Origin of the sequence: Paraburkholderia sp. RHO2 (genome assembly GCF_050955445.1) — a bacterium.
Lineage (GTDB): Bacteria > Actinomycetota > Actinomycetes > Mycobacteriales > Mycobacteriaceae > Prescottella > Prescottella agglutinans_A.
Genome location: NZ_CP162617.1, coordinates 458,502 through 516,172 on the forward strand (window position 1 = coordinate 458,502; position 57,671 = coordinate 516,172).

Genomic DNA, 57,671 nt, shown 5'->3' on the forward strand with positions numbered 1-57,671 from the left:
CTGACCGCGAGGAAGTACCGAAGCTGCCGGAAGTCCATGCCGACATCCTACTTATGAGCAATCGAGATAACTGTTTGTCGAATATCCCTGATAGCTGGCGTCAGGGTCGTTAGCGCTCCTACGGTGTCTCTCATACATCTCGACCAGGTCTCTCGAACATCTCGAGAAGGAGGCAAACCGTGAGCGAAACTGCAATCGACCGGACCGAAGTTGTGATCGTCGGGTCCGGATTCGGTGCCCTCGCCACGGCGAAGAAGCTGGCCAAGGCCGGCAAGCCGTTCGTCCTCATCTCGGAGACCACCGAGCACCTGTTCCAGCCGCTGCTGTACCAGGTTGCGACGGGTGTCCTCGCGGCCGGCGAGATCGCCCCGTCGGTGCGCGCGATCCTCGCGAAGTACCCCAACGCGGACGTGCGCCTCGGCCGGGTCGTCGACGTGCACCCCGAGGAGAAGGAACTCGTCTACGAGGCCGCCGGGGAGCGGCACACGCTCGGCTACGACTCGCTCGTCGCCGCCACCGGCGCGCGGCAGAGCTACTTCGGCCGCGACGAGTTCGCCAAGGTGACCTACGCGCTCAAGACCGTCGACGACGCCGAGCGCCTGCGCGCGCAGATCGTCCGGTGCTTCGAGGAGGCGCACACCACCACCGACCTCGAGCGTCGCAAGAACCTGCTCAGCTTCATCGTCATCGGTGCCGGCGCGACGGGCGTCGAGCTGGCCGGTCAGATCAAGGAGCTCGCGGGCCGCTACTTCGAGCAGTCGATCCGCGGCGTCACCGCCGACGACGTCACGGTGACCCTCGTCGAGGGTGCCGGCGTCGCGATGCCCGCATACGGCGGCAAGCTCAGCGAGTACACCAAGGAGTCGCTCGAGAAGTCGGGCGTCGAGGTGGTCCTGAACACGCTGGTGACCGACATCGACGAGCACGGTGCCACCCTCAAGGCGCACGGCAGCGAGACCGGTGAGCGTCGCACCGCCGAGACCATCATCTGGTCGGCGGGCGTGCAGGCCAACGACTTCGCGGCCGCGCTCGCCGAGCGCACCGGCTGCGAGACCGACCGTGCCGGTCGCCTGCTCGTCAACCCCGACCTCACCGTCGGCGGCCGCGCCGACATCTTCGCGGTCGGCGACATGACGTCGCTGAACAACCTGCCCGGCCAGTCGCCGGTCGCGATGCAGGGCGGACGCCACGTCGCGGCCACCATCCTCGGAAAGACCAAGCGCGGCACGCCGTTCAAGTTCCGCGACAAGGGCTCGATGGCGATCATCAACCGCTTCCGCGCCGTCACCAAGGTCAAGAGCATCGAGCTCACCGGCTTCGTCGCCTGGGTGCTGTGGCTCGCCGTGCACATGGTGTACCTCGTGGGCTTCCGCAACCGCTACGTCGCGGTGATGTCGTGGTTCGGTTCGTTCCTCGGCCACCGTCGCCCGCACTTCCACTACGCGCAGGAGGTCGGCCCGATCGAGGCGCCCGACGCCCGGATCCCCGAGGGCGAACCCGCCAAGGCGGCATAGCTCGGATCGAACGACGGAGGCGAAACAGCAAGTAATTCTTGCTGTTTCGCCTCCGTCGTTGTATGTGTCGGTCCGTCGTGTCCGGCTTGGCTCTACCCGTGGTGGTCAGATGACGGCGCCACCGTTGGGGCTGATGATCTGGCCGACGAGGTAGTGGTTGTCGCCGGCGAGGTAGACGGCGAGGGAGGCGTATTCCTCGGGCATGCCCAGGCGGCCGACGGGAATGATCTGGTAGAGGTTGCGCTTCTCGTCCTCGGTGGCCTTGTCGAGGTAGGCCTGGAAGGGCGGGGTGAGAACGCCGCCGCAGGCGATGGCGTTGACGTAGATCCCGGCACCGGCGACGTCGAGGGCGACGGTCTTCGTCAGGCTCGCGACGGCGGCCTTGGCGGCCGAGTAGCCGGGGCTGTGCGCGCTCGCGGTGGAGATGCCGGCGACCGACGCGATGTTGATGATCCGGCCGTAGCCCTGCGGCTCCATGAACTTCAATGCCTCACGGGTGCAGTAGAACACGCCGTGGACGTTGACGTCCCACCACTTGAGCCAGTCCTCGTCGGTCAGGCTGCTGGTGATGCCCATGGACTGACGCTCCATCGGGGTGGTGATGTAGGCGTAGTGCCGGCTGCGGCGGACTTCGTCCTCGGGAGCGTTCGGCACCCGGGCGGCGTTGTTGACCAGGATGTGGACGGTGCCGAACTGCTCGGCGGCGCGGGCGAACATGTCGACGACCTGGTCCTTGGACGAGACGTCGCAGCGCACGGCCAGGCTCTTGCGTCCCAGTGCCTCGATCTCGGCGGAGACCTCCGCGAGCTTGTCCTCCTGCAGGTCGCAGAGGACGAGGTCCGCGCCTTCCTGTGCCATCGCGAGGGCGATCGACCTGCCCAGGCCCTGTGCTGCGCCGGTGACGACGGCAACCTTGTCGAGTAGCTGCATGGCACGCTCCTAGTCGTTGGATATGCGAGATCCGCACCGGGACCGAACAGTTGGCGCTGATCGTGAGGGGGGCGTCCGTCTGGCACAGCTCTCGGCAACTGCGAAGCGGACGCGACAAGCGTTGGTGATGCGTGTCACGCTATACCGAACGCGTCACACCATCTTGACCCGGTGGGACAGATTCCTTGGCATTCTGAGTCGAATTGGGGAGATGGTGAGAGGACTGAGGGTCCGGATATCGGTTCTCAACGAGTACGTGGAACTGGCGCAGTCACTCGGGTCGGACCCGCATCCGATCATGCGGGAGGTCGGGCTCGATCCGGCGACCTTCGCGACCCGGGACGCGTGGATCGCCGCCCAATCCGTGAGCGACCTGCTCGAGCGCACGGCGACGGCGACGGCGTGCGACGACTTCGGCGTGCGGATGGCGGCGGATCGGAGGGTCTCCAACCTCGGGCCCGTGGGCATGGTCGCGCGGGAGGAACCGGACGTTCGCAGTGCGCTCGGGATCGTGCTCCGGCACATGAGGCTGTACAACGAGGCGATCCGGACGCGGCTGGTCGAGCTCAACGGGTTGGCCACTCTCCATGTCGAGGCGGCACCGGGGCTGGAACTGGGGCGTCAGTCGATCGAACTGACCGTCGCGTCGATCAGTCGGATCCTGGGCAGCTTCCTTCCGGACGGCTGGCGGCCGCTGTCCATCTGTTTCGTCCACGACGCGCCTGCCGAGCTCGACGTCCATCGCCGCGTGCTGGGCTCGGACGTCGCGTTCGGCCGCGACTTCAACGGCCTCGTCCTCTACTCGAGCGATCTCGACTCGGCGAACCCGCTGTCGGACCCCCTCCTGCGGCCGTACGCGCGGCAGTACCTCGATCTGCTCGCACCGCCGGAGGACACGTCGGTCGTCGGCCGGGTCCGGGACATGATCGAGGCGCTGCTCCCCGGCGGGAATTGCTCCGCGACGCGAATCGCCCGGAGCCTCGGCATGGACCGGCGCACGCTGCACCGGCACCTGGCCCAGTCGGACGAGACCTACACGTCGGTGGTGGACTCGGTCCGCGCCGATCTCGCGACGCGCTACATCGCCCGCGGCGGGCGGACCCTCACCGACATCGCCGGCGAGCTGGGGTTCTCCGACCTCAGCGCCTTCTCGCGGTGGTTCCGGCGCAGGTTCGGCCAGAGCCCGACTGCGTGGGCAGCGAACGAACGTGAACTCCGCTCGCGGTGACCGGGCGGGATCGCCGACGGCCGGGATGCCACGAACCCCGGTGCACATTCCGAGAGAACCGGGCTGTGCGCGAAGAAGTGTTCGCCGGCCAGCGATCTCACGGTCCTAGCGGCGTCTGGCCGAGCGGCACCCCGAGATCGCGCGGACGGTAGCCGACGGGGTAGCCGGGGTAGGTGCGGTTCTTCGGGTCGCCGGCTCCGGCGGACACCCGCCGTTTCGGGAGCAGGCGCACCAGGCCCGATCTCGCCCGCAGGCCGGCCTCCGCGACGGTCCGTACTCGCGCCGAGCCCTGCGGGAACCCGAACGCGGTGGACATGCGTTCGTCGATCAGCGCGTACACCGCGGTGGCGACCGGACGTTCGAGAATCGCGGGGTACCACGACTGGAACAGCCGCAGGGTGTAGGTGCCGATGCGGTGGTTGTCGTCGCTGTAGACGAAGTGCTCCCGCTCGTAGTCGGTCTTGAACCGGTGGAAATCCTGGAACGAGTCCGGAATGTCCTTGATGCCCATCCGGATTCCGACCTGGCGGTAGAAGTGGTACGAGGCCAGCCGTTCGTGGGGATGGAGGCGACGCCAGCCGTAGCGGTCGATCCAGTCGATCGGGTCGTACACGAAGGTCGACAGCACGTAGCGCATGTCGTCGTTCGCGATGGTGTACCGGCCGTGCATGCGGTTGATGTTGCGCAGCGACTCTCGCCCGCGCTCCGAGTCGTAGCCGTGCTCCACCAGCTCGCCCATCAGCAGCGCGGTGTCGTCGTACCGCTTCTGCGGTCGGTGCTCGAACTCGCCGGTGCGGGCGAGCAGCTCGGATATCGATGGCACACAGTAGGTTCGGAACAGGGCGAACTCGAGCGATCGCTGGTAGTCCCAGGGAAACTCGTAGCCGGCGGTGATGCGGAGGATGTCCTGGTGCCGGGACCGCGGGTCGAGGTTCTCGATCACCTTGACCCATCCCATCCGACCTCGGCCGGGGTGCGGATCGGGATCGGGGGCGGGGAAGCTGTGGACGCGTCGCGAACTGGTCAGCGTCACGGCGTCACCGACCGTGCCGGGCCTTGAGCATCCACGCCGAGATCTTCATGTCCCGGGCGGACCGCTCGAGGGTGAGCAGATTCAGTGGGGCCGAGAACTTCTGGACGGTGACCGCCTTGGGGTGACTGAACTCGCGGAGGCCGTCGGCGCCGTGGATGCGGCCGAATCCGGACTCGCCGATCCCGCCGAACGGGAGCGACGGGATCCCGGCGAAGCCGAGCACCGAGTTGACCGACACCATGCCGGCGCGCAGCCGGCCGGCGATGTCCCGGCCGCAGGAGCGGTTGCCGGTGAACACCGATGCTCCGAGTCCGTACGACGTCGCATTGGCCCGCTCGACGCCCTCCTCGACGTCGCGGACCTTGTTGACGACGACCGTCGGACCGAACGTCTCCTCGCACACCGCCGACGATTCCTCCGGAACGTCGGTGAGGATCACCGGGTCGACGAATCGATCGTGGACGGAGTCGATTCCGCCGATCACTGCGTGAGCACCCTTGCCGAGCGCATCGGCGATGTGGTTGCGGACAACGTCGACTTGCCGAGGGAGCGTCATCGGGCCGTAGGTGTCGTCGTCCGCCCCTCCCGGGGTGATGCGTTCGACCGCCGCGGTGAACTTGTCGAGGAACTGCTTGTACACCGGTGCGGCGACGTAGATGCGCTCGATACCGGCGCAGGTCTGCCCGGCGTTGCCGAACGCGCCGAACGCCGCGAACTCGACGGCCTTGTCGAGGTCGGCGTCCTCGGCGACCAGCATCGCGTCCTTGCCGCCGCACTCCGCGACGAGCGGGGTGAGGGTCTCGGCGCACACGGCCATTACCTTGCGTGCGGTGGATCCGGAACCGGTGAACGCGACCTTGTCCACGCCGGCCCGGCACAGGGCGGCGCCCGTCGGGCCGAGACCGGTGATCACCTGCAGCACAGGCTGGGTGGGCGCGAGTGAGTTCCACTTGGCCTCGAGCCACTTGCCGACGCCCGGGGTGAGTTCGCTGGGCTTGAAGACGATCGCGTTCCCGGCGGCGAGGGCGTACGAGATCGACCCCATCGGCGTGTACACCGGGTAGTTCCACGGGCCGATGACGCCGACGACACCGAACGGCTGGTAGCCGAGCGTGGCCGACTGGTTGGCGCTGACGAGCCCCGACGGCACCCGTCGGGGCTTGAGCACCTTCTTCGCGTTGCGGGCGGCCCAGTCGAGATGCTCGATGGCGAGCATCACCTCGAGCAGGGCGTCGTCGTGGGGCTTGCCGGTCTCGGCGGAGACGACGCGGGCGAGGTCGTCGGCGTCCGACGCGATGGCCTTCTTGAACTCGAGCAGCCAGTCGCGGCGACCGCGGAATCCCTGTGCGGCCCACCAGTTCGCTGCGCCGCGGGCTCGATCCACCGCGCCCGCGACGTCGGACTCGGTCATGGCGGGGTACTCGGCGAGAAGGGTCCCGGTCCGCGGATCCAGGCTCGCGAACGTCGAGGGGGAGTGATCGGGGGACGAGTCTGGGGCCGTGTCGCGCAGTTCTCGGGTCATGTCGAACTACCTCCGGATCTCCAGCGGGATCGCATCACATATATTTGATGTGATTTACTGTGGTGACGCTCACACTATTCGGCCCGGCGGGTGCGGACAACCCCCGCACGCGGTGTCCCGTCCCTCACCGGGCCACAGCGAACTCGGTCATTCGATTCTTCGCAGGCAGGAGGACGTCAATGACGATCGACTTCACCCCCGAGCAGCACGACTTCGCACGGGCGGTGGCCACGTTCTGCCGCAGGGAGTGTGGCACCCGCGAGCAGCGGGACGCGCTCACCGGCCGCGGCGAGCGCAGCCACAACCAGGATCTGTACCTGAAGATGGCCGATCTGGGATGGCTCGGGATCACGGTTCCCGAGGAGTACGGCGGTTCGGGTGGCACCGCGGTCGACATGTGCATCCTGCTCGAGCAGGCCGCGCGGGGGATGGCGCCGATCGGCGGCATCGGGCCGACGCTCATCACCGGTGCGGCATACGCGAAGTTCGGGACCGAGGCGCAGAAGCGAACCGTGCTCGGCGGCATCGTCCGTGGCGCCTCCGAGTCGATCTCGATGTCCGAGCCCGAGGCCGGGTCCGACGTCGGCAACCTCGCCTGCCGCGCCGAGAAGGTATCCGACGGCTGGCTGATCAACGGGCAGAAGACGTGGTGCTCCAACGCGCACTTCGCCGAGAACATCCTGCTTGTGGCCCGCACCGACCGCACCGGCTCCAAGCACGAGGGCCTGACCATGTTCCACCTGCCGGCGGACACCCCGGGCCTCAAGATCAGCGGCATCGCCACGATGGGTGGCAAGGAGGTCAACGACCTCTATCTCACCGACGTCCACCTGCCCGACGACGCCGTCGTCGGCGAGGTCGGCAACGGCTGGACACAGCTGATGACCGGGCTCAACATCGAACGGCTCATTCTCGGCGCGATGATGTTGGGCACCGCGCAGCGGGCGTTCGACGACACGCTCGAATTCATCACGCAGCGAAAGCAGTTCGGACGACCGGTCGGCACCTTCCAGGTGTTGCGCCACCGTGTCGCCGACCTGGCCACCGAGATCGAGTGCACCCGGCTGCTCGTGTACAACACGGCACGGCTGGTCGACGCGAACCCGACGAAGCTGTTCCCGCGGGAGGCGTCGATGGTCAAGCTCAAGGCGACCGAGACCGCGAAGAAGGTGGCGCTCGAGGGCATGCAGATGATGGGCGGATACGGGTACGCCACCGAGTTCGACATGGAGGGGCATGTCCGCAAGACGCTCGTGTCGTCGATCTACGGCGGCACCAACGAGATCCAGCGCGACATCATCGGCAAGACGTACGGACTGTAGGGAGTCGACATGGTTGCCCCGACGCGTCCCACACCGCCACTGCGCAGAACGCAGCTGTCCGAATCGGTGGCCACCTACCTGCGCGGTGCGGTCATGTCGGGTCGCTTACGGCCCGGTGAGTTCGTGCGACTCGACGAGACCGCTGCCGAGCTCGGGGTGAGTGTCACCCCGGTGCGGGAGGCGCTGCTGACCTTGCGCGGCGAGGGGATGATCGAGTCGGTGCCCAATCGCGGCTACGTCGTGTCGCCGCTCGAGCGCGACGACGTGCGCGACATCTTCTGGTTGCAGGGGCAGATCACGGTGGAACTCGCGGCGCGTGCCTCACGCGCCGCGACCGTCGACGATCTTGCGCGGCTGACCGCGCTCAACGATGCGCTGAGCGAGGCGGTGGACGCCGCCGATCCCGAGCGGATCGCGGACGCGGAGTACGAGTTCCACCGCGAACTGTGCCGGATCGGCGGCGGGCCCAAGCTCGCCTGGTTCCTGCTCAACGCCGCCCGGTACACGCCCTACCAGCTGTACGCGACCGATCCGGCGTGGGGAGCGCTGGCGGTGACGTCGCACACCAGCCTGATCGACGCCCTGCGCGCGGGCGACCGTGCCGCCGTCGTGCGGCACACCCGTATCCAGTTCGACGACGCCGCCCAGCGGCTGGTCGCGCACCTCGAACGAGTCGGGATCTGGGCGTGACCGATCCGCGACATGTCGCAGAGGGCACCGAAGGGCGACTCGACCTCGCGGACTTCGTCGGGGAGTCGATGCTGCTGATCGGGGCCGGCGCCACTGTCCTCCTGCAGCTTGCGGTGCCGGGCGTCGGGCGCGGCGTCGCCGAGCACAGCACCACGCTCGAGCGGCCGCTGGACCGACTGCGAACCACGATGACGTTCGTGTACGCCGTCACCCTCGGTACCGCCGAGGAGAAACAGACGGTGGTGCGCCTGGTGAACCGGGCGCACGTCCCGGTGCGGTCGAATCGGTACAACGCGTTCGACCCCGAACTGCAGCTGTGGGTGGCGGCCACCCTGTACCGCAACGGTTTCGACATGTACGAGCGGTTCTTCGGGCGACTGTCAGATGCCGACGCCGACCGGCTGTACCGACAGTCTGCCGTGTACGGCACGGCACTGCAGGTCCGGGCGGACATGTGGCCGGCGACCCGTGCCGAGTTCGATGCGTACTGGGACCGAATGATCGAGACCGCCACGGTGGACGACCAGGTGCGCGCGTACGTGCGCGGGCTGCTCTCCGGCGGCCGGGCACCGCTCCCGGTGCGGATGACGATGCCGTTGCAGCGCTTCCTCACCATCGGCATACTGCCGCAGCGGATCCGGGACCAGTTTGCGCTGCCGTGGAGCCCGCGCGACCAGCGCCGCTTCGACCGCGTCATGACGGTGTTGCCGGTCGTCTACCGCCGCCTCCCGCGTCCACTGCGCCAGATCACGGCCACCTACTACCTGCGGGACATGCGTCGGCGCCTGGCACGGAGCAGGCACCTGATCTGACCACGCCCGGCGGTCAGAGCGCCACGTCGCGTTCGAGGCCGAACCAGAAGTGCTCGCCGCCGTCGAACACCAACGTGCCCTTTCCGTTCATGACGCCGATGACGGTGTCGTCGTCGACCTTCTTGAAGTGGTCGAGCACCGGCATGCCGTCGTAGACCATGGTCGTGGTTACCTCGCCCCGGAAGACCACCTCCCAGAGGCTGGCCTCGCCGTGTCCGGTCCCGATGTCGGAGATCAAAGTTCCGGACTTGTCGCGGCACAGCAGCGGCTGGACATCGGATTCGCTCGCGAACGCCTTCCCGTACCAGTGGATGCGCTCGAGCAGCTCGCCGGTGCGGTGTCCGGTGTCGAAAGTGAACCCGCGCCAGCGGTATCCGATGAGATCGTCCGGTCGGCACGGCTCGAGCCGTGCCCACACGGCGTCGAGTTCGCGAGGATCGATCCAGTCGGTTCGGGTCCGGAGATCTGCCACGTCGTCCTGGATGCTCACGCCGAACCTCCCGTGTCGTCGCTGGAATCGCCGAACAGTGTCGCGAGCATCATCGTCCGGACCCGGGTCTCGTTGACCGGGGTGGACGCGAAGCGCATACCCGCCCCACGTCGAGGACGAGGCTCCGCGCCGCACGCGCCAGGAACCGGCACTCGGTGGCGGACAGTTCGGACCGCGTCTCACCGAGCAGGTGTGCCCACTCGTCGACGTTGAGTCGCTGCACGTTCCGTAGTTCTCTGCGCTGAGCATAGCCGGTTCGTGCGCACCGACTCGATCGTTCCGTGGAGGGTCTCGTGTGCTCGAGTCTGCTGGTGCCGGCCGCGATCGTCGCTCAACGCCGCCACACTGGCCGCACTCGACGAGGCGATGCCGCAGAAGCGGACCCCACGGTTCCTCTGAACGGCCGAATCTCCGTCAACTTGTGCGGTTGCTTCGACCGGAATCGGCGGGGCCGGCTCGCCCGGACGTGCGCCCAATTCGCGCGTTGAGTGCGCTGTGTCCAAACGGGTTTGGTCGGATGCCGACCGGAGCCGGCGGCTCCTGGACACCCGGCCCGAGCGGGAGAATCGCGATCGACAAAGTGCATACCCAAACTGCGCATAACATGTAATCTGCCTCACATTGCACCACGGGTCCGGTCAGGTCGGGAGGACCCGCACCGCACGAGAGGAACTCTCGATGGTCATTTCCGCTGCTGTCCCCGCGGCCTCGTTCGAGGCTCAGCGGTCCCGTCGCACCAACTGGAACAACCAGGTCGCACGGCACGCGCAGATGATCCCGGACCGGGTCGCGCTGCGATTCCAGGGAGAGTCCGTCACGTGGTCCGCGCTCCACGCCCGGGTCGAGAAGCTGGCCGACGCCCTGTCGCGGCGCGGCATCGGCTTCGGTGATCGGGTGCTGATTCTGATGCTCAACCGACCCGAGTACCTCGAGGTGGTCCTCGCGGCCAATGCGCTGGGTGCGATCGCCGTCCCGGTGAACTTTCGGATGACGGTGCCCGAAGTGTCATTCCTGTTGCGTGACAGCGGTGCGCGAGCTGTCTTCGCCGACACGACACTGGCGCCGCTCGCCGACGCGGTCCGCGCCGAGGTCGGCGGTCCCGACCTCTCGATCGTCGTCGGCGGCGCGACCGAGGACGACGTGCTCGGGTACGAGGAACTGATCGCCGAGGAGGGCGTCGCGCGCCCCGCGATCGACATCCCCGACGACACCCCGGCGCTCATCATGTACACGTCCGGCACCACCGGTCGCCCCAAGGGGGCGGTGCTGACCCACAGCAACATGGAGGCGCAGGCGCTCACGTGCATCCGTGCGTTCCAGTTGGACCGTTCCGACGACATCGGGTTCTGCGCGTCGCCGATGTTCCACATCGCCGCGCTGGGGTCGATGGCACCGAGCCTGATGCTCGGGCTCACCACGGTAATCTACCCGGTCGGCGCGTTCGACCCGGGCACCCTGCTCGACGTCCTCGAGGAGGAGCAGGTCACCACACTGTTCCTGGTGCCGGTCCAGTGGCAGGCGGTGTGCGCCGTGCAGCAGGCGAGTCCGCGAAAGTTGAAGCTGCGCAGCATTTCCTGGGGAGCAGCGCCCGCGTCGGACACCGTGTTGCGGGCGATGGCCGAGACCTTCCCGGCCGCGTCGAACGTGGCCGTGTTCGGGCAGACCGAGATGTCGCCGATCACCTGTGTCCTCGACGGTGCGGACGCGCTCCGCAAACTCGGCTCGGTCGGGCGAGTGATCCCGACCGTGCAGGCCCGGGTCGTCGACGACGACATGAACGATGTGGCGCCGGGCGAGGTGGGCGAGATCGTCTACCGGGGCCCGACGATGATGCTCGAGTACTGGCAGAACCCGACGGCGACCGCGGAGGCGTTCCACGGCGGGTGGTTCCACTCGGGCGATCTGGTCCGCGTCGACGACCAGGGATTCGTCTACGTGGTCGATCGCAAGAAGGACATGATCATCTCGGGTGGCGAGAACATCTACTGCGCCGAGGTCGAGAACGTGCTCTTCGCGCACCCGAAGATCCTCGAGGCCGCCGTGATCGGCCGTCCCGAGGCCCGGTGGGGCGAGATCCCGGTGGCGGTCGTCGCGCTGAGACCCGAGGCCGGCGGCGAACTCAGCCTCGACGAGTTGCAGCCGTTCCTCGACGAGCAACTCGCGCGGTACAAGCACCCCAAGGTGCTGGTGCGCGTGGAGGCGTTGCCGCGCAACGCCAGCGGCAAGGTCGTGAAGGGAGAGCTGCGATCTGCGGTGGCGGATCCGCTCGGGAGACCCCTGGTGTAACGCATCGGCCACGTTCTGCCCGAAAGGGTCACAACTCGAACAAATGCTTCTCGAGGCATTGCGGAGTCCACCTGCGCGCGTAATATCAGTAGTGCGGATCGAGTGAGTAATCGGTAACGGTGAAATGCTTGTGAAGCAGAGATGCCGCCGAGGATGTGAAAGCATTCCCGGCGACACCCCTGTTTGGGGGAGTTTCGATCTCACACGGTCTTCGTCAGCGCCCGCTTCAGGCCGAGATGCATGTCCTCACGCGTACGGTCCGAGACGGACACCCCGGGAAACGCGTTCGATCCGTGGAACGTACCCGGCCGGTGGTGCAGTTCGACGGGCACACCCGCCCGCATCAGGCGTAAGGCGTATTCGATGGCTTCGTCACGCAGCGGATCCAGTTCGTTGGCGGCGATCCACGCCGGGGGCAGCCCGGAAACGTCGTCGGCGCGGGCGGCCGCGGCATGGGCCGGAGTGTCCCCTGATCGGTCGCCGAGATAGAAGTTCCACCCCAGCACCGCCTGGCCGTGTGTCCACAGCGGTGTGTCGGTGAACTCGTTCACCGACTGCGTCTCCATGCGGTCGTCGAGCATCGGGTTGTCCAAGAGCTGGTAGACGAGCCGAGGGCCGCCCTCGTCGCGTACCCGCAGGGCCAGCGCGGCGGCGAGTCCGGCGCCCGCGCTCACGCCTCCGACGGCCAGGCGCTCCGGATCCACGCCGAGTTCGTCGGCGTGTGCCGCGACCCACGTCAATGCGGCGACGCAGTCGTCCAGGCCGGCCGGATAGGGGTCCTCGGGTGCAAGGCGGTACTCGACACTCACGACGACGCACCCCACGGCGGACGCGATCTCGACGCACGTGCGCTCGGACGCCTCGATCTCACCGAAGACGTATCCGCCACCGTGGAACCACACCAGCGCGCCGAGCCGAGAGAAGCTCCCGGCGGGGGTGTAGATGCGGACGGGTACCTGCGGTGCGTCCGGCGGCCCCGGGACGACGCGGTCGTCGACGGTCAGGTCGTGCGGGCGGACGACGTTCGCTGCGAGTTCGGCCGCGCGGATCCGCTGCCGCTCGCGGAAGGCCACGGGGTCGGTGATGTCGACCTGTGGGAGCGTCGGCAGCACGGTCCGCAGCTCGGGATGGATGCGATCGATCAAAACGCCTCCTGGGTCTCGGCGGCAGCACGATCGGGGAAGTTATGTGCTGCAACGAGATCCAGGCTAGGAAGGACGCGAACCGGGCGGACCGTATCCTCCCGCCTGGCGGGACGGCGTGCGAGATCGGGCCGTCAGCGCACCCGCAGTCGTTCGCGGCGCAGAAGGTCCACCTCGGGCAGATCCAGTGGCGGCAGTTCGTCGACGCCGAGGGCGCGCTTCAGCAGCAGGTCGGCCAACTCCGGGTTTCGGGCCAGGACGGGACCGTGCATGTAGGTACCGATGACCGAACCCTGCGTGACGCCCTCGAGGCCGTCGCCGACACCGTTGCCCACGCCGTGTGTCACCCGGCCCACCGGCTCGGCATCGGGACCCAGAGTCGTTCCGCCGCGATGGTTCTCGAATCCGGACAGGGGAGCGGTGAGGCCGTCGATGAGCGGCGAGGTGATGACCTCGCCGATCGATCGCTTCTCCTGCGGGGAGGTGGTGGCGTCGAGCATGGACACGCCCTCCACGCGTTCGCCGGCCGACGTCTCGTACCAGTGCCCGAGCACCTGGATCGCCGCGCAGATCGCGAGCACCGGGGCGCCCCGCTCGGCCGCCTTCTGCAGACCCGGATACGTCGTCAGGTGCCGCGTCGCCAGCCGCTGCGCCGAGTCCTCGGCACCGCCGAGGGTATAGAGGTCGAGCGATTCGGGCACCGGATCGCTCAGGGTGATGTCGACGATCTCGGCGTCGTAGCCGCGCATCCGCAGGCGCTGCCGCAGGATCAGGGCGTTGCCGCCGTCGCCGTAGGTGCCCATGACGTCGGGCAGGACGAGGCCGATGCGGACCGTGGACTCAGACATCGCGGCTGTTCTCCTTGGCGATTGCGGTGTTCAGGTCACGGAAGGCGGTGTAGTTCGCCAGCACCTCGACCCGCCCGGGCGGGCACGACGCGATCGCGCGCATCGGATCGTGCTCGAGCGTGTGCTCGACACCCGCGTAGGTGAGCCGGACCGCGAGGTCGGTGCCGCGTTCGCCGGCGGCGACCACCTTGACGCCCTCGAAGTGCTCGAAGCGCACGTCCCACAGCCACGACAGGTCCTCGCCGTCGGGCACCTGACCGTTGACGGCGATGACCAGGCCGTCGACGCTGTGGTCGATCATCGACAGCGCCTCCTGCCAGCCGGCCGGGTTCTTCGCCAGCAGCATGTGCACGGAGTGCGCGCCCACCTGGACCGTGCTGTAGCGGCCGGCGACCTCGTCGACGATCGACGCGGCGGCGACGGCGTCCTCCGCCTTCGCGCCCATCGCGACCGCCGCGGCCACGGCCTGCGCCGCGTTACCGCGGTTCGCCTTGCCCGGAAGAGTCAGCTTCATCGGGATCACGAGACCGTCCGGCCCGTACAGATTGTCGTCGTCGAGCCACCAGTCGGGCGTGGGGCGCGCGAAGTCCGAGCCGGTGCTGCGCCAGTGCGGTCCGTCCCACACGATCGGCTCGCCGGTGCGCGGGCAGCTGACGGAGTCGCTGGCCCAGCCGCTGCCGGCGGCGACCCAGATCACGTTCTTGCAGTCGTACGCGACGGAGGTGACCAGCACGTCGTCGCAGTTCGCGACCACGATCGCGTCCGGGTGACGTGCCAGCCCGGCGCGCAGCTTGCGCTCGATCATGTTGATCTCGCCGACGCGGTCCAGCTGGTCGCGGCTGAGGTTCAGCAGCACCACGACCTCGGGGTTCACCGCGTCGCTCACGTGCGGAACGTGCAGCTCGTCCACCTCGAGGGCGGCGAGCGGGGCGTCGACGCGGGCGGAGAGCGCGGCCACGATGCCGGCATCCATGTTGGCGCCGTCCGCCTGCGTCGCGACCTCGTCGACCGTCGCCAACGCCGCGGCGGTCATGCGGGTGGTGGTGGACTTGCCGTTGGTGCCGGTGACGACGACGGTCCGGCGTCCGCGGCCGAGCTGCTGCATCAGCGTCGGATCGATCTTGAGGGCGATCAGGCCGCCGATCATCGAGCCCTTGCCACGGCCGGCCTTTTGCGACGCCCAGGCCGCCGCGGCGGCCGCGCGCAGCGCGAGACGGCCCCGCAGTGTCATCCGAGTGCTAGTTCCCACGTGCCGAGTTTTCCACAGGCGTGACGTGGGCGTGTTCCGGTGTCACCGGTGCCGCTCCGGAAACGGCGATGCCGCGCCCCCGATCGGAAGCGCGGCATCACGAAGGGTGAAGCGGCGTGAGCCGGAGGATCAGCTCGCCAGGGCCTTGGCCTTGAGCGACTCGAACTCCTGCGGCGTGATGGTGCCGGCGTCGAGCAGTGCCTTGGCGTCGGCGATCTGCTCCGCACCCGACTTGCCCGCGACCTGGCGGATGTAGGACTCCTGCGCGTCCTGCATCTGCTGGGCGGCCTGGACCGAGCGCTTCGTCATGTCGTCGCCCTTGACGATCAGGTAGATCAGGGCCGTGATGAACGGGAGGATGATCAGGAAGACCACCCAGATCGCCTTGACCCAGCCGGAGCTCTTGTGGTCCCGGAACAGGTCGGTGATGATCGAGAACAGCAGCATCAGGTACGCGACGAACGCGAAGCTGACGAGAATCACCCAGAGGAAATCCCAGAAAGAGTCCATCTTCAGAGCTCCATTCACGTGTTCTGTCGAAAGTGCATCTGACTGTGACACAGACGGCGGCTCGATTGCGTCATTCGGGGCGGGTGAAATCCAAGTCGCGACGAACAATCGGCGAACGGACGCCGCGGACGTCGAGCGGGGCTTCGTGGCGGCCGTGAATCCGCGATTCCGACTCGTTCCCGGCCGATGGCGGCGGAGTCGACCAGCCGCCCGCCAGGGGCGTATTCCTGCCGTGCTGTCGTAGCCGAGCGATAGGTTCGGCGCGGAGGGGTCGCTGACCGAGGGAGGGAGAACGGTGGCCGACTATGCGCGATCGTCGGGGGTTTCGTGGGCCGGAATGGTCGACTGGCTGATCGAGTCGCTGACCGACCAACCAGTGGCATTCATGCTCGAGATGGGGCCGAGCGGGTTCCGCAGCCAGGGCGTGGACGACGAGGTCGCGTGCGCGCAGATCGTGGTGCTCGACGACGGCGTGCTCATGCTCCGGCGATCGCGCACCGTCCTCGACCAGTTGACGCTGGCCGACTTCTCGGTCGACGGACTGGCCCTGGACCGCTGGTTCTTCGACGACCACTTCGCCGACTGCACCGACGGCTACCTGTTCACCCGCGACGTCCGACTCGTCGCCGATGCGTGCGTCGGCTGGTTCCGCGACGAGTGGGGAACGCGGTCCACCGACGACCTCGGTTGCGACTACCGGTTTCCCGACGAGTTGCCGAGAAGCCGGTGAGGCCGCGTCCGAATCACTCGATGGGTAGCCTCCATCCGCGCTGAACGACGGTGAGCGTCCGCCACCCGCGCCGATGCAGGCGTGTGAGGTCGGCGTGGTCGTCCGCCGCTGCGGACGCGAGGACGTGCCGGCTCCCCGCCTGCGTCAGCCACCGGATCGCCGCCTCGAGGAGGACCTCGGCCACGGCCTCGTCTGTGGGGGCGGCGAGATCGAGTTCCGCGATCTCCGCCCACCCGGACAGTGCCATGAGAGTTCCTCCGCGAGTGAGATTCTCGACCACTTCGATGTATCCGCTCGGCGCGCCGTCCGTGGCCGCGGTGAACCGTGTTCCGTGGATGCCGACGGCACGGGTCAGTCGATGCGAGTCGAGATCTGCCGACGACGCGTGAGCCCCGAGGTCCTTGCTCAGCACTACTTCGGTGCACGCCGGATCGGCCTCGAATCCGGCGGCGGACAGTGCGGCGGCGACATGGGGCCACGAGTCCGGTACGCCGTAAGAGACCGGTGTCGGCAGGTCGCCGTCGGCGAAGACGTGTGCGACGCCGTCTTGGGCCAGGAGGACGAGACCGGCACGCAGCAGGTCGGCCGCAGCGTCGGGCCGGTCCGGCCAGAAGACGAACCACGCGATCTCCCCGGCGTTGCGGTAGTCGTCGGACACGTCACGTTCGACTCCGTACCGACGCAGGTGGAGCGCACCGACGACGCGGCCGCCGACGACGGAGACCAGCGTCCGCCGGTCGCGGACCCAGGGATCGGTGACGTACTGAGTCGGATCGGATTCGAGGCTGGCGAGAAGGGCGGCGCTGGATATCGCCCACCCCGGGGCGACGGCGCCCAGATGGGCATTCACAAGATCGGTCAGTTGCTGACGATCGCCGCGGCGGAACAATCTGATTTCGGGCATGACGAAACTCCGTTCACTGCGGCTGGACGCCGCCGAGTGGGTGATGGTTTCGCCGCTACCCGTGCGGCACGAGGATCACGGTACCGCAACAGGACTCGGTATTCTCCACCGGATCCATGCACGCTCTCCCCGGAGCCGCGGGGATTCGAAGCGCTCAGCCACCGAAAGGCGGTGCTGATGAGGGCTTTCACGCCGGATCCGCGTCTCGTCTACCCGCCGTACGCGGACCGGAAGCTCAGGATCCTGCGCCGGATCCTCTGGCTGCGTCCGGTCGAGCGTTCACCCGAAATGTGTGAGGTTTCGCGGTGGATCTGTTCGTACGGTGCTGGTGAGGCCGACACGGCGCCACCCACTGTGCGAGGAGATCTCATGGCTGGAACGTTGACTGTCTGGAAGTTCGCGTCCCCGACCGGCGCGGACACCGCGATCGCGACGCTGGAAGACCTGCAGAAGCAGGCGCTGATCACCGTTCACGATGCCGCAGTGGTGAGTTGGCCGGAAGGGCGGAAGAAGCCGAAGACCCGCCAGCTCACCAACCTCGCAGGTGTCGGCGCCCTCGGGGGCACGTTCTGGGGGCTGCTGTTCGGCATCCTGTTTTTCATCCCGCTGATCGGGGCCGCTGTCGGTGCCGCGGTCGGCGCGGTGACCGGGGCGTTGAGCGACGTCGGGATCGACGACGACTTCATCAAGCGTCTCAAGGCGCAGATCACGCCCGGTACTTCGGCCCTGTTCGTCCTCACCTCCGACGAGACGCTCGATCGCGTCCACGAGGAATTCCACGGCCAGCATGCCGAATTGATCTCTACGAATCTGTCACACGAGCAGGAGGCGCACCTGCGCGAGGTCTTCGCGGACTGACCCGATCGATCGTTTCGCAGTCCGGGAGGGAATGCTGATGCTCTCACGCAAATCGCCATCCACGCGGACAGGGTCCGCGGTGCCGGCGCCGTCTCTGGCGCCGGCACCGTGGTCGATCCCGCGGGGTCTGATCGTGCTGCTGGCGGGCGCGGGTGTGGTCGTCTCGATCGCCGGGATCAAGGTGTTCGCCGGGATCCTCGGTCCCGTGTTCCTGGCCCTGATGCTCACCATCGCGGTGCAGCCGATCCAGTCGTGGGCGGAGTGTCGAGGGCTACCCAAGTGGGTCGGCATGGCGGGCGCGTTGATCGTGGTGAACCTGATTCTCCTCGGCCTCATCGGCGCGCTGGTGCTGTCGACCGCACAGCTCGCCACCGAGTTGCCGCAGTACGCGGACTCCCTCGACGACCTCCTCGACGGTCTGCGCTCGACGCTGGCGAGCGCCGGCGTCAACTCCGATCAGATCCACAATGTCCTGAGCGGTATCGACGTCGGCACGGTCGTCACGTTCCTGGAATCGGTTCTCCAGAGTCTGCTCGGGGTGTTCTCGAACCTCTTCTTCGTTCTCGCGCTGCTGCTCTTCATGGCCTTCGACGGGATGGCGATGGGCGAGAAGATGCGGGTCGTGGCACGCGCCCGTCCCGAAATCGCCTACGCCCTCTCGTCTTTCACACACGGAACGCGTAAGTACCTCGTCGTCTCCACCATCTTCGGCCTCATCGTCGCAGTCCTCGACGGCGGGGCGCTGTGGCTGATGGGCGTGCCGTTGCCGGTGCTGTGGGCACTGCTGTCGTTCATCACGAACTACATTCCCAACATCGGTTTCGTCGTCGGGCTCGTCCCGCCGGCGCTGCTCGCGTTGCTCGAGGGCGGCCCGGGCTTGATGGTGTGGGTGATCGTCGTCTATTGCGTGATCAACTTCGTCATCCAGTCGATCATCCAGCCGAAGTTCGTCGGCGACGCCGTCGGCATCAGCGTGACGATGACGTTCCTGTCGCTGGTCTTCTGGACCTGGGTGCTCGGCGCGCTCGGCGCCCTGCTCGCGATTCCGCTGACGCTGTTGGCCAAGGCGATGCTGCTCGACATCGACCCGTCCACCCGCTGGGTCAACGTGCTGATCGGGGACAAGGCGGTGGACGAGCCGGCACCGCCGGGCGACGAATCGCCGCCGGCCGGAGACTCGGCGCCGACGGAACCACCGGTGCCGGTCGCCGCAGCCGACACCTGATCTCGACGCTGCGCATCATGGGGTCGTGTCCGACGGCCGTGTCCACCGGGATCGTGTCGGTGGCTGTCAGTCAGAAGGCGACTGCACGAATTCAGTCGTGGTGTGCACAGACCTCCGGTTGTGGTCGGTTGCTCGGTTACAGTGCTGGCTTGCAGTAAGACGACCATCCGGTTTCGTGTGCTCGTCGGCTGTGCCAGGACTGCCGGCCGACGGTCGGCGTTCACCCGGAAATGCGCAGGAGTCTGTGCATGCCCCCGTCCATGATCGAACGTCTACGGCCCCGTGCCCGGGGCGGGCCGCGGCTGCTGCGGGCCCTCAGCGGGCTGGCGGTCGCCGGTGTCGCGGTCGCGCTGGCCGTTCCTGCCGCGGCGGCGCCGGTCGGTGTGCCGGTGGCCACGCCCGGTACCGTCACCGCCTGGGGCGGCGACCCCTCCGGTCAGGTGCGCGATGCGCCGGCCGCCGGCGGCGTCACCGCGATTGCCGCCGGGAGAGACCATTCCCTCGCGCTGACCGCGGACGGCCACATCACCGCCTGGGGTCTGGACAGTGCCGGACAGGTCGGTGGCACCCCGACCACCGCCGGCACCTCCATCTTCACGATCACCGCCAGCAACGGTGTTGCACCGCATGCGGTCCTCGACGTCACCCTCACCGTCTCTGCGGACACCACGCCGGCGACGTCGTCCGGGTCGTCCGGGTCGTCCGGATCACTCGGGAGCCTCGGCTCCGTCACATCCTGACCAGCCAACACCACCCCAACACAGACAGCGGCCGCGCACTCCCGCTCCAGGTGCGCGGCCACTGGCCTTCGCCGACAAAGTCGTGAGTGGGCTGTATGCCTAGGACGCCGGATTTCAGCAGTGGTGTGCGCAGGTATCCGGCTACGGTCGGTCGCGGTAAGGACCGGCTGGACGTTATGCCACGACGACGAGATATCCGACTTGGCCTCGTCGGCGCGGGCCCGAAGTTCATCGTTGCGCTCCTGGGCCGAGGTCCGCGCTCTTGCGACTTGCTCTTCCAACGTGGCGTGCTGGGCGGTCTGCGAGGCGAAGAAGTCGTCCTCTGACTCCTTTACTTTTGCGGACATGGCCTCTTGACAAACTTCTCTACATGTCAGTTGTACTCGGCCATCGGGTGGGTGCCAGTCGACTGAAACATCTGACGACGGTCTTCACCTGAACCTGTTGACGCTTGGCAGCGGAAGCCTGGCCGGAAGCCCTACCTGACAAGGGGATCGGCGAGTCGGTATCGAGGACGGTCCCTACGCCAGATCGGAGCTGGCGTCCTTCGCGCACCCACGAAGCGGATTAGTTCGGGGGTGCAGGGTCACGACGTGGCGTGTCTTCGGTCGCCTCGAGCGGGCCCACCGATCGCTGCACCGGAACGGTCCTTCTGTGCGCCTTTCAACTCGAACGCGACCACGATCTCTGTGAACCCCCGGAAGAGCGCCAGGAACCCGACGTACAAGATCAGGAGCGCTGCGCGCACCGCGATCACCTGCTGCGAGACCAAGAAACCAATGAGAATTTCGAGGACGCCGGCGGCCACCCCAAGCCACCAGACAGTGTTCACGACCCGGGACTCGATGGATGAGATCAGAACGAGAGCTCCCTGCAGGATGAAAAGCACGCCGAGCACGGACGCCAGAGCCCAGAACGCGTCGAGCGGGCTGATGAACGCCCAGATCGCGCCGGCGAGAAACAGGACACCCATCAGCACGCGTGCCCACCGCCAGGGAGACCACAACGCCGCAATCAGGAACTCGTTCATCATCGCCCCGAGGAAGACCGCCCCCATGAGAACCCCGATGGTGACCACCGAAGTCGTGGTGAAGCGCAGCACCACCATCGCGACGATCAGCCATGCGATCCCGGTCAAGAGGAAGATCCACCATGGACCCACGAGCCGCGCCAGGCCCGCACGGAGCGCGTCACTCTGCGAAGAGTCGGTAGACGGTGATGCGGTGTCGGGCGACTGAGTATGCGGACTACTCATCGACTTCTCCCAAGTCTCGGAGGTCGCTGGACGCTTTCCGCTGCATCTCCATGGTAAGGGTTTCGTCGGCCTTCCGACACTCCCCGATGGCGGCCCCAGCGGCGGCCACTTGTTTCCTCATGGCCAGGCAATTTCGCGGTCGGGTCGATGGCGCCGGGGCCGGCCGGCTCGACGAGGTTGGTCAACGCAGAGGCTTCACCCGTGTCCGCTGGTGGCTTGGGTCAGCCGATTGCTGTCGCCGGCGGCGACCCCGACGTGTGCGGCGTCGACCAGCCGGTAATACCTCCTGCCGCACCGGGACTCACGGGCAACGGCCCGATGTCGTCGACGATGACGCGGTCGGTGCGGATCACCCGGGCGACGGTGAGGCAGGCTTCGACTGCGACGTGTCTGAGGGCCTCGCGGAAGTGGCGTTTGGAGATTCGGCTTGGTCCGCAGATGTAAAGGCAATCCTTGCTTTTCACCCGTTCGAGGGTGTGCGGCGGGTCCTGGGTGGGGTGCGTGCTGGTTCACCGGCTTCACGACCGAGGTTGTGACGAGGCTGCGAAGGAGGGTGCGCTGCGCGAAACACCCTGCGACCGAGGCGATCCCGAGCACTTTGCCAGGGTGATCGTCTCGGGCATATTGGTGCGAATGCGGCGGACTCCGGCCGCGGCGGACTCGGCCAGTCAGACAGCGGCGCCGCCACTCTACGGAACGAACCCATGACATCACCGGGGAGACATCTTTGGCCGTCAGCGGGGCCGTACATGGCCATCTATGGGGGGAGGTCACGGCCGTTGACGTACGCGGCCTTTCGCACCGCCGGACTGCCGGCAGAGGTCGGCCCCGACCGCGTCCCTACAGTCTGGTTTTCGGCCGCATCGATCACCGTGGAATCGAGACGTAAGGTAGGTGGGTAGGTAGGTCACGGTCAGCAAACCGCCAAGGGGGCTCGACGTGCCAGTCCGATGCGACGATCGGTCAACGGTGAGGTTGGCATCGGTAGGTGGTGGCTCTCGGGGGACGGCGTCATGATCATGCCCCCGGTTCCCCGGCCGGGTAGCGGGCCGTCCCAGCAGAGATTGACCCGCTATGGCTGGAGTGCAGTCGACCCGCCGCTACGGCCTGCGTTGTTTGTCAACCCAAGATCGGGAGATGGTGCGGCGGGCCGGGCGAGGGTTGCTGAACGGGCACGAGATCGCGGGATCAAGGTGGTCGTCCTCGAGCCGGGCCACAGCCTCATGGAATGCGTCGACGAGGCGGTGAAGCAGGGCGCGGATGCGCTGGGGATAGCTGGTGGCGACGGATCCCTGGCGGTCGTGGCAGCCGCCGCAGCCGCGCAGGGGGTGCCGTTCATCTGCGTCCCGGCTGGGACACGCAACCACTTCGCGCTCGACCTCGGAGTGGACCGGCGGGACGTGGCGGGCGCGCTCGACGCGTTCACCGATGGGGTTGAGCGGCGGATCGACCTGGCAGAAGTGAACGGCCGCGCTTTCGTGAACAACGTCTCTCTCGGGATCTACGGTGAGGCGGTCCGCCATCCGGCCTATCGCGACGCCAAAATGCGCACCCTCGTGGAGACCGCCAAGCGGGTGGTCGGCCCCGCTGCAAGGACCCCGGCGCTGCGCCTGGTCGACGACGTAGGCCGCCAGCACGCTCAACTCGCCGTCGTGCTGGTGTCGAACAACCCCTATGCGTTGGATCCTCCTGTCCTCGGCAGTCGCCCCTCACTCGGTGAGGGGCTTCTGGGCATCGTCATTCTCGACGCACCGGACAGTGGGCGGCACCCTCCAGGGCGCGCCTGGAGCGCACCGGACTTCGAGGTCTTCGCCCCCGCGCCCGTACACGCGGGTATCGACGGTGAATCAGTCGTGCTGACTCCACCGCTCAGGTTCGCCATTCGCCCGGCAGTCCTTCGCGTGCGCATCTCGCCCCGACATCCTGGCGCCTCGTCCTCCGCCCGCCTCCGACCTGCAAGGTCACCGAGGAGCGCCTCGCCGGTCGTCCGCCAGGAGGAGCCCGAGTAGTCGGCCCGATACGACGCCTTCCCCCGCCGCCCGGCGGCCGATTCCTACGGTTGCGTGCGTCCGCCACCATGGCCGACGTTCCGACTCCGATGACGGAGCCGAGCACCACGGCATCGGGGTAGTGCACACCGGTCTGCCGATGGCATCGGTGCACCCGGAACGTCGGTCGGGACTGCTGCACGGATAGGTGACATCTGATCTGTGGTGCCGAGAGGTGCCACTGGAAGGATGTGCACCGTGCCGAAGCCATTCCCCAAGGAGTTCCGCGACGACGTCGTCCGTGTGGCCCGAGGCCGTGAACCAGGCCAGCACCTGAGGCAGATCGCGGCCGACTTCGGCATCAGCGAATCCTGCCTGGCCAACTGGCTCAAGCAGGCCGATGTCGAAGACGGCATCAAGCCGGGGACGACTAATGAGGAGTCCAGGGAGAACCGCGAGCTGAAGAAGCGGATCCGGCTGCTCGAGCAGGAGAACGAGGTCCTGCGCCGGGCTGCGGCCTACCTGTCGCAGGCGAACCTGCCGGGAAAATGATCTACCCGCTCGTCCGCGAGTTGGCCGCCGACGGAATCCCTGTCGCGGTGACGTGCCGGGTGCTGAATATCGCGCGCCAACCGTACTACCGGTGGCTGGCCGCGCCGGTGACTGCTGCCGAGCGCGACGAGGCGTATCGGGCGAATGCCTTGTTCGACGCTCACCACGACGACCCGGAGTTCGGGTATCGGTTCCTCGTTGACGAGGCCGCCGACGCCGGCCAGAAGATGGCGCCGCGCACTGGGTGGCGGATCTGCTCGGAGAACAAGTGGTGGAGCTCGTTCGGCAAGAAGCGAGGCACCAAGAACGTCCGCTCGGGGCCGCCGGTCCACGACGACCTCGTCAAGCGGAACTTCACGGCTGATTCACCGAATATGTTGTGGCTCACCGATATTACCGAGCATCACACCGGCGAGGGGAAGCTCTACCTGTGTGCGATCAAGGACATGTACTCGAACCGCATCGTGGGCTACTCGATCGACTCGAGGATGAAGGCCCGTCTTGCTGTCGACGCCCTGGACTCGGCCGCCGCCCGTCGGGCTGCGGCGGGTGATCTGGTGGCCGGCTGTGTTGTGCACAGCGATCGCGGATCACAGTTCCGCTCAAGGAAATTCGTCCGCACGCTGGGCCGGCACGCGATGGCCGGATCGATGGGCAGGGTCGGCGCCTGCGGCGACAACGCGGCGATGGAATCGTTCTTCGCCCTGCTGCAGAAGAACGTCCTCGACCGCCGTCCGTGGGCGACCCGCGACGAGCTCCGGATCGCGATCGTCACGTGGATCGAACGGACCTACCACCGCCGCCGACGTCAGGCCAGGCTCGGCAAGTTGACCCCCGTCGAATACGAGACCATCATGACCACACCAGCCACTCAGGCTGCGTGACCGAATCTGTCACCCGATCGTGCAGCAGTCCCGTCTGGTGCTGCGGTCACTGGGCTGATGGTCCCTCTGGTAGGGACCATTGTTCGATCATTGCCAGCGTCTGCTCGAGCAGCGCGTCGGCTCGGGCTTCTACATCGTCGAGAACGTCCCCGACGTCGGCGAGCGCGGTGAGTGCGTCGCGGCGATCGAGCCTGCGGTGAGCGGCCGTGGGGGTAGCGGCAGGTAGCCCCAGCGGTCGATTGAGGTGAACACCAACCCATCGGACAGCTGGTCGTCGACACTGCGGGGAGGTGCCTGCGGGTCAGCTGCGCGCCCAGGGTGCGGGTGCTGGGGTGGCGGTAGATGAACGCGAGAACCTGTGCCCACCTGCGGTACACGGCCGCCGGCGCCAGCGCAGGACCGCCCAAGGCGGGGTCGAGCCGGTACCGGTAGCGGCCGGTGCGGCGGACATTGAGGTGATCGCGGATGGTGTCCGAGCGGCCCGGTGTATCCAGCGCTGATGTGATGGTCGTCGACGAGCGGGAGCGGCAGCCGATCGGTCGGCCGAATTTTCGCTGACCGTGGCGGGGTCGTCGAACGCCGCGTGGTTACGTCCGATCGGGCTGGTCCTCGTGTGGCCGGTCGTCGTCGTGTGCCTGATCCTGCTGGTGGCGTCGGGGCGGCACCTGGTGCGGGCAGCGTCGGCCTGAGCGCCCACTCTTCGCCCGGTCGGGCGGGAATCAGCGCGCAGAGGGAAGGAATGGGCGCTCAGGCCGATGGCCTGAACGCGGATGGGGCCGCACCCTGACGGATGCGGCCCCATCTCGCTACGGAACTCAGTGCGCCCGGTTGACCGCCGAGACGACGGCGCGCAGCGACGCGGTGGTGATGGAGGTGGCGATGCCGACGCCCCACACGACCTTGCTGGTGCCGTCGGGCAGGGTCACCGCGCACTCGACGTACGCCGCGGCCTGCGCGTCGTCACCGGCGGACATCGCGTGCTCGGAGTAGTCGAGGACGCGGACGTCGAAGCCGACGGTGCCCAGCGCGTCGACGAACGCGGCCAGCGGGCCGTTGCCGGAACCGGAGATCTCCTGCTCGGCGCCGCTGACCTTGACCACCGCGGTGATCGAGTCGACGCCGCCGTCCTCCTCGGACGCCGTCACCTTCTGGCGAATGCGCTCGAGCGGATTGACCGGGGCCAGGTATTCCTCGGAGAAGACGTCCCAGATCTCCTTCGGGGAGACCTCGCCGCCCTCGCCGTCGGTGATCTTCTGGACGGCCTGCGAGAACTCGATCTGCAGGCGGCGCGGCAGCTGCAGGCCGTGGTCGGCCTTCATGATGTACGCGACGCCGCCCTTGCCGGACTGCGAGTTCACGCGGATGACGGCCTCGTAGGTGCGGCCCACATCCTTGGGATCGATCGGCAGGTACGGAACCTCCCACACGATGTCGTCGACGTCGGCGTTCTGCGCGTCCGCAGCAGCCTTCATCGCGTCCAGGCCCTTGTTGATCGCGTCCTGGTGGCTGCCCGAGAACGCGGTGTAGACCAGGTCGCCGCCGTACGGGTGGCGCTCGTGGACCGGCAGCTGGTTGCAGTACTCGACGGTGCGACGGATCTCGTCGATGTTCGAGAAGTCGATCTGCGGGTCGACCCCGCGGGTGAACATGTTCAGACCCAGCGTCACCAGGCACACGTTGCCGGTGCGCTCACCGTTGCCGAACAGGCAGCCCTCGATGCGGTCGGCACCGGCCTGGTAGCCCAGCTCGGCGGCCGCGACACCGGTGCCGCGGTCGTTGTGCGGGTGCAGCGACAGGATGATGCTCTCGCGCTGTGCCAGGTTGCGGTGCATCCACTCGATCGAGTCGGCGTACACGTTGGGCGTCGCCATCTCGACGGTGGCCGGCAGGTTGATGATCACCCGATTGTCGGGGGTGGCGCCCAGGGTCTCGACGACCGCGTCGCACACCTCCTTGGCGTACGACAGTTCGGTGCCGGTGTACGACTCCGGCGAGTACTCCCAGCGCCAGTTGGTTTCCGGGTGGTTCTTCGCCTCTTCCAGGACCAGCTCGGCGGCGTCGGTGGCGATCTTCTTGATCGCGTCCTTGTCGGCCCGGAACACGACCCGACGCTGCAGGATCGACGTCGAGTTGTAGAAGTGCACGATGACGTTCTTCGCGCCGTCGCAGGCCTCGAAAGTGCGCTTGATCAGCTCGGGGCGCGACTGCGTCAGCACCTGGATGGTGACGTCGTCCGGAATGGCGTTGTCCTCGATGATCTCGCGGACGAAGTCGAAGTCGGTCTGGCTCGCGGACGGGAAGCCGACCTCGATCTCCTTGTAACCCATCCGCACCAGCAGCTCGAACATGCGGCGCTTGCGGGCCGGGCTCATCGGGTCGATCAGGGCCTGGTTGCCGTCACGCAGATCCACGGCGCACCACTGCGGGGCCCGGTCGATGACCTTGTCGGGCCAGGTGCGATCCGGCAGCGACACCGTCTCCACTTCCTCACCGAACGAGCGGTAGCGGAAGGTCGGCATCGACGAGTTCTTCTGGGTGTTCCAGGCCGGCTGGTCGGCGGGCGCCGGCTTGGACGGCGGCGTGATGGTGCGCGATCCGGAAGTGAAGGCGTCAGCGGGGGACATGGGAATCGATCTCCAGGTTCGAGTGTGGACTGTAAGAGCCCGACAGCTGAGGCGACCGGCGCACGAGAGAGACCCGCGACGGGAGGCCAGTCTGGATCAGACCCCGCCGCGGCACCCAAGAAGGAGCGCGCGCTGCATAGAAGGCACTGTACCCCTGTGCCCCGATAGCACGTGCGGAGTGGGGAGCAATTTCACACTCGAGGTGGGTGCGTCGTGGTCGACTGTGTCACATGAACACACAGCTCGAAGCCGCGCAGAAGTACGTGGCTGCCCTCCTCAGCCACGACGGCGAATCCGTCCCGTACGCACCCGACGCGGTGCGCTACGAGGTCGGACTGAAAACCGGATTTTCGGGGAACCATTTGCGCCGCAGCCTGTCACGAGGTCCACAGTTCCGCGTGATTCGAGCGATTCGCGAGGAGCAGTACCGGGTCGATGGCGACGAGGTGATCGCCGACTACTTGATCGACGCCGGCCTGTTCGGTCGCACGCTGGCCACCGCGCACGTCCACGAGACGTTCCGCATCCCGGCGGACGACCCGCGCATCCACCGGATCGACGCCAAGATCCGGCTCGTCGGCAGAAACAACCTCATCCGTCGGGAGTGAGGACGAGGCCGACACGGCTGCGCACACTGCACGTATGGCGGGTGTGGTCGGTGCCGTGCGGAGATGGGTTCGCTCACGACTCCCGGAGCGGAGGTCGTTCAAGAACGACCTGATCGCGGGCATTCCGGGGGCGATCAGCAGCGTCCCCGACGGGATGGCATGCGGCGTCCTCGCCGGTGTCAACCCGGTCCATGGCCTGTACGCGAGCTTCGCGGGTCCCCTCTTCGGTGGGTTGCAGACGAGCACCAAACTGATGGTGATCACCACTACCAGCGCCGCCGCTCTGGCGGCCGGATCGGCGGTCGCCGACCTCCCGGCGGAGGAGCGATCGGGCGCGGTGGTGCTGTTGACGCTGATCGCGGGTCTGGTCATGGTCGCGGCAGCGCTGCTGCGCCTGGGCCGCTACACGCGTTTCGTGTCGCACTCGGTGATGACCGGCTTCCTGACGGGGATCGCGGCGAACATCGTCTTCGGCCAGGTGCCGGATCTGGTCGGGAGCGATGCGAGCGGGTCGATCGCGGCGGCGAAGTTCTTCGACGTGATCTCCAACCCGTCGGGCATCGACTGGCGTGCGCTGGTCACGGGGGCCACGGCGCTGCTCCTCCTGGTGGTCCTCGCCCGCACCCGACTGGCGTTGTTCAGTTCGCTGCTGGCGCTCCTGGTCCCCAGCGTGATGGTGATCGCGCTCGGGTGGGACAGCGTCGATCGGGTCTCGGACGTCGGGGCGATTCCGACCGGGCTGCCGCTGCCCGTGCTGCCCGACTTCGGCGCGTTCTCGTTCGAACTGCTCGGTGGAGCGCTCGCGGTCGCGGTGATCGTGTTGGTCCAGGGCGCCGGCGTGGCCGAGTCCGCGCCCAACAGGGACGGCGGCCGCTCGGACGCGAACACCGACTTCTCGGCGCAGGGCGTCGGGAACATCGGCGCGGCCCTGTTCGGGGGCATGCCCGTGGGCGGCTCGGTGGGCCAGACCGCACTCAACGCGACCGCGGGGGCCCGTGGCAGGTGGGGTGCGGTGTGGTCGGGCGTCTGGATGCTGGTGATCCTCGTCGTCTTCTCCGGCCTCGTCGGCAAGGTGCCGATGCCGACGTTGGCCGCGGTGCTGATCTTCGCGGCCGTCGGCTCCATCCGGCCCGGCGTGATCCGGGTGATCCTGCGGACCGGACCGAGCTCGCAGATCGCGCTCGTGACGACTTTCGTTGCGACGCTGCTTCTTCCCGTCGCCGCAGCGGTGGGTATCGGTGTCGCCCTGTCGCTGCTGCTGCAGCTCAACCAGGAGGCGATGGACCTGTCGGTGGTCGAACTGGTCCCGGGTGACGGCGGCACGCTGCGGGAGCAACTCGCCCCGCGGACCCTCGCGGACGGGCAGATCGTCGTCCTCGACGTCTACGGCAGCCTCTTCTATGCGGGCGCCCGGACCCTCCAGGCGCGTCTGCCCGATCCGTCCGGTGCGGTGAATCCGGAAGTGATCCTGCGACTTCGGGGCCGTACCACGTTCGGGGCGACGTTCCTCTCGGTCCTGCGTGACTACGCGAAGCGGCTGGACGCGGCGGGTGGGCGACTGTATTTGAGCGGCATCAGCGAGTCGGTGGCTCACGCCTGGGACGACGATCGGTTGGCCGAACAAGGCCTTGCGCTGGAGATGTTCTCGGCGACCGACACGGTCGGGGAATCGACACGGCGAGCGTTCGACGCCGCCGAGCGCCGGCTGGTGCGGGCCACCGAGCGGGCCGACGGCTGAACCGTTCTCAGTCCGGCAGCCGACGCATCTCGACGATCGTGATGCCCAGGGCATCGAAACGGGCCAGCATGCCCCGCAGTTCGGTGGGATTGCGCACCGGGCCGTAGAGCGTGGTGTGCGCGTGCGCCGTCTCCGATACCTGCAGTTCCGGGAAAGCGGCGAGTGCACGCTCGGACAGTTCACCACCGACCAGGAAGGCGTAGCGCACGGTTGCCGGCCAGCCCGAGTCGGAAGTGGCCATGACGCCTCCTCTGTTCATTGCTTTCCGGTCCCTCGAGGATGCCTCGACCGCGGGGCCCGCACCTCACCCGTCGATGGTGAATCCGAGCATTCAGATCAGCCCGTGGTCGTGCGCGGCGGACACGGCGTCGCGTCGGGTGGTGACGCCGAGCTTGCGGTAGATGCCGCGTAGGTGCGTCTTGACCGTGTTGACCGACACGCACAGGTCGGAGGCGATCTCCTCCGCCGTCCGCCACGTGGGAAGCTCCGCGAGCAGTTCGAGTTCGCGACGGGTGAGTTGCTCGGCTGTGGTGATGGTCGCCTTCGGGAAGGACGCCCACACCAGGTCGGCGAAGGAGTCGCGCGCCCCGAAGCGACCACGACTGGCGGACAACAATTCCCGGGCTGCCGGGGCCATGTCGTGGAATGGGCGCAGGACGCCCTCGGGTTCGGCCAGCCGGAGGGCCTCGACGAGCGCGTCGTGGGCACGCGAGTCGTGGCCGCGGCGCCGCGCCACCTCGGCCTCGACGAGCCATGCCGTGACCATATTGGTGGCCGCCGCACACGGCAGCTCACCGTCGAGGACGGGGCGCAGCGCCGTCCGTGCCCGCTCGAGCTGGTTGGCGCACAGGTGCAGGATCGCTTCGAGCAGTGCGACGTCACCGGTGTGCCCGAGCGACTTGGAGACGACACCGAACAGTTCCCGAGCCCACGTCGTTTCCCCGATGTGCAGGTAGGCGAACTGGATCGACGGCAGGCACGCCGCGAGCGATCCGGGAGGCAGGGGCGTCGCCCGCCCGGTGAGCGTGGCCGTGTGCACAGCCGCGACCGCGGTCCGACGGTCTTCCGCGAGATCGACCCCGAACAGTGCCCTCGCGACGGCACTCTCGCGGGCCAGGTAGTTGTCGGCGTCGTGCACTCGTACCGTGGACGCGAGTTCGGCGGCCTGGGCGGTGTTGTTGCGCAGGTAGTTGCACGCCGCTTCGAGCAGCGTCGCCCGACGTGTGTCCGTGGACGGGTGCGGGTCGGCGTCCGCGGTCATGCAGCGGCTCCGGGCGGCCAGCGCCTGCGCTTCGCCGAGCTGAGCCCGGGACAGCGCCACGACGCCGAGTGCCGCCGCGGCCTGTGCCTCGAGCCGCGTCGCCTCGATTTCCCGCGCGTGTGCGCGCGCTCGCCGCAGGTCGTGCTCTGCCGCGCCGAGACGGCCGAGGTACAACTGTCCGCGACCACGCTGGAGGGCCGTGAACGAGTCCAGAAACGGATCGCCGGACGGCCCCGGATCGACGGCGCGTGAGCTGTCGAGGGCGTCGGCGATGTCCCCGGTGTGGATGGACACCTGCACACGTAGTGCCTGCTCGAACCGTGTCGCGTTGGCCGATGCGCCGCCCTCGACCGAGCCGACGGAATCGAGCAACGACGCGGCCAGCGTCGCGTTGTCGGACTGCTGCAGATGGGCCGCGGCCCGCACGAGTCCGGCGATCGCCCGATCCCGGATCGAGCGAGGCGCCTGGGCGATCAGTCGCTCGACGGACTCCCCGTGACCGTCGAGGACCAGTGCCAGGCCCGATTCGTCGAGTACCGACTCGACATCGGAGACGTCCCCGGCGGTGATGCCGTGCTCGAGCGACAGCAACGCGTCGCCGAACTCGGCGTACCAGCGGGCCGCGACGTGTTCGAGTTCGACGACTGCCCGCCGCCCGAGTCGGCTGATCTCGGCACGAAGGTAGCTGCGTAGCAGCGGGTGGTAGCGGAACTGCGTGGGCGCGCCGTCGATCCGGCTGATGAGGAAGTTCCGGTGCTCGAGTTGATCGATGATCGCGTGGGCGTCGGCGCATCCCGTGAGTTCCTCGGCCAGCGCCGCCGTGAACGAAGACGGCACCGACGTCTTGACCAGGAACTGCCGGATCTCTTCGCTCTGACCGGCGAGGACCTGCTCGATCAGGTAGTCGGCGACTGCGCGGCGGCATCCGGTGAAGTTCTCGATCAGGGATGTCGGGTCCGGATGCCCGGCCAGTGACATGCCGGCGAGTCGGATGCCGGCCGCCCAGCCCTCGGTGCGTTCCATCAGCGCCGACAGATCGGCGGGCGCGAGCGAGACATCGTGCTCGCCGAGCATGATCGATGCCTCCTCGGCTGTAAAGGCGAGATCCGCAAAGGTCACGTCCGTGACACGACCCTCGAGACGAAGCTTCTGGAAGGCGAGTGGCGGTTCGAAGCGTCCGCACACGATGACCCGAAGGTGTTGTGATGGGGCCCTGAGGAGTTCCTCCAGATCGGCCAGCGCATCCGGGTCGTGCAACAAGTGGGCGTCGTCCAGTACGAGCCACACGGTCTCATCGAGTTCGAGCAGCGCCTGTACTACAGGAAGTCGTTGTTCAGCAGTGGGTTTCGAGACATTTCGACACATTCGCTCGATCTCCGGATGGCCGGTGCTCTCGAGTGCGCGAACGAGCTCCGCATGGAGATCGGAAGATCCGTCGTCGTTGTCGACGATGGTCGTCCACGCGACCACCGGCCGCTCGGGTCTCTCGCGTGCGCGGTGTGCCCAGTCTGCGAGAAATGTCGTCTTGCCCGAACCTGCTGGTGCGCATACCAGTACGACGGACATGGAGCTCTCCGGGCCGGTGAGGGCATCATCGAGTGTGCCGAGCAAACGCGCCCGCGACACCACACGATCACTGCGGAACACCGGAATCTCGGCGCTCGCAGCGTAGTAACCCCCGTCTTGCGTGATCGACACCCGACATGCCTCCCCACATAACGAGTTCCGGACCGGATGGACCGGACGAACCGCCTGCAGCGGGGGAAGCTTAACCCGCGCAGGCGGTTCGCGCCGTGCGAATACCGATCAGTCTCTCGACATTGCAGCCGCAAGGTGACCTTCGATGTCGATGTATGCGTCGTCGGCGACGTCGAATACGACCTTCCGGATCTCGCCGCCCCGGAACTCGAATCGCGGCTCGGGATACGCGCTCGACACCGGATCCGCGCTGTCGTAGCCGATGCACAGGCCCCCTCCACAGAGGGAGAAGTGGCCCAGCACAGTGCGGATCTTCTGCTCGCCCACCTGCTTGTCGTCGATGTAGAGCTTGAGCGGGCCCACGCCCTCGCGGTTGGGTCCCGTGCTCTCCTTGACGAACTCGACGCCGATGATGTGCCTGCCGGACGTCGGTACCGGCGCCGAGATGCGGTCCTCCGGCGGAATGCCCAGGAAGTTGTAGGCGTACGTGACGACACCGTCCTTGACGAACAGCGAGTGGCCGCCGAATCGTGAACCGTGCGCGAAGATCACGCCCTGCGAATCGGGCGTGAGCTCGACCTCGGCGAGGATCTTGTACGAGACGCCGTGCACGTTGGCCGCGGAGCGTTCCGGCACCTCGCTCGTGCCCGGGTAGTAGATGTACTGGCCGCTCGGCGGCACCGGCTGGTGGAACTCCATCCCGATGAAGGTCTCGAAGTCCTTCGGATTTCCGATGACCTGCAGATCGTTCAGCGGCAGTACATTGTTCGCCTTCGCCTCCGCCATCCACAGCGCCTTCAGCTCCTCGAGCTTGTCCGGGTGCTCGGCGGCCAGATTGTGGGCCTCCGCGCGGTCGACGTCGGCGTGGAACAGTTCCCACTCGTCCTGATCGAAGTTGCCGCGGCCCGAGACCGGGCCGTGCACCGAGACGGCCTTCCATCCCTTGTGCCACAGGCCGCGCTGGCCGAACATCTCGTAGTACTGCGTCTCCTTGGCCGTGGGACCGTCGGCCGGCGCGTCGAACGAGTACGTCATCGACACACCCGACAGCGGTGTCTGCTCGACACCGTTGTAGGTGTCGGGGAACGCTACCCCGCACGCCTCGAGGATCGTCGGCACGATGTCCGTCGAGTGGTGGTATTGGTGTCGCACTTCGCCGCGAGCCCTCATGCCGGCCGGCCAGTGGATGACCAACGGATCGCACACGCCGCCCTGGTACGTGTAGCGCTTGAACATCTTGTACGGCGTGGAGAACGCCGCCGCCCAGCCGGTGGGGTAGTGGTTGTAGGTGTCGGGGCTGCCGAGCTTGTCGACCAGCCTCAGGTTGTCGGCCTCGTCGTCGGGATACCCGCCGAAGATCTTGCCCTCGTTCACCGAGCCGTTGGGGCTGCCCTCGCCGGACGCGCCGTTGTCGGCGCAGTAGATGATCAGCGTGTTGTCGAGCTGACCGGACTCCTCCAGGTAGTCGACGATCCTCCCCACCTGGGCGTCGGTGTACTCCGAGAAGCCGGCGTACACCTCGGCCATGCGGCTGAACATGCGCTTCTCTTCGTCGTTCAACTCGTTCCACGGTCGCACCTCGTCCGTGGGCGAGAACGTGCCGTCGGGCATCGGGTTCAGCGGTGTCAGATCGGTGTCCCCGGGCAGGATTCCGCGTTCGATCATCCGGGCGAGGACCCATTCGCGGTACGCCTCGTAGCCGTCGTCGAACATGCCCTTGTACTTGTCGATGTACTCCTGCGGGGCGTGGTGCGGGGCGTGGTTCGCGCCCGGGCAGAACCACAGGTACCAGGGCTTCTCCGGCTCCGTCTGCTTGACGTCGCGGATCATCTTGAGCGCCTGGTCCGCCAGGTCCTTGGACAGGTGATAGCCCTCCTCCGGCGTGTACGGCTGCTCGACGTAGTGGTTGTCCTCGGCGAGCGAGGGGTACCAGTTGTTGGTTTCGCCACCGATGAAGCCGTAGAAGCGGTCGTAGCCCTGCGCGAGCGGCCAGTTCTTCTTCGACGCGCCGGCCGTCCACTCGTCGATCGGCACGTTGTGGTTCTTACCCACCCAGAACGTCGACCAGCCCGCGTCACGGAGCAGGTTTGCCATCGTGACGTTCGACGGCGGGATGTGCGAGTTGTAGCCGGGGAACCCCGTGGACGACTCCGAGATCGACGCGAAGCCGTTGAGATGGTGGTTGCGTCCCGTCAGGAAGGTGGAGCGGGTGGGCGAACACAGTGCGGTGGTGTGCCACTGCGTGTACGTGAGCCCGTTCTCGGCGAGCCGGTCCATCGTCGGCATATTGATCCGGCCCCCGTAGGGGGACCAGGCGGCCATTCCGGTGTCGTCGTAGAGGACCACCAACACGTTGGGTGCGCCCTCGGGTGCCTTGTCCGCCAGGAACGCGCTCCAATCCGACGTCGAGTCCCGGACGTCCAGATTGATGACACCCTTGAATTCCTTGCTCCCGGTCATGAATTATCTCCTCCGACATCGAGATCCAAGTCCGGGCACCGGCGTCCGCGGACGTGTGGGCAGTCTCATCGTGGCCCGCGACACCGATACCCGGCCTCACCCGCAGCGTGTGAGTCCGAATCACCCCGTGGATGACAGACTCGACGGCGTCATCGAGCGTGAGGACCGACGGGAACGTCGGTGCGATGAGGGGAGAGGCGAATTGGTCGACGTGCGTACTCGATTCGTCGGATGGATGCCGTTCGGATCCTTGCGTGGGTACCAGTGGTCGTGGCTGCGGCCCGACGTGATCGCGGGGCTCACGGTCTGGGCGGTTCTCGTTCCGGAGGCCCTCGCGTACGCGTCCATCGCGGGCGTCACTCCGGTGGTCGGACTGTACGCCGCGGTGCCCGCGCTCGTGCTGTACGCGGCGGCGGGAAGTTCACGGCACCTCGTGATGGGTCCCATGTCGGCCACGGCGGCGCTGTCCGCGGCCATCATCTCGCCCATCGCGGGCGCCGACAACGGTCAGTACCTCGCCTTGTCGGCGGTTCTCGCGATCATGACCGGCGTCGTCGGTCTGGTCGCCGGTCTCTGCCGACTCGGGTTCGTGGCGACGTTCATCTCCGAACCGGTGCTCAAGGGGTTCATCGTCGGTCTCGCCCTGACCATCATCGTGGGCCAGGTGCCCAAGCTGTTCGGCATCGAGAAGTCGGACGGGGACTTCTTCGAACAGGCGTGGGGTGTGATCCGGAACCTGGGCGACACACAGTGGCGCCCGTTCGTCATAGGTGCCATCAGCCTGATCGCGGTGCTCGGGCTCAAACGGTGGCTGCCGCTGGTCCCCGGCTCTCTGGTGGCGGTCCTGTTCGGAATCGCGGCGGTGGGCCTGTTCTCGCTCGACGAACACGGGGTCGACATCGTGGGCCACATCGACTCCGGGCTGCCGTCGCTCGGGCTTCCCGACGGGGTCAGCTGGCGTGACTACTACGACCTGGCCGGACCCGCGGTCGGCGTACTCCTGATCGGATTCGCGGAGGGCCTCGGTGCGGCGAAGACGTACGCAGCCAAGGCCGGATACGAGGTGGATGCCAATCGCGAACTCGCCGGACTCGGGGCCGCGAACCTCGGCGCCGGACTGTGCTCGGGCATGGTGGTGAACGGCAGCCTCTCCAAAACTGCGGTGAACGGAGGGGCGGGGGCCAAGTCGCAGGTCAGTGGGCTCGTGGTAGCGGTGCTGACCATCCTGACGTTGCTGTTCCTCACCGGGCTGTTCGAGAAACTGCCGGAAGCGACCCTCGCCGCCGTGGTGATCGCCGCGGTGATCGAACTCGTCGACATTGACGCGCTGCGCCGGCTGTACCGGGTGTGGACCGCCCGCCTCGGGAGCATCTACGGGCCCGCTGCGCGCGCCGACTTCGCGGCCGCGATCGCCGCCATGATGGGCGTCCTCCTGTTCGACACGCTGCCCGGTCTCGTCATCGGCATCGGGGTGTCGATGCTGTTGCTGCTCTACCGGTCCTCGCGTCCGCACGTCGCCGAGCTGGCGCGCCAGGGGAACCTGTGGGTGGACGTCGAGCGGCACCCTGACCTGGCGACCCGGCCGGACACGATCGTGGTGCGGGTCGAGGCCGGCCTGTTCTTCGCGAACGCGGACTTCGTCAAGGAACGCATCGAGAAGCTGTGCACCGACGAGACCCGGGTCGTCGTGCTCGACGCCGAGACGTCGCCGTTCATCGACGTGAGCGCGGCCGAGATGCTGGTCCAGCTACGGGACGGTCTGGCGCGGAGGAACGTCGAGCTGCGGATCGCCCGCGACATCGGACAGTTCCGAGACACCTTCCGGCAGGCGTCCGAAGGCGGTCGGCCCGTCGCGGTGTACGCCTCTGTGACGCAGGCGATCTCGGATACCGACAAGGCTCGGTGACGTCGGGTTCTCGCGTTCGACCGGCTTCACCCGGCGAGGGTGATCCAGCGCTCATGCGCGGCTGATTTGCTCGGCGGTACCCGATTCGATGGAGGAGTGATGGTGCGCAGCGAAGGGCAGTCGACGGCTGTTTTCGCGCCGACGCTCGTCGGTTACCGGATGCCTTGGCTGCGTGCCGATCTGGTCGCCGGACTCAGTGCCGGTGCCGTCGTGATCCCGCAGGCCATGGCCTACGCGTCGATCGCGGACATGCCGGTGCAGATCGGTCTGTACACGTGCATGGTGCCGATGATCGTGTATGCGCTGCTGGGCGGTTCGCGCACCGTGAGCGTCAGCACCACGTCGACGATCGCGACGCTCACGGCATCGACGTTGATCGGCGCTGGCATCGCCGCCGGATCGGAGGACGCACAGACGTCGCTGATGACATTGACCCTCATGGTCGGCGTGATCCTGGTTGTCGCGCGGATTCTCCGACTGGGCGCGATCATCGAGAACATCAGCGATGCAACGATGTCCGGCATCAAGGCGGGTGTCGGTCTGACCGTGGCGGCCAGTCAGCTGCCGAAGCTGCTCGGGGTGCCGGGTGATCCGGACGCGACGGGGTTCGTAGACGTTCTCGGTGGCGTGCTCGGCCAACTGGGCGATGCGAACGGCGCGACCGTCGCGTTGTCGGCGGCATCCATCGCAGCCCTCGTTGTGATGAGCCGGTTCGTGCCACGGGTTCCCGGACCGCTCGTCGTGGTCGCCGTCGGCATCGCGTTGATCGCGTTCACGGGGCTGCGTGACCGGGGCGTCGAGCTGATCACGGAGGTGCCACGCGGGATCCCGCTGCCCGGGATCCCGTCCCTGCACGACGTCGGTGGGCTGCTGCCCGGCGCCCTGGCGATCTCGGTGATGGCGTTCCTCGAGACCGTCGCGGTCGCGCGAGGCGTCCGCCGCCCGGAGGAACCGCAGATCGACAGCGACCGCGAGCTTCTCGCGAACGGGGTGGCGTCGATGGCGGGATCGTTCTTCCACACGTTGCCGCCAGCCGGGGGTTTCTCCCAGACGGCGGTCTCGCTACGGGCCGGGGCGCGTACCCAGTTGAGCGGGATCGTGACCGCGTTCCTTGCGGTGCTGGTGGCGCTGTTCCTCGCGCCGGTCCTGAGTGATCTACCCCAGGCGACGCTCGGCGCGATGGTGGTGGTCGCGACGCTCGGACTGGTCGACCTCGGGGCGTTCGTGAGGTACTGGCAGGTGAACCGGATGGAGTTCTGGATCGCATCCGCGACGGCGCTGATCGGACTGACGGCCGGGCTGCTGCCGGCCGTCCTGGCCGGTGTGCTGTTGACGCTGTATCTCGTTCTGCACGAACTCAACCGACCGCACGTCTTGCAGCTGACCCGCAACGTCGAGGGAGGCTGGCGGGCATTGGAGCCGGACGCGCCGCCCGTCGCGTCGGATCCACTGGTGTTGCGGGTCGATTCGGGTCTGTACACGGCCAACGTCCGTGCCAACACCCGCGAGATCAGCCGGCGGGTGTTGGAGATGCGGCCGTCGACGCTGGTCCTCGACTGCTCGCGAATCTCGCAGGTGACGACGACGGTGATGCGCAACCTCCTGGACCTGGACAGGGAGCTGTCCGACGCCGGTACCGAGGTGTTCTACGCCGCGCTGCCTCGCACGAACCTCGCGACCGTGCGCCGAACCGCACTCGGTCGCGAACTCGATTCCGCAGGAAGGGTTTTCGCAAGCGTCGAGGACGCGGTCCGAGCGATCGTCGTCCGTCCGAGATCGACCGACTCCGCGGAGAGGTGACGAAATGGGAGAGCTGATCCTGCAGCTGCTGCCGGAGCTGGCAGGCATGGCGGTGACACCTGCGGCGATCGCGGGCTGCGTGCTGTTGCTGCAGACCAAGCGGGCGCTCGCCAACGCGTTCGCCTTCTTCACGGCGTTCATGATCGCCTACACCGCGATCGGCATCGCGGCGCTGCTCGGCGGCGCGACGCACGACACCCGGTCCGGCACCGCCGCCCACTGCGCGGGCCTGGCGGTGGGGCTGGTCTTCGTCGCCTTCGGCGTGGCACAGCTGGTCCGCAGGCGGGTGCCGTCGGACACCGGCCCCGAATGGATGCAGCAACTCTCGAACGCGAAGCCACGGGGTGCGTTCATCATGGGTGCCGCGCTGTCGATCGTGAACCCTAATCTGGCGATCATGATGTCCGGAATGACCATCATCGCCGCGTCCGACATCTCGGTGGGGGCGGCGGTGTTCGGGACGGTGCTGCTGCTCCTGGCCGCGGCGCTCGACTTCCTGGTGCCGATCGGAATCTTCCTGGCGTTCGGGGACCGGGCGAAGGACATCCTCGCGTCGTTCAAGGACTGGATGATCACCTACGAGCGACCACTCACGCTTTCTGTCTTCTTCGGCTTCGGTGCGCTGTTCGTGATCCGGAACGTGGTCGCGCTCGTCTGACCCTCACGCCCGGATGGTGCGCCGGTGCTCGGCGAACACGAAGGTCTCGTAGGAGATCAGAACCAGCAGCACCGCGGTGAGGAGTCCCAGCGTGGCCAGCGCCGGCAGCTGCCACGCGAGTGGGATCAGAGCGAGCAGTACCACGATGGTCACCGTGCGCGGCACGCTGAACGCGCCGGCACCGGACATCTTGAAGTAGACGAGCGCCGCGAGGTACAGCGCCGCGCCACCGAACAGCGCGACCAGCGGCCAGCCCTGCAGGGGATCGGTCAGCCGGTGTTCGTTGCCGTCGCCGACGTAGTAGAGGATCTTCTTCAACCCCAGCGAGACCATCACGATTCCGAGCACCATCGGCAGGTGCGCGTAGCTGTAGCAGCGCTGGGCGATCCGGATGCGGCGCCGACCCCGCGACTCCTCGAAGGCCTGCTCCACCATGAGCGACGTGACGTCGAAGTACGCCCACCACAGCAGCGACGACACCGCGAGCCCGAGCAGCGACGCGACGATGATCGCCCACGTGGTCGGCAGGCTCGCGACGCCGATGCCGATCGATGCGATGGACTCGCCCAGCGCGATGATCACGAACGAACTGTGCCGCTCCGCGAAGTGGCTCACCGACCGCAGTCGCCAGTCGAGTCCGCCGATCAGCGTGCCCAGGTAGTCGCCGGCGAGCGCCAGGAACCACATCACCGTCTGCCACGGTCCGGTCAGCTGCGATGCGATCAACAGGAATGTCGTGCCGGTGAGCATCGACGGCACGAACCGCATCACCTGTCCGCGCAACTGCGGGTCTTCCCGGCTGATCACCAGGAAGATCAGGATGTGCAGCGCGCGCACCACGAAGTAGCCGACGGCGAACACGAGCGGGGAATCGAGGCCGCCCGGCAGGTCGTCGAACGCCTCCGGGATGGTCAGTGCGATGACGAACACCGTGGACATCGCCGCCAGCATCACCACCCGCAGCACACCCTCGTCGGCGCGCACGAGGTTGGCCACCCACGAGTAGCACACCCAGCACCACCACAGCACGGCCATCAGCAGCACACCGTGCAACAGGTTGACGCTGCTGGGATCGTGGCCCCACAGTTCGGTGACCCGCGTGAGCGCGAAGACGAACACCAGGTCGAAGAACAGCTCGAGTGGTGAAACCGACGCCCGTTCCTCGGTGGGGCGGGTGGTCAGACGGCGCGTGACGTTCACCGTGCAGATGCTGCCACCGACGGAGCAACACCGCGCCCCTATCCGTTGGTCAGGACGGAATGCACTCCCGGCGACGCACCTCGGTAAGCTCGACAGCTGGACTTGCATCAATCCATCTATCCGGAGGTACACACGCGTGGCTCTCGTCGTCCAGAAGTACGGGGGATCCTCGGTCGCGAGCGCCGAGCGCATCCGACGCGTCGCTGAACGGATCGTCGAGACCAAGAAGGCGGGCAATGACGTCGTCGTGGTCGTCTCGGCGATGGGCGACACCACCGACGAGCTGCTCGACCTCGCGCAGCAGGTGTGCCCGGTGCCGCCGGCCCGCGAGATGGACATGCTGCTCACGTCCGGTGAGCGCATCTCGAACGCGCTCGTCGCGATGGCGATCCACTCGCTCGGCGCCGAGGCCCGGTCGTTCACCGGCTCACAGGCCGGCGTCATCACCACCGGCAGCCACGGCAATGCCAAGATCATCGACGTCACCCCGGGCCGCGTTCGCACCGCGCTCGACGAGGGGTCGATCGTCCTGGTCGCCGGCTTCCAGGGCGTGAGCCAGGACAGCAAGGACGTCACCACACTCGGCCGTGGCGGTTCCGACACCACCGCCGTCGCGCTCGCCGCGGCGCTGAAGGCCGACGTGTGCGAGATCTACACCGACGTCGACGGTGTCTTCACCGCCGACCCGCGCATCGTGCCCGACGCGCAGCGTCTGGACACCGTCTCCTTCGAGGAGATGCTGGAGATGGCGGCCTGCGGCGCCAAGGTGCTCATGCTGCGCTGCGTCGAGTACGCCCGCCGCTACAACGTGCCCGTGCACGTCCGCTCGTCATACACGACCAAGCCCGGCACGATCGTGTCCGGATCGATGGAGGACATCCCCGTGGAAGAAGCCCTGATCACCGGCGTTGCGCACGACCGTGGCGAGGCCAAGGTCACCGTCGTCGGCCTGCCCGACACGCCGGGCCACGCCGCCAAGGTGTTCCGTGCCGTCGCCGAGGCCGAGATCAACATCGACATGGTGCTGCAGAACATCTCCAAGGTCGAGACCGGCAAGACCGACATCACCTTCACGCTGCCCAAGGCCGACGGCCCGCGCGCGGTGGAGAAGCTGACGGCCCTGCAGTCGGAGATCGACTTCACGCAGATCCTGTTCGACGACCTCATCGGCAAGGTGTCGCTCGTCGGCGCCGGCATGAAGAGCCACCCGGGTGTCACGGCCAAGTTCTGCGAGGCGCTCGCCGACGCCGGCGTCAACATCGACCTGATCTCGACGTCGGAGATCCGCATCTCGGTGCTGGTCAAGGACACCGATCTGGACGACGCCGTGCGCGCGATCCATGCAGCTTTCGAACTCGGCGGCGAGGAAGAGGCCGTCGTTCACGCAGGAACGGGACGGTAGTAGAGCTATGACCACCATCGCTGTCGTCGGTGCCACCGGCCAGGTCGGCATCGTCATGCGCACCCTGCTCGAGGAGCGCAACTTCCCCGCCGACAAGGTGCGGTTCTTCGCGTCCGCGCGTTCGGCCGGCAAGAAGCTGCCGTTCCGCGGTGAGGAGATCGTCGTCGAGGACGTCGCCGCGACGTCCGATGAATCCCTGAAGGGCATCGACATCGCGCTGTTCTCGGCCGGCGCGACGCTGTCGCGTGCGCAGGCCCCGCGCTTCGCCGCGGCCGGTGCGATCGTCGTCGACAACTCGTCGGCGTGGCGCAAGGATCCCGAGGTGCCCCTCGTCGTGAGCGAGGTGAACCCAGAGGAGACCAAGAACCCGCCGAAGGGCATCATCGCCAACCCGAACTGCACCACGATGGCCGCGATGCCGGTCCTCAAGGTGCTGCACGACGAGGCGGGCCTGCAGCGGCTGATCGTCAGCAGCTACCAGGCGGTCTCGGGCAGCGGCATCGCCGGTGTCGAGGAGCTCGTCGGCCAGGTGCGCGCCGTCGCCGACGACGCCGAGAAGCTGGTGCACTCCGGTGCGGCCGCCGACTTCCCGGCGCCGAACAAGTACGTCGCCCCCATCGCGTTCAACGTGGTGCCGCTCGCCGGTGCGCTCGTCGACGACGGCAGCGGCGAGACCGACGAGGACCAGAAGCTCCGCAACGAGAGCCGCAAGATCCTGGGCCTGCCGGACCTGCTGGTGTCGGGCACGTGCGTGCGCGTCCCGGTCGTCACCGGTCACTCGCTCGCGATCAACGCAGAGTTCGAGCGTCCGCTGTCGGTGGAGCGTGCCAAGGAACTGCTCGCCGACGCCCCCGGCGTCGAGCTGGTGGACGTGCCGAACCCGCTCGCGGCCGCCGGCGGCGACGTGTCCCTCGTCGGCCGGATCCGTCAGGATCCGGGTGCCCCCGAGGGCCGCGGACTGGCGCTGTTCATCTCGGGCGACAACCTGCGTAAGGGTGCGGCGCTCAACACCATCCAGATCGCCGAGCTGCTCGTCTAGCTCCCGCTCTCCCCGCGTGCGCGGTCACGTCGGCCTTCGGGTCGGGTGGCCGCGCACGCGTCGTTTTCGGTGAGTGGTGAGTGCTGTTGCGGGCGAAGGTGGTCGACCGTAGCTTCACTGGTGTGACGGCGAACATGGAAGACGGTGCCGACTGGCAGCCTCTGCTGAATCGCTTGGCCGAGCGGAAGGCGGCCGCCCGCGCGATGGGTGGTGCGGAGAAGGTCGCGCGCTATCGGGCGCAGGGCCGGCTGGACGCTCGCGCCCGCGTCGCCAGCCTGCTGGACCCGGAGTCGTTCGTCGAACTGGGGCCGCTGGCAGGCGATCCGGCGGTGCCGTCGGATGCGTTCGTTGCCGGGTCCGGGACGATCGACGGACGCCCCGTCGTGGTCGGCGCCGAGGACTTCACCGTCGCGGGCGGCTCGATCGGTACCGCGGCCGCGTCGAAGCGGGCCCGGTCGGCCCAGCTGGCGCTGCGGAACCGGGTGCCGCTCGTGATGATGCTCGAGGGCGCCGGGCACCGCGCCACCAACGCGTTGGAGCGAAACCGTCCGGCGCCCAACGATCTTCAGGCGATGGCCGACCTGTCGGGGCGGGTCCCCACCGTCGCGATCGTGACCGGGCCGTCGGCGGGGCACGGCGCCCTCGCCGCGCCGCTCTCGGACTTCGTGATCATGGTCGACGGGCACGGCGCGCTGTTCACCGCCGGCCCGCCGCTCGTCGCGGCGTCCACGGGTGAGCAGATCGACAAGCAGACGCTCGGCGGACCACAGGTCGCGATCGACATCGCCGGTGTCGCACACAATCTCGCAGACTCGGACGAGGCCGCGCTGGCGCTGGCCCGCCGCTACCTGTCGTACTTCCCCGGCAGCGCGTGGCAGCGCCCGCCGTGGGTCGGTCCCGACGGCGGGAACCACGACGTGGGGGAGCGGGCCCTGCCGGAGTTGCTGGACCTGATCCCGGTGAACCAGAAACGCCCCTACGACATGCGGGTGATGCTGGGCGCGCTGGCCGACTCCGGCACTGTCACCGAGATCCAGCCGACCTACGGGACGTCGATCATCACCGCGCTGGTGCGGATCGGCGGACACTCCGTCGCCGTCGTCGCGAACCAGCCGACGGTGATGGCGGGCGCCGTGACAGTGGCGGCCGCCGACAAGGCCGCGGCATTCCTCCAGCTCGCCGGTGCCTTCCACCTTCCCGTGCTGTTCCTCGCGGACAACCCGGGGGTGATGGCGGGCAGCGAATCCGAGAAGGCGGGCATCCTCAAGGCCAGTGCCCGCATGTTCGCCGCCCAGCACCGGCTGCGGACACCGAAGTTCCATGTGACGGTGCGCAAGGCGTTCGGGTTCGGCAGTTCGGTGATGGGTGCGAATCCCTACGACAACCAGACGCTGACGCTCGCCTTCCCCGCGGTCACGCTCGGCGGCATCCCCGCGGACGTCGGCGGGCGCACCGCCAAGGAGGACGACGAGACCCGACGCGCCCTGGTCGAGAACGAGGCGTCCGGGCCGTGGGCGTTGGCGCAGACGCTCGTCTACGACGACGTCATCGACCCGCGGGAGCTGCGGAACATCCTGATCCGCGGGCTGAACGCGAGCGCGCGGGACGACGTCGTCGAACCTGTTGCGCACCAAGGCTATCTGCGCTGAGGTTCGAGGGAGGCCGCGACGCCGACATCCACGGCGTCCGCGGCCGCCGAACATCACGGGGCGGTGGTGCGCGCGGTGCCGGCCACGCCGGACAGCAGGGTCACGATGGCGATCCCGACGACGAGGTAGATCAGCGAACTGCCGATCTTCGAGTCGGTGTCCGCGTAGACGGTGAACGGCCACAACGCCACGACGACCGTCGCGAGGATGCCGATCCAGCCGAAGAACGACGTCGCCCGGGGCGTGGAGATCATGAGCAGATGCAGCAGTGCGGTCGCGAGCAGCGCCGCGATGATCGCGTAGCCGGCGATCGTGGTCACCTGCGATTCCCCGAAGGTGGTGTCGGGGGTGATGACCGGGATGTCCAGCAGGCCGCGGACGACCAGGATTCCCACCACGGCGGCGAGGGCCGCGACCAGCGCGGTGGCCACGCCACCCGACCACAGTCGTTTCGCGTCCACCGCGGGTGCGGCCGGTGGGCCGGGGGGATACGCGCTCATCGAGTGCTCCTTTCGGGTGCCGAGCGGGAACCTGTCCTGCCGACACGGTAGGGAATCGTCGGGCGCGGGCCGTCACCCGCTGCGGGTGAACACGAACTGTGCGCGCAGGCGGAGGATGTTCCGCTGTTGCGGTGTGAGGATGGCGAGCACGCTGTTCACGTCGGTCCCGGTGGGCGACAGGGCGTAGCAGGAACTCGCTTTCACACCGCCCAGGTAACTCACGTTTCCTGAGGGCCTTCTTCAGGCGACCATGGAGGTTTCTGTGAATGGTTCCACCGGTCCCCGCAGATACCGGCCGACGGGCCCCTCGTCCAGTGCGAGCGCCTTGGTGATCACGGTTGCTCCGACGATGATGCCGCACGCGACGAACATCCAGCCGATCGCGGTGAACACCAGTCCGAGGGCACCGAACTTGGCCTCGGCCTCGGCGACGGTTCGGGGGAGGACGATGTTGCCGGCGAGTCCCAGCGCGGCCAGGCCGGTGGCGGTGATCACCCCGGTACACCACAGCACGCGACTCGACAGGCGCCGTTCGGTGAGCAGGTAGGGAACCAGCGCCCACTGGCCTGTCCACACCGCGAGCTGCGCGATCAGCACCAGTGATCCGCCCAGGTACGGCACGCCCTGCAGGATCTTGGTGAATCCGATCAACGCGGCCGACGCCGCCACTGCCAGCAGGACCGCGACCCACCGCCACCAACTCGACACCTTCAGCGTGGGCACGTGCCACGCCCGCCCGTACATGCGGCCCAGTGCGCGGGCGAACGACGTGCCACTGAGCACCACCATCAGCAGACCGATGATGCCGAACGCTGCGAACGTGGGTTCGGTGGGCTCGAAGCTTCCCGGTGCCAGATCGATGGATTCGACGTCGATGCCGAACTGGGAGAAGAATCCCTTCGTGGCCGTGTCACGGTGGCCGATGGTCGACGCCGCGATCACCACCGGCAGCACCGACGTGAAGGACTGCGCGGCCAGCGTCATCGACCGGTCGGCCCACTCGATGTCGATGAAGCCGGTCAGAATCCGTTGCACGGTCCGGCCGGGCGCGGTGCCGCGCAGCCATCCCTGCGCGGTTTCGGAGCGGGCGGCGAGTGCCTCGCGCGCCAATGCGACGTTGAAGTTGGACGACCGCACAACATCCCTCCGGGCTCGACGGGCGGCCGGCGCGGCCGGTCCCGTTGGACTGCCGACAGCGTAGGCGACTCGGGCGATCATGGCGGACAGGCGAATCGGATGACGTCGTCGAGTCGGCGCGGGCGCAGTACGGTGACGGTTCGCTCTGCCGAGACCGCCGGAGGAGCCGTTGAAGGACGTGGAGCACCCGGACGCCCGTGCGATCGCGCGCGAGGCGGCCCTCGCGGTGCTCGTGGGCGTGGCTGCCGCCGCGATCCCGATCGCCGTGTTCGAGGCGGTCCGCGTCGTCGCCGAGGTGCTGTACGTCCGTGTCCCACACGCCCTCGGGTTCTCGGGCGATGCCCGGTGGTGGATCCTCGTGGTGCTCACCGCGACCGGAGTCGGCGTCGGCGCGATCGTGTGGCTCGTACCCGGGCACGGCGGCCCTGACTCGGCGACCGCCGGCCTGATCGGCCCGCCGATCCCGTTGTCGGCGTTGCCGAGTCTGCTGGCGGCGACGGTGCTCGCGCTGGGCGCGGGAGTGAGCCTCAGCCCCGAGAACGTGCTGATCTCGGTGAACGCCGCGCTGGCGGTGTGGGTCGTCGCCCGACTGCGGCCCGCCGTCGCCTCGCGGCGGGTGATCGTGCTGGCGACAGCGGCGACGATCGGCGTCCAGTTCGGCACTCCGATCGCGGCGCCGCTCGCGTACCTCGAACTGACGGGGCGGCCGGTGCGGGGCAACCTGTGGGACGTCGTCTTCACGCCGTTGGTCGCGGCCGGGACCGGCACCGTCACGATGGCGGTCCTCCGCCGGCCGGTGCTGACGATCGACGTGCCCGGGTCCTGGTCGACGACGCTGCCGAACGTGCTCGGCGGCGTCGCGATCGCCGCCGCCACCGCGCTGGTCGTGCTCGGCGTGGTATCCGGATACCGGGCCCTGCACGCGCTGTTCCATCGCGTTCGCAACCCCGTGCTGATGACCGGTCTGGGCGGCGTCGTACTGGGTGTCCTCGGTGCGCTCGGCGGTCCGCAGGCCATGTTCAAAGACGGCGAGACCATGCGGTCGCTGGTCGCGGCCGCACCGGAGACGTCTCTTCCGCGTCTCGTGGTGGTCGGGTTGTGCAGCCTCGCGGCCTTCGCGGTGGCGGCCGCAAGCGGCTTCCGCGGTGGACGTGTCATCGCGTCGGCCGTGCTCGGGGTGAACGCGGGCCTCGTCGCGCACGCGCTGGTCCCGTCGGTGCCGGTGACACTCGCGGTGGCCTGTGCCGTGCTCGGGGCGGTGGTGGTGGCAGTGCGCAGTTGCTGGCTCGGGATCTTCATCCCGGCCGCGATGGTCGGCTCGGTGGCGGTGCTGCCGGTGCTGTGCGTCGCGGTGCTGCCGGTGTGGCTGCTGGCCGTGCACCGGCCGGGCATGACGATTCGTCCCGCTCGCCCGGAAGCGCCCGGAGTCTCCGGATAGATCCGGGAAAGTGGGAGGGCGACGGTCGGTTCCGGCGTACCGTCGGGCGGGCGTGCTCCGGTAGGGCGACCACGGGGAGTGTGACGTGTGATGAGCGGACGGATGTCGAGGCGCGCCTTCAACCGCGGGCTCGCGTGGACCGCCGGGGCGCTCGGTGTGGGGGCGGCCGGGATGGCCGCGGTGCACGCGCAGGACATCGGCGACTTCGGCAACATCGACCCGGCGCGCCCGCTGCTGTTCGCGTCGCCGAGACTCACGCCCTTCGTCGACGAGCTGCCACGGCTGCCGGTGCTCACCGGGCCGCAACTGGAACTGCGGGCCGCGAGCACGACCCATCGGTTCCACCGCGACATGGCCCCGTCGCCGGCGCTGGCGTACGGCGGCATGGAGTATCTCGGACCCACGGTCGAGGCGCACAGCGGCGAGCCACTGACCGTCGCGTACCGCAACGAGATCGGCGTCCACCCGCTGGCCGCGGACTTCGACACCACCCTGCACGGTGTCACCGAGCAGGACCGGACGTCGGTGCCGACGTCGATGCACCTGCACGGCGCGGTCACGGCCCCCGAGCACGACGGTCACCCGGCGTACCTGCAGCGCCCCGGTCAGGGACACGTGCACCGGTATCCCAACGGCCACGAGGCGACCCAGCAGTGGTACCACGACCACGCGATGGGGATCACCCGTCTCAACGTCTACGCCGGCCTGGCCGGGATCTTCCTGCTGCGCGACCAATTCGACACGGGCGCAGGTGACAACGCGTGGGGTCTGCCGTCGGGCGAGTTCGAGATCCCGCTGATCCTGCAGGAGAAGGTCTTCACCGCCGACGGACGGCAGAGCATCCGCGCGACCCCCCTCGTGCCGCAGGGCCGCTGGGACGGTGGCACCCCCGGCGACGTCGGTGTGGTGAACGGCAAGATATGGCCGGAGCTCGAGGTGGCGCGGGGGATGTACCGGCTGCGGATCGTCAACGCCGCGTCGTTCAGTGTCTGGAACCTGTTCTTCGGCAACCGGATGCGGTTCTGGATCCTCGGCATGGAGGGCGGCATGCTGCCGGCGCCGGTGCCGTCGACCCGGGTGCGGCTGGCGCCCGGGGAACGGGTGGACCTGCTGGTCGACTTCGCTGCACTCGGGCCCGATTCGACGGTGGAACTGTGCAACGACGAACCGCCGCCGCTCGCGGCGTCGCAGCGCGGGGCACGGGCGATGCCGCTGTTCTGCCGGTTCCGGGTGGCCGCGGGACGCGGATTCGCGGGTGCGGTACCCGAGACGCTACGTGGGGGAGCCGGGCAGCCGGCGGACCTCGAGCCGGTGCCGACGCCACAGGTGCGGCGGACGGTCACGGTCATGCAGCTTTCCGATCCGTCGACCGGCAGCGCGTTGATGTCGCTGAACAACCTCACGTTCGGGGACGCCGACATCGAGATGCCGCGGCAGGGCACCGTCGAACAGTGGGACATCGTCAATGTGGCCCCGGAGCCGCACCCGATTCACCTGCACCTGGTCAACTTTCGGGTGCTCGGCCGACAGGATTTCGACCAGCAGCGCTACATGCAGCGCTATCCGGTGCCGCCGGTCGGCACCAAGTGGGCGCCACCCGTCGACGAGTTCGTCACCTCGCCGCTGGTGCCGCCCGAGCCGTGGGAGTCGGGGCGCAAGGACACGGTCGTGGCGAATCCGGGGACGGTCACCCGAATCGTCGCGGCGTTCCCCACCGCCGCCCGGTTGGGCTTCGACCCGGACGCGACGTTCGGTGTGGGGCAGAGCGCTGCACCGGCGCCGCCGGAACCCGACCACACCGGTCACGGGCAGCCCGCACACGCCCCGGCACCGGCCACGTACGGTCCGCTGCAGGGCTACGTGTGGCATTGCCACATGCTCGACCACGAGGACCACGACATGATGCTCGGTTTCCGCACCGTCGCGGAGTGACCGCGGCCGATGCCGGGACTCCCGACGCCGGACTGATTCGAAGTCTGTCAATATTGAAGGATGTCGATACAAGAGTCCGGCGTGGCGTGCTGCCCGCCCCTCGGGAGGCAACCGCTCTCGGAGAGCCGGGCGGGTGAGCTGGCCCGGATGTTCAAGGCGCTCGGCGACCCGGTGCGGCTCCGGATGCTGAGCCTGATCGCCGGCCACGCGGGCGGGGAGAGTTGCGTCTGCGACATCTCCCCGGCGTTCGACCTGTCCCAGCCGACGATCTCCCATCACCTGAAGGTGCTGCGGGAGGCCGGTCTGCTCGACTGTGAGCGTCGCGGCACGTGGGTCTACTACCGGGTGATCCCGTCGGCGCTGGCGCGACTCTCGGACGCGCTGTCGCCCGAGTCCGGCGTCGTCGAGGGCTCGGTCTGCGCGCCGGTCGACGCGGTGGCCGTGGAGGTGGCGCAGTGACCGAGACTTCCGCGCCGCCGGCCGTCGTCGGCAGGCTCTCGACGCTGGACCGGTTCCTGCCGGTGTGGATCGGCGTCGCGATGGTCGCCGGCCTGCTGCTGGGACGCATGATTCCGGGGCTCGGTGACGCCCTCGGCGCCGTCGAACTCGACGGCATCTCGTTGCCGATCGCGCTCGGCCTGCTGATCATGATGTACCCGGTGCTGGCGAAGGTGCGCTACGACCGCCTCGACACCGTCACCGGCGACCGGAAGCTGCTGCTGGGTTCGCTGCTGCTGAACTGGGTCCTCGGCCCGGCGCTGATGTTCGCCTTGGCCTGGATCTTCCTCGCCGACCTGCCCGAGTACCGGACCGGGCTGATCATCGTCGGCCTGGCGCGGTGCATCGCGATGGTGATCATCTGGAACGACCTCGCATGCGGCGACCGGGAGGCCGCCGCAGTGCTGGTGGCGCTCAACTCGGTGTTCCAGGTGCTGATGTTCGCCGTCCTCGGCTGGTTCTACCTGTCCGTCCTGCCGGGCTGGCTCGGGCTCGAGCAGACCACCATCGACACCTCCCCGTGGCAGATCGCGAAATCCGTATTGATCTTCCTCGGCATCCCGCTGCTCGTCGGCTTCCTCACCCGACACTTCGGCGAGAAGGTCAAGGGTCGCGCCTGGTACGAATCGACGTTCCTGCCGAGGATCGGCCCGTGGGCCCTCTACGGTCTGCTGTTCACGATCGTGATCCTCTTCGCCCTGCAGGGCGAACAGATCACCTCGCGGCCTATGGATGTCGTACGAATCGCGATCCCGCTGCTGGCGTACTTCGCGATCATGTGGGGCGGCGGCTACCTCCTCGGCGCCGCGATGGGACTCGGCTACGAGCGCACCACCACCCTCGCGTTCACCGCGGCGGGCAACAACTTCGAACTCGCGATCGCAGTCGCGATCGCCACCTACGGCGCCACCTCCGGGCAGGCGCTCGCCGGCGTCGTCGGCCCGCTGATCGAGGTCCCCGTCCTCGTCGCGTTGTCTACGTCTCCCTCGCGCTGCGCAAGCGCTTCGATCGAACTGCGCCGGCAAATACGTCGGCGTCGAAGGAGTAGCGGAACCATGACCGTGCCGAGTGTGTTGTTCGTCTGCGTCCACAACGCCGGCCGCTCCCAGATGGCGGCGGGGTTCCTCGACCACCTGTCGGGCGGTCGGATCGAGGTCCGGTCCGCAGGCTCGGAGCCTGCAGGGTCGGTCAATCCGGCCGCGGTCGCGGCGATGGCCGAGGTGGGAATCGACCTCTCCGCTCAGAGCCCGAAGATCCTCACCGTCGAGGCGGTGCAGGCGTCGGACGTGGTGATCACCATGGGCTGCGGCGACACCTGCCCCGTGTTCCCCGGAAAGTCTTACCGTGACTGGGTTCTCGACGATCCCGCGGGTAAGGGCGTCGACGCCGTCCGCCCCATACGGGACGAGATCCGTTCCCGCGTGGAGACGTTGATCGCCGAGCTCCTCCCGTAGGCGGAACCCGGCGATGGGTCGTTCAGCAGCAGGATGATTCGTCGGGCGAGGACTCGGTCCCGGTGGCGGTTCCGCAGCACACGCCGCTCCCGGGTGCGGTGTCCGCGAGTAGCTGCGGGCTGGTGCCGAACGTCTCGGAGTCGGCGAGCACGGTATATACCTCCCACTTCTCACCGGCGGGCCCGGTGACCCACACCTTGTCCTGGGTGGCGAAGCAACAGGTGGTGCCGATCTCCTCGTCGGTGAACAGACCCTCGCCGGTGAGGCGAGCGATCTCCGCGTGCACCTTCTCGCTCGATTCGACCTCGACGCCGAGGTGGTTGATCGTGCCGCCCTTGCCGGGGTTCTCGAGCAGGACGAGCTTCAGCGGCGGTTCCGCGATCGCGAAGTTCGCGTAACCGGGCTTCAGCTTGGCGGGTTCGGTGTTGAAGAGTTTCGAGTAGAAGGTGACCGCTTCCTGCAGGTCGTCGACGTTGAGTGCGAGTTGTGCGCGTGACATGACAGCCTCCGGCTATGCGACATATATCGAATTGCTTGCATCTTCAGGGTGCCACCTTTTCGACATAAGTCAAGGAACTCCGGTAGGGTTGTGATCATGCCGAAGGCCTTGCCGATCGTCGACGTCAGCGCACCGATCTGCTGCGCACCGGTCTCCGCGGCGCCGATGGGTGACGACGCCGCGCTGCAGGTCGCGCTGCGGTTGAAGGCGCTCGCCGACCCGGTTCGGATCAAGCTCGTGTCGATCCTGCTCACCACCGACGGTGGCGAGGTCTGTACCTGCGACCTCGCCACCGGGGTGAACCTCGCGGAATCGACCGTGAGCCACCACCTGGGGCAACTGAAGAAGGCCGGCATGGTCGAATCGGAGCGCCGCGGCATGAACGTCTACTACCGGGTGCGCGGCGAATCGCTCGACGCGCTCCGTCTCGTGCTCGATCCGAACTGTTGCGGCGAGTCGCGATAGCCCCGTTCGATCCGGTGTTCGCCCTCTCGTTCGGATACCAACACGCTAACGAATCTGGATATGTGTGTGAATCGGTGACGAGGGTACGAATACTGGTCCGGCAGTGCGGTTGAAAACTGACAGCCTGGGTAATCGACGGCGCGGGTCGCGTACGGAAGACGGTGCACGGCTCGGTTCACCCGTCGACGGGACAGAGAGGACCCTCGATGAGCCCGACGCCTGCCACACCCTCGCGGCGCGCGAGGTAGCGCCGTGCCGACCGACGAAGAACGCAAGCTGGGAGTCGAAGAGGAGTTCCATCTCATCGACGCGAAGACCCGGCGACTGGTCACACGCGCACCGGAACTGCTCGAACGCCTTCCCGGGGACGTCTACGTCGAGGAACTCCAGCGCTGCGTCGTGGAGGTCAACAGCGGGGTGTTCACGCACCTGGCCGACCTCCGTGACGACCTGACCCACCGGCGGCGAGTCCTCGTCGACACGGCCGCCGAACTCGGCGTCGGAGTGGTGGCCTCGGGGGCGGTGCCCCTCGCGGTGCCCGCCGAGATGGAGGTCACCGAAACCCCACGGTATCGGCGGATGCTCGCCGACTATCAACTCTTGGCCCGTGAGCAGCTGATCTGCGGTACGCAGGTGCACGTGGACGTGGCGGACCGCGACGAGGCCGTGCGGATCGCCAACCGTGTCGCCCCGTACCTACCGATCTTCCTCGCACTCAGCGCGAGTTCGCCGTTCTGGGCCGACGGCACCGACACCGGATACGCGAGCATGCGATCTCTGGTGTGGAGCCGCTGGCCCACCACCGGACCGGCGGCGCCCGTGAATTCCGCCGCGGAATACGACCGGCTGATCGACGACCTCGTCGGGAGCGGTGTGATCGAGGATCCTGGGATGGTCTACTTCGACCTACGCCCGTCCGATCGATATTCGACGCTCGAGTTGCGGGTGTGCGACAGCTGCCCGTCCGTGGACACGATCGTGCTCGTCGCGGGGTTGTTCCGTGCTCTCGTCGATCGTGAGGCCGCCGCCCTCGAGGAGGGGACACCGCCGCTGCAGGTCTCGCCCACACTGGTTCGCGCGGCCATGTGGCGGGCAGCGCGTTCGGGTCTCGAGGGCGACCTGGTCGATGTGGAGGCTGTCGAGCCGCGCCCCGCACCGCAGGTGGTCGAGGGCCTGATCCGGTCGCTGCGACCGCACCTCGAGTCCACCGGCGATTGGGACGTCGTCTCCGAGCTGTCAGCCATCACCCTGCGGGTGGGAAGCTCGTCGGCACGGCAGCGCCGGGTCCTGCGCCGGCGGGGGCGCCTGACCGACGTCGTGGACCTGCTGGCGGCCGAGACCGCCTGCCGCCTGGACCCGGAGACATGCATCGACGACGCGGCGCCGGCTGGAGGCTCGACGAACTCGTTGCGGGGCGGCGGCGGGAAGGACACCTGGACCGTGACCGGGCCGTTCGACGCGGCCATCTCGGGCGACCGGCGCTGACAGCCCAGGAGGAGTTGCCGGACATGTGTGGCATATGCGGTGAGCTGCGCTTCGACGGGACGACGCCCGACGTGGCGGCGGTGTCCCGGATGACCGACGCGATGGTGACGCGCGGGCCGGATTCGGCGGGCGCGTACGCGCAGCAATCGGTGGCGTTCGGCCATCGCCGGTTGTGCATCATCGACCTGTCCGCGCGGGGCGGTCAGCCGATGATTGACAGCGAGCTTCGGTTGTCGTTGGTGTTCAACGGCTGCATCTACAACTACCAGGAGCTGCGCGCCGACCTGCAGCGGGCCGGATACCGGTTCTTCTCGACGGCGGACAGCGAGGTGGTGCTCAAGAGCTTCCACCGCTGGGGTGCGGACTGCGTCCACCGGTTCAAGGGTATGTTCGCCTTTGCTGTGCACGAGATCGATTCGGGCGTGGTGACTTTTGTCCGCGATCGCCTGGGCATCAAACCTCTGTACTTCGCCGGTCGGCCGGGCCGCCTGCGGTTCGCCTCGACCGTGCAGGCGCTGCTGCGCGGCGGCGACATCGACACCACGATCGATCGCGTGGCTCTGCACCACTACCTGAGCTTCGCCGCGGCCGTACCGGCACCGCACACCATGTTCGAGGGCATCCGCAAACTGCCGCCGGCGACGATCCGGGTGGTGCAGCCCGACGGCACCTCGACCGAACGGTGCTACTGGGAACCGAGATTCGAGTCCTCACCCGAACGGGTGTCGTGGACGCCGGCGCAATGGCAGCAGGCCCTGATGGACTCGCTGCGCACGGCTGTGGCACGCCGCATGGTCGCCGACGTGCCCGTGGGGGTGCTGCTCTCGGGGGGTATCGATTCCAGCCTGCTCGTGGCCCTGCTGGCCGAACAGGGGCAACGGAACCTCGCCACGTTCAGCATCGGATTCGATTCGGCCGGAGGTGAATCCGGAAACGAGTACTACTACTCCGATCTGGTGGCGCGGACCTTCGGCACCGATCACCAGCAGATCCACATCGATCCGTCCCGGCTGCCCGCGGCGGTGCCGAGGACGGTCGAGGCGATGAGCGAGCCGATGATCAGCCACGACTGCGTGGCGTTCTTCCTCCTGTCGGAAGAGGTCGGCAAGTCCGTCAAGGTGGTGCAGTCCGGCCAGGGCGCGGATGAGATCCTCGCCGGCTATCACTGGTATCCCCCTCTGATCGGGGTGGCACGGGAACAGTCGGCCGAGGCCTACGCCAAGGTGTACTTCGACCGCACCCACGACGACATCGCGGCGCTGGTCGACCCCGACTACTGCCTCGATCACGACGTCAGCTCGGAATTCGTCGCCCGGCACCACAGTGCGCCGGGTGCGGACACCTCCGTCGATGCCGCGCTGCGCCTCGACACGACGGTGATGCTCGTCGAGGATCCGGTCAAACGGGTCGACACGATGACCATGGCATGGGGTCTCGAGGCCCGCGTGCCGTTCCTCGATCACGACTTCGTGGAGCTGGCGGCCACCTGCCCGTCGGAGCTCAAGCTGGCGGGCGACGGCAAGGGCGTGCTGAAGGAGGCGAGTCGTGCCCTGCTGCCGAACCAGGTGATCGACCGGACCAAGGGGTACTTCCCGGTCCCCGGTATACGGCATCTCGAGGGTGACGTCCTCGACCTCGTGCAGGACGCGCTGCGCGGGCGCAGCGCCCGCGAGCGGGGCCTGTTCCGGCCGGAGGCGCTCGGCGCGCTGTTCGCCGCGCCCAACGACATCCGCACCGCCCGCGGCGCGAACACCCTGTGGCAGGTGGGTCTGCTGGAGATGTGGCTGCAGGCGATGGAGCGGCTGTGACTGCCCCGGAGCCGTTGGAAAGACAAGGCAGACAACACATCCGATTCACGTCCGGCGCATCTGTTTCGCCGGATGCGACCGGATTCGCGCACCTCGTCGACGACGGGGGCTATCCGTGGGCCGTACAGCGATTCCTGTCGGGCAGGCACGGCAGCACCGACCGTCGGGTGGAACTGCCCGTGCCCGGACCGGTCACGCGGATCGTGCATTCGGCGGACAGTCAGTGGCTCGCATGCCAGGTCGCTCCCCACGGCGGCAACCGCACGCAGGTGTGGGTCGTACGAACGGACCCGGCGGACCGCTCGGCCCGGCTCGTCGGGTCGCGGCACGCGGTCTCGACCGAGCTGATCGGATGGGACGGGAATAGGTTGGCGCTCACCGCAACCGACGAGGGGGGAGTGGCTGAGGCGCGGCTGGTCGATCCGCGCACCCAGGACACCGTCGTGCTCGACCGCCGCGTCGGCAGCTTCCTCGTCGACGCGTGGGCTGGATCGGCGCTGCTGCGGGTGGGCCCTCGTGGGCACCGCGAACTGCTGCTGCACCGCGCCGACGGCAACCGGATCCCACTGCTGCCGACGGACTTCGGTTCGACCACCGACGCGGGCGTCATCCTCGACGACCACCGCATCCTCGGGGTACTCGGCCAGCACCGGTCGCCATGGGCGTCGAGCGAGGGCGAGCCGGACATCTACGTCCGCGCGCTCGTGCGCAGCGACAACGGTGCGGAGTTCGCGCGGTTGCTGGGCGTGGCGGTCTCCGAACGCGGCGTCTCCTACCGGGTTCTCGCCGAGCGGGACAACTGCGGCCTCGACGAGTTCGTCGTCAGCGACGATCACAGCACCGTTGCCCTGCTGTGGAACTACAAGGGTCTGAGCGAGCTGCAGATCCTGCATCTCGCGGACGGAACACTCGATTCTCCGATCCGGCTGCCGGGGCTGGTGGCCACGGAGCTGAGTATCAGTGCCGACGGCTCGTTGCTCGCGGTCACGGTGCAGGGCCCCGGGATGCCGCCGTCGGTGGAGATCGTCGACCCGCGAACGGGCGAGTGGGGTCCGGTGGAACCGGCCCGGACCCGGATCGCCCGGGCCGACGCCCCGATGCTCGCCGAGTTCACCGCGCGCGACGGATTACCCCTGACCGGGTGGCTCTACCGGACCGCCCGGGACGGTCCCGGTCCGGTGATGCTCTGGTTCCACGGCGGACCGGAGCTGCAGGAACGCCCGGGATACAGCGACTACTTTCCTGCGCTCGTCGAGGCCGGCATCACGGTCTTCGCGCCCAACGTGCGTGGCTCGGGCGGATTCGGCCGCACCTTCATGCACGCCGACGAGCGGTACGGCCGATTCGCCGGCATCGACGACGTGGCGGACTGCGTGCGCTACGTCGTCGACAGCGGAGTCGCCGACCCCACGCGGATCGCATGCGCCGGGCACTCGTACGGCGGGTACCTCACACTGGCTGCGCTCACATTCCACCCCGACCTGTTCGCCACGGGCATCGCCATCTGCGGCATGAGCAATCTCGAGACCTTCTACGCCGACACCGAGCCGTGGATCGCGGCCGCCGCCTACCCCAAGTACGGGCATCCGGAGCACGATCGGGAACTGCTGGCCGAACTGTCGCCGATCCACCGCGTCGACGCCCTGAAGGCACCCGTTCTCGTGGTGCACGGCGCCAACGACACGAACGTGCCGGTCAGC

General features: G+C 67.9%; 51 protein-coding genes (2 of these 51 cut by a window edge). 30 read left to right on the forward strand and 21 right to left on the reverse strand.

The window, feature by feature from the left end:
• A protein-coding gene (locus ABTV10_RS02070; RefSeq protein WP_499032194.1) for a LysR family transcriptional regulator crosses the window boundary here: on the reverse strand, positions 1 to 38 show its 5' portion. Its footprint begins 901 nt before the window's first position; only the first 38 of its 939 coding nucleotides appear in the window; its start codon is at positions 36 to 38; the stop codon falls past the left edge of the window.
• Positions 39 to 179: 141 nt separating this feature from the next.
• On the opposite strand from ABTV10_RS02070, the gene ABTV10_RS02075 reads away from it, so the two are divergent.
• On the forward strand, positions 180 to 1,514 hold the full coding sequence (locus ABTV10_RS02075) for an NAD(P)/FAD-dependent oxidoreductase (protein WP_499032195.1): 1,335 nt from the start codon (positions 180 to 182) through the stop codon (positions 1,512 to 1,514).
• Positions 1,515 to 1,619: 105 nt separating this feature from the next.
• Here ABTV10_RS02075 and ABTV10_RS02080 read toward each other — a convergent pair whose 3' ends face one another.
• Complete coding sequence (locus ABTV10_RS02080; RefSeq protein WP_499032197.1) at positions 1,620 to 2,444, reverse strand: SDR family NAD(P)-dependent oxidoreductase; 825 nt, start codon at positions 2,442 to 2,444, stop codon at positions 1,620 to 1,622.
• A 211-nt stretch (positions 2,445 to 2,655) separates the two neighbouring features.
• Here ABTV10_RS02080 and ABTV10_RS02085 point away from each other — a divergent pair, with 211 nt between their 5' ends.
• Entirely contained in the window at positions 2,656 to 3,672 is a 1,017-nt protein-coding gene (locus ABTV10_RS02085) for an AraC family transcriptional regulator (RefSeq protein WP_499032199.1), read from the forward strand.
• Positions 3,673 to 3,769: 97 nt separating this feature from the next.
• Here the strand turns inward: ABTV10_RS02085 and ABTV10_RS02090 are convergent, their stop codons facing one another.
• Both ABTV10_RS02090 and ABTV10_RS02095 read right to left on the reverse strand, forming a co-directional pair.
• Positions 3,770 to 4,705 carry an oxygenase MpaB family protein gene (locus ABTV10_RS02090; RefSeq protein ID WP_499032201.1) on the reverse strand — a complete coding sequence of 312 codons (936 nt, stop codon included), beginning with the start codon at positions 4,703 to 4,705 and terminating at the stop codon, positions 3,770 to 3,772.
• Positions 4,706 to 4,709: 4 nt separating this feature from the next.
• Positions 4,710 to 6,227: an aldehyde dehydrogenase family protein gene (locus ABTV10_RS02095; protein WP_499032203.1), complete on the reverse strand. Its 1,518-nt coding sequence runs from the start codon at positions 6,225 to 6,227 to the stop codon at positions 4,710 to 4,712.
• Positions 6,228 to 6,406: 179 nt separating this feature from the next.
• On the opposite strand from ABTV10_RS02095, the gene ABTV10_RS02100 reads away from it, so the two are divergent.
• Genes ABTV10_RS02100 through ABTV10_RS02110 form a run of 3 tightly spaced genes read left to right on the forward strand, consistent with a single transcriptional unit; the run spans position 6,407 to position 9,051 of the window.
• A complete protein-coding gene (locus ABTV10_RS02100; RefSeq protein WP_499032204.1) occupies positions 6,407 to 7,549 on the forward strand; it encodes an acyl-CoA dehydrogenase family protein in 1,143 nt (380 codons plus the stop codon).
• Positions 7,550 to 7,558: 9 nt separating this feature from the next.
• Positions 7,559 to 8,239: a GntR family transcriptional regulator gene (locus tag ABTV10_RS02105; RefSeq protein ID WP_499032206.1), complete on the forward strand. Its 681-nt coding sequence runs from the start codon at positions 7,559 to 7,561 to the stop codon at positions 8,237 to 8,239.
• Positions 8,236 to 9,051, forward strand: coding sequence for an oxygenase MpaB family protein (locus tag ABTV10_RS02110; RefSeq protein ID WP_499032207.1), 816 nt, complete (start codon positions 8,236 to 8,238; stop codon positions 9,049 to 9,051). The genes ABTV10_RS02105 and ABTV10_RS02110 overlap by 4 nt, the downstream gene beginning before the upstream one ends.
• Before the next feature lie 13 nt (positions 9,052 to 9,064).
• Here the strand turns inward: ABTV10_RS02110 and ABTV10_RS02115 are convergent, their stop codons facing one another.
• The gene (locus tag ABTV10_RS02115; protein ID WP_499032209.1) at positions 9,065 to 9,541 is read right to left on the reverse strand and encodes a DUF4334 domain-containing protein; all 477 of its coding nucleotides are present in this window, start codon (positions 9,539 to 9,541) and stop codon (positions 9,065 to 9,067) included.
• Between the two features lie 678 nt (positions 9,542 to 10,219).
• Between ABTV10_RS02115 and fadD5 the strand changes: the two genes are divergently transcribed.
• Entirely contained in the window at positions 10,220 to 11,827 is a 1,608-nt protein-coding gene (gene fadD5 / locus ABTV10_RS02120) for a fatty-acid--CoA ligase FadD5 (protein ID WP_499032210.1), read from the forward strand.
• Positions 11,828 to 12,027: 200 nt separating this feature from the next.
• On the opposite strand, the gene ABTV10_RS02125 is transcribed toward fadD5, so the two are convergent.
• The 4 genes from ABTV10_RS02125 to ABTV10_RS02140 form a co-directional block, all read right to left on the reverse strand.
• Positions 12,028 to 12,972 (reverse strand): alpha/beta hydrolase, encoded by a 945-nt coding sequence (locus ABTV10_RS02125; RefSeq protein ID WP_499032212.1) that lies wholly within the window; start codon positions 12,970 to 12,972, stop codon positions 12,028 to 12,030.
• 131 nt (positions 12,973 to 13,103) lie between these two features.
• Positions 13,104 to 13,817, reverse strand: coding sequence for a type 1 glutamine amidotransferase (locus ABTV10_RS02130; protein ID WP_433609381.1), 714 nt, complete (start codon positions 13,815 to 13,817; stop codon positions 13,104 to 13,106).
• Positions 13,810 to 15,066, reverse strand: a complete 1,257-nt coding sequence (locus ABTV10_RS02135; RefSeq protein WP_499032213.1) for a Mur ligase family protein — start codon at positions 15,064 to 15,066, stop codon at positions 13,810 to 13,812. Before ABTV10_RS02135 ends, ABTV10_RS02130 begins: the two co-directional genes overlap by 8 nt.
• 129 nt (positions 15,067 to 15,195) lie before the next feature.
• The gene (locus tag ABTV10_RS02140) at positions 15,196 to 15,576 is read right to left on the reverse strand and encodes an SHOCT domain-containing protein (RefSeq protein WP_433609383.1); all 381 of its coding nucleotides are present in this window, start codon (positions 15,574 to 15,576) and stop codon (positions 15,196 to 15,198) included.
• A 295-nt stretch (positions 15,577 to 15,871) separates the two neighbouring features.
• Here ABTV10_RS02140 and ABTV10_RS02145 point away from each other — a divergent pair, with 295 nt between their 5' ends.
• Positions 15,872 to 16,306, forward strand: coding sequence for a hypothetical protein (locus ABTV10_RS02145; protein WP_499032214.1), 435 nt, complete (start codon positions 15,872 to 15,874; stop codon positions 16,304 to 16,306).
• A gap of 13 nt (positions 16,307 to 16,319) precedes the next feature.
• Here ABTV10_RS02145 and ABTV10_RS02150 read toward each other — a convergent pair whose 3' ends face one another.
• Positions 16,320 to 17,210: a hypothetical protein gene (locus tag ABTV10_RS02150; protein ID WP_499032215.1), complete on the reverse strand. Its 891-nt coding sequence runs from the start codon at positions 17,208 to 17,210 to the stop codon at positions 16,320 to 16,322.
• Between the two features lie 369 nt (positions 17,211 to 17,579).
• Between ABTV10_RS02150 and ABTV10_RS02155 the strand changes: the two genes are divergently transcribed.
• The 3 genes from ABTV10_RS02155 (at position 17,580) to ABTV10_RS02165 (ending at position 20,033) form a co-directional block, all read left to right on the forward strand.
• Positions 17,580 to 18,068 (forward strand): DUF1269 domain-containing protein, encoded by a 489-nt coding sequence (locus ABTV10_RS02155; RefSeq protein ID WP_499032217.1) that lies wholly within the window; start codon positions 17,580 to 17,582, stop codon positions 18,066 to 18,068.
• A 79-nt stretch (positions 18,069 to 18,147) separates the two neighbouring features.
• The gene (locus tag ABTV10_RS02160) at positions 18,148 to 19,293 is read left to right on the forward strand and encodes an AI-2E family transporter (RefSeq protein ID WP_499032218.1); all 1,146 of its coding nucleotides are present in this window, start codon (positions 18,148 to 18,150) and stop codon (positions 19,291 to 19,293) included.
• 248 nt (positions 19,294 to 19,541) lie between these two features.
• Entirely contained in the window at positions 19,542 to 20,033 is a 492-nt protein-coding gene (locus ABTV10_RS02165) for a hypothetical protein (protein WP_499032219.1), read from the forward strand.
• Between the two features lie 586 nt (positions 20,034 to 20,619).
• On the opposite strand, the gene ABTV10_RS02170 is transcribed toward ABTV10_RS02165, so the two are convergent.
• Together ABTV10_RS02170 and ABTV10_RS02175 are read right to left on the reverse strand one after the other, a co-directional pair.
• Positions 20,620 to 21,141 (reverse strand): DUF308 domain-containing protein, encoded by a 522-nt coding sequence (locus tag ABTV10_RS02170; RefSeq protein ID WP_499032220.1) that lies wholly within the window; start codon positions 21,139 to 21,141, stop codon positions 20,620 to 20,622.
• Between the two features lie 368 nt (positions 21,142 to 21,509).
• Positions 21,510 to 21,752: a hypothetical protein gene (locus tag ABTV10_RS02175; RefSeq protein WP_499032222.1), complete on the reverse strand. Its 243-nt coding sequence runs from the start codon at positions 21,750 to 21,752 to the stop codon at positions 21,510 to 21,512.
• A gap of 555 nt (positions 21,753 to 22,307) precedes the next feature.
• On the opposite strand from ABTV10_RS02175, the gene ABTV10_RS02180 reads away from it, so the two are divergent.
• The 4 genes from ABTV10_RS02180 to ABTV10_RS02195 all read left to right on the forward strand — a co-directional run bounded on the left by ABTV10_RS02180 (position 22,308) and on the right by ABTV10_RS02195 (position 25,401).
• The gene (locus ABTV10_RS02180) at positions 22,308 to 23,297 is read left to right on the forward strand and encodes a diacylglycerol/lipid kinase family protein (RefSeq protein WP_499035114.1); all 990 of its coding nucleotides are present in this window, start codon (positions 22,308 to 22,310) and stop codon (positions 23,295 to 23,297) included.
• Between the two features lie 237 nt (positions 23,298 to 23,534).
• Positions 23,535 to 24,712 (forward strand): IS3 family transposase gene (locus ABTV10_RS02185; RefSeq protein ID WP_499028023.1). Its coding sequence is split into 2 segments (ribosomal slippage): positions 23,535 to 23,819 and positions 23,822 to 24,712, totalling 1,176 coding nucleotides; the frame shifts between segments, so codons are not numbered across the junction.
• Between the two features lie 79 nt (positions 24,713 to 24,791).
• Positions 24,792 to 24,938, forward strand: coding sequence for a hypothetical protein (locus ABTV10_RS02190; RefSeq protein ID WP_499032224.1), 147 nt, complete (start codon positions 24,792 to 24,794; stop codon positions 24,936 to 24,938).
• 334 nt (positions 24,939 to 25,272) lie between these two features.
• A complete protein-coding gene (locus ABTV10_RS02195; protein WP_499032226.1) occupies positions 25,273 to 25,401 on the forward strand; it encodes a hypothetical protein in 129 nt (42 codons plus the stop codon).
• A gap of 126 nt (positions 25,402 to 25,527) precedes the next feature.
• On the opposite strand, the gene leuA is transcribed toward ABTV10_RS02195, so the two are convergent.
• On the reverse strand, positions 25,528 to 27,231 hold the full coding sequence (leuA, locus tag ABTV10_RS02200; protein WP_499035116.1) for a 2-isopropylmalate synthase: 1,704 nt from the start codon (positions 27,229 to 27,231) through the stop codon (positions 25,528 to 25,530).
• Between the two features lie 335 nt (positions 27,232 to 27,566).
• Between leuA and ABTV10_RS02205 the strand changes: the two genes are divergently transcribed.
• Entirely contained in the window at positions 27,567 to 27,944 is a 378-nt protein-coding gene (locus ABTV10_RS02205) for a DUF8021 domain-containing protein (RefSeq protein ID WP_433609423.1), read from the forward strand.
• Between the two features lie 34 nt (positions 27,945 to 27,978).
• Positions 27,979 to 29,682: a SulP family inorganic anion transporter gene (locus ABTV10_RS02210; RefSeq protein ID WP_499032228.1), complete on the forward strand. Its 1,704-nt coding sequence runs from the start codon at positions 27,979 to 27,981 to the stop codon at positions 29,680 to 29,682.
• 7 nt (positions 29,683 to 29,689) lie between these two features.
• Here ABTV10_RS02210 and ABTV10_RS02215 read toward each other — a convergent pair whose 3' ends face one another.
• The 3 genes from ABTV10_RS02215 to ABTV10_RS02225 form a co-directional block, all read right to left on the reverse strand.
• Positions 29,690 to 29,923: a DUF8691 family protein gene (locus ABTV10_RS02215; protein ID WP_499032230.1), complete on the reverse strand. Its 234-nt coding sequence runs from the start codon at positions 29,921 to 29,923 to the stop codon at positions 29,690 to 29,692.
• Positions 29,924 to 30,013: 90 nt separating this feature from the next.
• Complete coding sequence (locus tag ABTV10_RS02220; protein WP_499032231.1) at positions 30,014 to 32,641, reverse strand: winged helix-turn-helix domain-containing protein; 2,628 nt, start codon at positions 32,639 to 32,641, stop codon at positions 30,014 to 30,016.
• Between the two features lie 108 nt (positions 32,642 to 32,749).
• Positions 32,750 to 35,101: an arylsulfatase gene (locus ABTV10_RS02225; RefSeq protein ID WP_499032233.1), complete on the reverse strand. Its 2,352-nt coding sequence runs from the start codon at positions 35,099 to 35,101 to the stop codon at positions 32,750 to 32,752.
• Between the two features lie 211 nt (positions 35,102 to 35,312).
• Between ABTV10_RS02225 and ABTV10_RS02230 the strand changes: the two genes are divergently transcribed.
• From ABTV10_RS02230 to ABTV10_RS02240, 3 genes are all read left to right on the forward strand, one after another.
• Entirely contained in the window at positions 35,313 to 37,007 is a 1,695-nt protein-coding gene (locus ABTV10_RS02230) for a SulP family inorganic anion transporter (protein WP_499032235.1), read from the forward strand.
• A gap of 99 nt (positions 37,008 to 37,106) precedes the next feature.
• Positions 37,107 to 38,807 carry a SulP family inorganic anion transporter gene (locus ABTV10_RS02235; protein WP_499032236.1) on the forward strand — a complete coding sequence of 567 codons (1,701 nt, stop codon included), beginning with the start codon at positions 37,107 to 37,109 and terminating at the stop codon, positions 38,805 to 38,807.
• Positions 38,808 to 38,811: 4 nt separating this feature from the next.
• Positions 38,812 to 39,465 carry a GAP family protein gene (locus ABTV10_RS02240; protein ID WP_499032237.1) on the forward strand — a complete coding sequence of 218 codons (654 nt, stop codon included), beginning with the start codon at positions 38,812 to 38,814 and terminating at the stop codon, positions 39,463 to 39,465.
• Between the two features lie 3 nt (positions 39,466 to 39,468).
• Here the strand turns inward: ABTV10_RS02240 and ABTV10_RS02245 are convergent, their stop codons facing one another.
• Positions 39,469 to 40,665, reverse strand: a complete 1,197-nt coding sequence (locus ABTV10_RS02245) for a low temperature requirement protein A (RefSeq protein ID WP_499032238.1) — start codon at positions 40,663 to 40,665, stop codon at positions 39,469 to 39,471.
• Positions 40,666 to 40,801: 136 nt separating this feature from the next.
• Here ABTV10_RS02245 and ABTV10_RS02250 point away from each other — a divergent pair, with 136 nt between their 5' ends.
• The 3 genes from ABTV10_RS02250 to ABTV10_RS02260 all read left to right on the forward strand — a co-directional run bounded on the left by ABTV10_RS02250 (position 40,802) and on the right by ABTV10_RS02260 (position 44,755).
• Positions 40,802 to 42,067 (forward strand): aspartate kinase, encoded by a 1,266-nt coding sequence (locus tag ABTV10_RS02250; RefSeq protein ID WP_433609434.1) that lies wholly within the window; start codon positions 40,802 to 40,804, stop codon positions 42,065 to 42,067.
• 7 nt (positions 42,068 to 42,074) lie between these two features.
• Positions 42,075 to 43,106: an aspartate-semialdehyde dehydrogenase gene (locus tag ABTV10_RS02255; protein WP_499032239.1), complete on the forward strand. Its 1,032-nt coding sequence runs from the start codon at positions 42,075 to 42,077 to the stop codon at positions 43,104 to 43,106.
• 122 nt (positions 43,107 to 43,228) lie between these two features.
• Positions 43,229 to 44,755 carry an acyl-CoA carboxylase subunit beta gene (locus ABTV10_RS02260; RefSeq protein WP_499032240.1) on the forward strand — a complete coding sequence of 509 codons (1,527 nt, stop codon included), beginning with the start codon at positions 43,229 to 43,231 and terminating at the stop codon, positions 44,753 to 44,755.
• Between the two features lie 53 nt (positions 44,756 to 44,808).
• Here ABTV10_RS02260 and ABTV10_RS02265 read toward each other — a convergent pair whose 3' ends face one another.
• The 3 genes from ABTV10_RS02265 to ABTV10_RS02275 form a co-directional block, all read right to left on the reverse strand.
• The gene (locus ABTV10_RS02265) at positions 44,809 to 45,255 is read right to left on the reverse strand and encodes a DUF6069 family protein (protein ID WP_499032241.1); all 447 of its coding nucleotides are present in this window, start codon (positions 45,253 to 45,255) and stop codon (positions 44,809 to 44,811) included.
• A 72-nt stretch (positions 45,256 to 45,327) separates the two neighbouring features.
• Positions 45,328 to 45,477, reverse strand: coding sequence for a hypothetical protein (locus ABTV10_RS02270; protein ID WP_499032243.1), 150 nt, complete (start codon positions 45,475 to 45,477; stop codon positions 45,328 to 45,330).
• A gap of 18 nt (positions 45,478 to 45,495) precedes the next feature.
• Entirely contained in the window at positions 45,496 to 46,392 is an 897-nt protein-coding gene (locus tag ABTV10_RS02275; protein WP_499032245.1) for a hypothetical protein, read from the reverse strand.
• A gap of 178 nt (positions 46,393 to 46,570) precedes the next feature.
• Here ABTV10_RS02275 and ABTV10_RS02280 point away from each other — a divergent pair, with 178 nt between their 5' ends.
• From ABTV10_RS02280 to arsB, 4 genes are all read left to right on the forward strand, one after another.
• Positions 46,571 to 47,830: an ion channel protein gene (locus ABTV10_RS02280; protein WP_499035117.1), complete on the forward strand. Its 1,260-nt coding sequence runs from the start codon at positions 46,571 to 46,573 to the stop codon at positions 47,828 to 47,830.
• A gap of 102 nt (positions 47,831 to 47,932) precedes the next feature.
• On the forward strand, positions 47,933 to 49,762 hold the full coding sequence (locus tag ABTV10_RS02285) for a multicopper oxidase family protein (RefSeq protein ID WP_499032246.1): 1,830 nt from the start codon (positions 47,933 to 47,935) through the stop codon (positions 49,760 to 49,762).
• A 60-nt stretch (positions 49,763 to 49,822) separates the two neighbouring features.
• Complete coding sequence (locus ABTV10_RS02290) at positions 49,823 to 50,221, forward strand: ArsR/SmtB family transcription factor (protein WP_499032247.1); 399 nt, start codon at positions 49,823 to 49,825, stop codon at positions 50,219 to 50,221.
• Complete coding sequence (gene arsB, locus ABTV10_RS02295) at positions 50,218 to 51,714, forward strand: ACR3 family arsenite efflux transporter (RefSeq protein WP_499032248.1); 1,497 nt, start codon at positions 50,218 to 50,220, stop codon at positions 51,712 to 51,714. Before ABTV10_RS02290 ends, arsB begins: the two co-directional genes overlap by 4 nt.
• 22 nt (positions 51,715 to 51,736) lie before the next feature.
• Here the strand turns inward: arsB and ABTV10_RS02300 are convergent, their stop codons facing one another.
• Positions 51,737 to 52,213: an ArsI/CadI family heavy metal resistance metalloenzyme gene (locus ABTV10_RS02300; protein ID WP_433609456.1), complete on the reverse strand. Its 477-nt coding sequence runs from the start codon at positions 52,211 to 52,213 to the stop codon at positions 51,737 to 51,739.
• Positions 52,214 to 52,309: 96 nt separating this feature from the next.
• On the opposite strand from ABTV10_RS02300, the gene ABTV10_RS02305 reads away from it, so the two are divergent.
• The 4 genes from ABTV10_RS02305 to ABTV10_RS02320 form a co-directional block, all read left to right on the forward strand.
• Complete coding sequence (locus ABTV10_RS02305; protein ID WP_499032250.1) at positions 52,310 to 52,678, forward strand: Rv2640c family ArsR-like transcriptional regulator; 369 nt, start codon at positions 52,310 to 52,312, stop codon at positions 52,676 to 52,678.
• 252 nt (positions 52,679 to 52,930) lie between these two features.
• Positions 52,931 to 54,163 (forward strand): carboxylate-amine ligase, encoded by a 1,233-nt coding sequence (locus tag ABTV10_RS02310; RefSeq protein WP_499032252.1) that lies wholly within the window; start codon positions 52,931 to 52,933, stop codon positions 54,161 to 54,163.
• Positions 54,164 to 54,186: 23 nt separating this feature from the next.
• Positions 54,187 to 55,971 (forward strand): N-acetylglutaminylglutamine amidotransferase, encoded by a 1,785-nt coding sequence (locus ABTV10_RS02315; RefSeq protein WP_499032253.1) that lies wholly within the window; start codon positions 54,187 to 54,189, stop codon positions 55,969 to 55,971.
• On the forward strand, positions 55,968 to 57,671 hold the 5' portion of the coding sequence (locus ABTV10_RS02320; protein WP_499032255.1) for an alpha/beta hydrolase family protein. 180 nt of this gene lie beyond the right edge of the window; the window shows 1,704 of its 1,884 coding nt (coding positions 1-1,704); the start codon lies at positions 55,968 to 55,970; the stop codon falls past the right edge of the window. The genes ABTV10_RS02315 and ABTV10_RS02320 overlap by 4 nt, the downstream gene beginning before the upstream one ends.

Coding starts and splice junctions, on each gene's coding strand:
- ABTV10_RS02225 (WP_499032233.1), bottom strand. CDS start 35,101: ATGACCGGGAGCAAGGAATTCAAGGGTGTCATCAATCTGGACGTCCGG.
- ABTV10_RS02285 (WP_499032246.1), top strand. CDS start 47,933: ATGTCGAGGCGCGCCTTCAACCGCGGGCTCGCGTGGACCGCCGGGGCG.
- ABTV10_RS02305 (WP_499032250.1), top strand. CDS start 52,310: ATGCCGAAGGCCTTGCCGATCGTCGACGTCAGCGCACCGATCTGCTGC.
- ABTV10_RS02100 (WP_499032204.1), top strand. CDS start 6,407: ATGACGATCGACTTCACCCCCGAGCAGCACGACTTCGCACGGGCGGTG.
- fadD5 (WP_499032210.1), top strand. CDS start 10,220: ATGGTCATTTCCGCTGCTGTCCCCGCGGCCTCGTTCGAGGCTCAGCGG.
- ABTV10_RS02170 (WP_499032220.1), bottom strand. CDS start 21,141: ATGGTGGTGCTGCGCTTCACCACGACTTCGGTGGTCACCATCGGGGTT.
- ABTV10_RS02290 (WP_499032247.1), top strand. CDS start 49,823: ATGTCGATACAAGAGTCCGGCGTGGCGTGCTGCCCGCCCCTCGGGAGG.
- ABTV10_RS02265 (WP_499032241.1), bottom strand. CDS start 45,255: ATGAGCGCGTATCCCCCCGGCCCACCGGCCGCACCCGCGGTGGACGCG.
- ABTV10_RS02165 (WP_499032219.1), top strand. CDS start 19,542: ATGCCCCCGTCCATGATCGAACGTCTACGGCCCCGTGCCCGGGGCGGG.
- ABTV10_RS02080 (WP_499032197.1), bottom strand. CDS start 2,444: ATGCAGCTACTCGACAAGGTTGCCGTCGTCACCGGCGCAGCACAGGGC.
- ABTV10_RS02315 (WP_499032253.1), top strand. CDS start 54,187: ATGTGTGGCATATGCGGTGAGCTGCGCTTCGACGGGACGACGCCCGAC.
- ABTV10_RS02300 (WP_433609456.1), bottom strand. CDS start 52,213: ATGTCACGCGCACAACTCGCACTCAACGTCGACGACCTGCAGGAAGCG.
- ABTV10_RS02210 (WP_499032228.1), top strand. CDS start 27,979: ATGGCGGGTGTGGTCGGTGCCGTGCGGAGATGGGTTCGCTCACGACTC.
- ABTV10_RS02105 (WP_499032206.1), top strand. CDS start 7,559: ATGGTTGCCCCGACGCGTCCCACACCGCCACTGCGCAGAACGCAGCTG.
- ABTV10_RS02085 (WP_499032199.1), top strand. CDS start 2,656: ATGGTGAGAGGACTGAGGGTCCGGATATCGGTTCTCAACGAGTACGTG.
- ABTV10_RS02255 (WP_499032239.1), top strand. CDS start 42,075: ATGACCACCATCGCTGTCGTCGGTGCCACCGGCCAGGTCGGCATCGTC.
- ABTV10_RS02235 (WP_499032236.1), top strand. CDS start 37,107: ATGGTGCGCAGCGAAGGGCAGTCGACGGCTGTTTTCGCGCCGACGCTC.
- ABTV10_RS02155 (WP_499032217.1), top strand. CDS start 17,580: ATGGCTGGAACGTTGACTGTCTGGAAGTTCGCGTCCCCGACCGGCGCG.
- ABTV10_RS02240 (WP_499032237.1), top strand. CDS start 38,812: ATGGGAGAGCTGATCCTGCAGCTGCTGCCGGAGCTGGCAGGCATGGCG.
- ABTV10_RS02140 (WP_433609383.1), bottom strand. CDS start 15,576: ATGGACTCTTTCTGGGATTTCCTCTGGGTGATTCTCGTCAGCTTCGCG.
- leuA (WP_499035116.1), bottom strand. CDS start 27,231: ATGCCGACCTTCCGCTACCGCTCGTTCGGTGAGGAAGTGGAGACGGTG.
- ABTV10_RS02150 (WP_499032215.1), bottom strand. CDS start 17,210: ATGCCCGAAATCAGATTGTTCCGCCGCGGCGATCGTCAGCAACTGACC.
- ABTV10_RS02180 (WP_499035114.1), top strand. CDS start 22,308: ATGCCCCCGGTTCCCCGGCCGGGTAGCGGGCCGTCCCAGCAGAGATTG.
- ABTV10_RS02130 (WP_433609381.1), bottom strand. CDS start 13,817: ATGTCTGAGTCCACGGTCCGCATCGGCCTCGTCCTGCCCGACGTCATG.
- ABTV10_RS02205 (WP_433609423.1), top strand. CDS start 27,567: ATGAACACACAGCTCGAAGCCGCGCAGAAGTACGTGGCTGCCCTCCTC.
- ABTV10_RS02095 (WP_499032203.1), bottom strand. CDS start 6,227: ATGACCCGAGAACTGCGCGACACGGCCCCAGACTCGTCCCCCGATCAC.
- ABTV10_RS02215 (WP_499032230.1), bottom strand. CDS start 29,923: ATGGCCACTTCCGACTCGGGCTGGCCGGCAACCGTGCGCTACGCCTTC.